The sequence below is a fragment of the Rhodococcus sp. OK611 genome, assembly GCF_003050885.1.
In the GTDB taxonomy this organism is placed as follows: domain Bacteria; phylum Actinomycetota; class Actinomycetes; order Mycobacteriales; family Mycobacteriaceae; genus Rhodococcus_G; species Rhodococcus_G oryzae.
Genome location: NZ_QAOZ01000011.1, coordinates 114465 through 169549, shown reverse-complemented (window position 1 = coordinate 169549; position 55085 = coordinate 114465). Strand labels below are relative to the sequence as shown.

Here is a 55085-nt window from a genome sequence, read left to right as displayed (position 1 = left end):
CGGGCAGGTAGCCGGGGACGTCGACGATCACGACCAGCGGGATGCCGAACGCGTCGCAGAGCCGGACGAAACGCGCGGCCTTCTCGGCGCTCTCCGAGTTGAGGCAGCCGCCGAGGCGCAGCGGGTTGTTGGCGATCACGCCGACGGTGCGACCGCCGAGGCGTCCGAGGCCGGTGACGATGCTGCGGGCGTAGTTGCCCTGCAGCTCCTCGAGGGTCGACTCGCCCTCGACGTTGTCGAGCAGTTCGTGCACGATCGGGCGCACGTCGTAGGCGCGCTTGGCCGACGCCGGCATCAGCGCACGCAGGTCGGTGTCGCCGTGCTCGGCTGCGGCCTGGTCGAAGGTGCCCTGGTCGCAGAACATCGACACCAGGCGGCGCGCTCGATTGAGTGCATCCAGCTCGTCGGTGGCCGCGATGTGCGCGACGCCCGACTTCTTGGTGTGGGTGTCCGGGCCGCCGAGCGATTCCATGTCGACCTGCTCGCCGGTGACCGAGCGGACCACGTCCGGGCCGGTCACGAAGACCCGTCCCTCGGGCGCCATGATCACGACGTCGGTCAGCGCGGGTCCGTATGCGGCGCCGCCGGCGGCGAAGCCGAGGACGACGGAGATCTGGGGGACCAGGCCGGACGCGCGCACCATTGCCTCGAACACGAGGCCGACCGCGTGCAGGGCCTCCACGCCCTCCGCGAGCCGCGCACCGCCGGAATGCCAGATGCCGACGATCGGGGACTTCTCGTCGATCGCGGTGTTGATCGCGTTCACGATGTGCTTGCAGCCCTCGACGCCCATCGCGCCGCCCATGACGGTCGCGTCGGAGCAGTAGGCGATCGTGCGAACTCCGTCGATCTCGCCGGCAGCGGCGAGCACACCGGACTTGTCACGATCGTGCAGCGGGACGGTGGTCCCGGCGTCGAAGAGGTTCTCGAGTCGCGCCATCGGGTCGCGGGGATCGAGCTGGGCATCGGATCGGGTGATCGGGGCCAAGATGGTCATCGCTTGTCCTCCTTGTACTGGCCGCCTGCGGGCGGTAGTCGGGGTGGGGGCCCCTGGCTGCGAGGCCCCCACCATCGAGCTAGTCCGACCGGTCAGACTCGGCCGAAGGCGAGCGCGACATTGTGCCCACCGAATCCAAATGAATTGTTGAGCGCGAAGTCGATCTGGCCGTAACGGGGTTCACCCTTCACGACATCGAGATCGATCTCTGGATCCTGGTTATCGAGATTGAGCGTGGGCGGAATGACTCCGTCACGCACAGCCAGGACCGTGAGCACGGCTTCGAGCGCACCGACGGCGCCGATGGAGTGCCCGAGAGCTGACTTCGGTGCGTACACCGCAGCGTGGCCACCGACCGCGGACTTGATGGCCAGTGCCTCGGCCGTGTCCCCGATCGGCGTCGCCGTGGCGTGCGCGTTCACGTGGGTGATGTCGGACTTCGCCAGACCCGCGGTCTGGATCGCCCGTGCCATCGCGCGGGCCGCGCCCGTGCCCTCGGGGTGCGGCGCCACGATGTGGTAGCCGTCCGAGGTGATGCCCGCGCCCATCAGGCGTGCGTGGATGGTTGCCCCGCGCGCCTTGGCGTGCTCCTCGGTCTCGAGGACCATCAGTGCCCCGGCCTCGCCGAAGACGAAGCCGTCGCGATCCTTGTCGAAGGGACGCGAGGCGGCCTTCGGATCGTCGTTGCGTGAGCTCAATGCCCGCATCATCGCGAAGCTCGCGATCGGCACGGGATCGATCTGGCCCTCGACGCCACCGGTGACGACGATGTCGGCGTCACCCATGATGAGCATCCGGTATGCGTGCGCGATCGCTTCCGAGCCCGACGAACACGCCGAGACGGGAGTGATCACGCCTGCGCGGGCGCCGAGCTCGAGCCCGACGACCGCGGCGGGACCGTTCGGCATCACCATCTGCACAGAGAACGGCGACACCTTCCGGTATCCCTGGGTCTTGATCTTGTCGACGGCGTCGATCAATGCCTCGCCGCCCCCGAGTCCGGTACCGAGGACCACGCCGAGCCGGTCCTTGTCCACCTCGGGGCTGCCCGCGTTCTGCCACACCTGGCGTCCGAGCACGAGAGCGAGTCGCTCCACGAAGCTCATCCGCCGGATCTCGACGCGGGAGAGTGCATCGTCGGGGTTCACCTTCAGGTGCCCGCCGATGCGGACGGGAAGGTCGTACTCCGCGACGAACGGATCTTCGAGGACGTCGATCCCGCTCTCGCCTGCGAGCAGGCCCTTCCACGTGGCATCCACGTCACCAGCGATCGACGTCGAGGCCGCGAGGCTGGTGACGACGACGTTGGGGAAGTTCCTGGTGGAAGTCACGGGCGAGCTCACTCCTCGTTCGCGGAGTCGAGCTTCGCCTTGACGGCGTCAGCGGCGTCGCCGCCCTCGGCCTCGAGCTTCTGGATGTAGCTGACGGCGTCGCCGACGGTGCGCAGGCTGGCGAGATCCTCGTCGGGGATCTTCACGCCGTACTTGTCCTCGGTCTGCACGGCGATCTCCACCATGGACAGCGAGTCGATGTCGAGGTCGTCGACGAAGGACTTCTCGATGGTCACCTCGGACGGCTCGATGCCGGTGACCTCCTCGATGATCTCCGCGAGTCCGGCAATGATGTCTTCCTGGGTGGTGGCCACTTCGTGGCTCCCTTCTTGTTTGGTGTTACTTGGGTCTGGCGTTGGCCGGTCGGCAGACCGGCCATTGTGGTGTGTGGTCCTGCTGCGAGGGGCCTAGGGCCGCAGGATTGCGGCGGGCCTCATCCGAGCCCGGTGAGCTCGGACAGCGCGGGGATGTCGTCCGGCGTCTTGAGCGCCAGCGTGGGGGTCCCCTTCATCTCCCGCTTGGCGATACCGACCAGGGTGCCGGCCGGGGGGAGTTCGGCGATCGCCGTGACCTGGGCCGCGCGCAGCGACGCGGTGCACAGGTCCCAGCGCACGGGCCTGGTCACCTGGGCAGCCAGCTTGGCCAGCGCGTCGGCGCCGGAGGTGACCGGCTGACCGTCGGCATTGGACAGTAGCGTGCGCGTCGGATCCGAGGGGCTGATTCGGGAGGCCGCCTCGGTGACGGCTTCCTGGGCCGGCGCCATGAACGCGGTGTGGAACGCGCCCGCCACCGGCAGGGCCCGGACGCGGGCCTTCTCCGGCGGCGCTGCCGCGAGCTCCTCCAGGGCGCTGAGCAGGCCGGCCGCCACGATCTGGCCGGCCGCATTCCGGTTCGCCGGCTCGAGGCCGAGCTCGGCCAGCCGTGCCAGGACGACCTCTTCGTCGCCGCCGAGCACCGCGGACATGCCGGTCGGCTCCAGCGCGCAGGCCTTGGCCATCTCGGAGCCGCGGAGCGCGGCGAGCGCGACGGCGTCGTCCGAGGAGATCACGCCTGCGATGGCGGCCGCGGCCAGCTCACCGACCGAGTGTCCCGCGGCGATCAGGTCCGTGGGGACGAGTCCGCGGCGCTCGAGCTCCTCGAAGGCGAGCAGCGCGGCGGCGACCACGAGCGGCTGGGTGACCGAGGTGTCGGTGATCTCGTCGGCCGTGGCGGTGGTGCCCAGGCGTTCGAGGTCGAGGCCGGAGGCCTTCGACCAGATGGAAATGCGGTCTGCAGTGCCCGGCAGCTCCAGCCAAGGGCTGAGCATGCCGGGGGTTTGGGAGCCCTGACCCGGGGCAAGCAACGAAATCACAAGATAAGGGAACACTGTCCAGCGGCATGTGGGTGATGTTTTTGACCATCAACCTTGGACAAGTGTTTTGTAGGGTTCCCACAAAATCGCATGTGGGGAACTCGCATCGGAAGTGGACGGCGGAACGTTACAAGTCGATCGCACGGTTTGTGAAGAATGTGATTGGTGTGACTGGATGCGTTGTTTCGTGACTGGCCTGAGCCAAACGACCCACCGTTGACGCGACCCTGAGCACGTACGCGTCGCGCGGGTTCATGGGGTCTCGGCCGGTGATCTCGCTGATCCTTTTAAGTCGATACCGGACAGTGTTGGGGTGCACGAACAGTTTGCGGGCACAGGTCTCAACGGCGGCGCCACAGTCGAGATAGGTCTCGAGGGTGTCGGTCAGCGCCGACCCCGCGGCGGCCAGCGGTCGCACGAGCAGATCGATGAGCGAATCGAGGGCCGCCCGGTCACCGAGCAGGGCCCGCTCGGGCAGCAGTTCACCGGCGTGGACCGGCCGCGGGGCGCCCCGCCAGCCGGCCACCGCCTCCATGCCGGCCAGGGCCTCCACCGCGCTGAAGTGCGCGGCGCTGAGGGTGCGGGTGGTCGGCCCGATCACCACCGGGCCGTCGGAGAAGTTGGTGAGGAGGTCCGTCATGAACTGATCGTCGTACGGGTCCTGCATGTCGCCGCTGACCACCATCACCAGCCGGGAGCCCTGCACGACGGCGAGCGCGGCCCGCCCGTGCTTCTGCGCGATCGAGTGAACAGTGCTGACCACCGACACGCCCTGTTCGGGCGGCGGGGTGCCGACGAGGACGGTCGCGGGCGCGGTCGCGTCCCAGTTGAGTGTCGCTGCGCGGGAAAGCATGTCGGAGCCGGTGTCGCCGCGGACCACCGCGTCCACCACGAGGGCCTCCAGGCGGGTGTCCCACGCGCCGCGGGACTCGGCGGCGCTGGCATAGACGGAGGCGGCGGCGAACCCGAGCTCGCGGCCGTAGCGCAGCACTGCCTCGGTCAGGGCGATGAGCTGTTGCTCGTTCCTGGCCAGTGCGGGCAGCCACTGCTCGAAGAACTCCATCGCCACGCGCACCATGTCGACGGTCTGGCGCAGGGTCAGCCTGCGGGCCAGGTCCTGGGGGATGACCTGGAAGGCCTCCATGCTGAAACGGATGTCGCCCTCGGGGTCCTTGAGCCACTCGAGGAAGTTGACCACCGCGGTCTGCACGAGCAGCTGCACGCTCGCGCGCTGGTCGGCGTCGAGGTCGCCGACGAACGGGAGCTGGTCCTGCATCGAGGTGATCGCCTCGGTGGAGAGCCGGCCGGAGAACTGCTTGACCCGCCGCAGCAGTGCGTCGGGCAGGGGGTCGCGGGGCTGACGCTGCCTGCCGAAAACCGGCACGGCCGCCGCCTGTGTCCCGTCGTCGGCGGAGCCGTCCAGTGGGGGTTTCTGCTCGCCCATAGTCTCGAAACTTACGCCCACCGTGACCTCAGGCGCCCGGGGGCGCGAATTGCGCGCTTCCCGGGCGCCTGATTTGTCAGGTGTCTATAAACGCTCGTGCACAGATAGTCGTCAGGCGCTGCCGGGGTCCTTCAGCGACTTCGGCGCCGCCAGGACGTCGTCGATCCGGTAGTGCCGGGCGGCCGCCGCCGGGGTGTTGTGTTCGAGCTTGCCCTCCTTGGCGAGGCCGGCCAGCGCCGCGACCACGATCGACTCGGCGTCGACGTTGAAGTAGCGCCTTGCCGCGGTCCGGGTGTCGGAGAAGCCGAACCCGTCGGTGCCGAGCGTGGTGTACGCGCCGGGCACCCACTGCCGGATCTGGTCCGGGACCGCCCGCATCCAGTCCGAGGCCGCCACGAACGGGCCCTCGGCGCCTGCCAGCGCGGTGGACACGTACGGCACGGCGGCGGTGGCCTGCGGGTTCCGCAGCGCCTGTCGCTCGCACTCGACGCCGTCGCGGCGCAGCTCGCCCCACGACGTCACCGACCACACGTCCGCCGCGACGCCCCAGTCCTCGGCGAGCAGCTGCTGGGCGCGCATGCCCTCCGGCATCGCGACGCCGGAGACCAGGATCTGCGCGCGGGGTCCGGTGCCCGTGCTCTTGCTGTACAGGTAGATGCCCTTGAGCAGGCCCTCGACGTCGAGGTCCTCCGGCTCGGCGGGCTGCACGTACGGCTCGTTGTAGATGGTCAGGTAGTAGAAGATGTTCTCGCCGCCGAACCCGTCCTCGCCGGGCGTGCCGCCGTACATCCGGCGCAGGCCGTCCTTGACGATGTGCGCGATCTCGTACGAGAACGCCGGGTCGTAGGTCACCGCGGCGGGGTTCGTCGACGCCAGCAGCAGCGAGTGCCCGTCGGCGTGCTGGAGGCCCTCGCCCGTGAGCGTGGTCCGGCCCGCCGTGGCGCCGAGCACGAAACCGCGGGCCATCTGGTCGGCGGCCGCCCAGAGTCCGTCACCGGTCCGCTGGAAGCCGAACATCGAGTAGAAGATGTAGAGCGGGATCATCGGCTCGCCGTGGGTGGCGTAGGAGGTGCCGACCGCGGTGAACGAGGCGGTGGAGCCGGCCTCGTTGATGCCCTCGTGCAGGATCTGGCCGATCGAGCTCTCCTTGTAGGCGAGCATCAGGTCGGCGTCGACCGAGGTGTACAGCTGGCCGTTGCGGTTGTAGATCTTCAGCGACGGGAACCACGAGTCCATGCCGAACGTGCGGGCCTCGTCGGGGATGATCGGCACGATCCGCTTGCCGATCTCCTTGTCGCGGAGCAGCTCCTTGAGGACCCGCACGAGCGCCATGGTGGTGGCGATCTCCTGCTTGCCGGAGCCCTTCCGCAGCGAGTCGTATGTCTTGTCCTCGGGCAGTGCCAGCGGCGCGACGTCCGTGCGGCGCGAGGGCAGGAACCCGCCCAGCTGCTTGCGACGGTCGAGCATGTACTGGATCTCGGGGGCGTCCGCGCCGGGGTGGTAGTACGGCGGCAGGTACGGGTCCTTCTCCAGCTCGGCGTCGGAGATCGGGATCCGCTGCAGGTCGCGGAACGCCTTGAGGTCGTCGAGGGTCAGCTTCTTCATCTGGTGGGTCGCGTTGCGGCCCTCGAAGTGCTTGCCGAGGGTGTAGCCCTTGATGGTGTGCGCCAGGATGACCGTCGGCTGGCCCTTGTGCTGCAGCGCGGCCGCGTAGGCCGCGTGGATCTTGCGGTAGTCGTGCCCGCCGCGCTTGAGGTTCCAGATGTCCTGGTCGGACAGGTCCTTGACCAGTTCCTTGGTGCGGGGGTCGCGACCGAAGAAGTGCTCGCGGACGTATCCGCCGTCGTTGGCCTTGTAGGTCTGGTAGTCGCCGTCGGGGGTGGTGTTCATCAGGTTGACCAGCGCGCCGTCCTTGTCGGCGTGCAGCAGCGCGTCCCACTCGCGGCCCCAGACGACCTTGATGACGTTCCAGCCGGCGCCGCGGAAGAACGACTCCAACTCCTGGATGATCTTGCCGTTGCCGCGGACCGGGCCGTCGAGGCGCTGCAGGTTGCAGTTGACCACGAACGTGAGGTTGTCGAGGCCCTCGGTGGCGGCCACGTGCGCCAGGCCACGCGACTCCGGTTCGTCCATCTCGCCGTCGCCGAGGAAGGCCCAGACGTGCTGGTCGGCGGTGTCCTTGATGCCGCGATCGTGCAGGTAGTGGTTGAACCGGGCCTGATAGATGGCGTTCATCGGGCCGAGGCCCATCGACACCGTGGGGAACTCCCAGAAGTCGGGCAGCAGCCGCGGGTGCGGGTACGACGGCAGCCCGCCGCCTGCGTCCGCGTGGCTGTGCTCCTGGCGGAAGCCATCCATCTGCTCGGCCGGGATCCGGCCCTCGAGGAAGGCGCGGGCGTAGATGCCGGGGGAGGCGTGACCCTGGATGAAGATCTGGTCGCCGCCGCCGGGGTGGTCCTTGCCGCGGAAGAAGTGGTTGAACCCGACCTCGTAGAGGGCAGCGGAGGACGCGTAGGTGGAGATGTGGCCGCCGACGCCGACACCGGGGCGCTGCGCGCGGTGCACCATGACCGCGGCGTTCCAGCGGATCCAGGCGCGGTAGCGACGCTCGACCTCCTCGTCGCCGGGGAACCACGGCTCGTTCTCGGTCGGAATGGTGTTCACGTAATCGGTGGAGGTCAGCGCGGGGATGGATACCCGATTCTCGCCCGCACGCTCGAGCAGGCGCAGCATCAGATAGCGGGCGCGCGCCGGTCCCGAGTTCTGCAACAGGCCGTCGAAGCTGTCCAACCACTCGGTTGTCTCGTCGGGATCGATGTCGGGGAGATATGAGGCCACCCCCTCACGAATCACGCGGACGCGGCCGTCGCCGCTGGGTGCGGGCTGCTGCGCTGGCGAGAATTGGTCCTGGGTGGGCTCGGACAACGTATGACTCTCCTTCATCGGGGAGGACGCTCGGTGCGGCGCCCAATCCATGCGAATCGCCTGTGTGACGGCGGTCCGCTTTACGCGTGATGGTGATCTGGCTCAATCCTGCCGTATCGCCCGGCGAGGGTCGACGGCGAGTCACAATCTGCTACGTCACAAAATCTTTGTTCGGTTTTTCGGTGGCGTCGGCTTGCGCAAGAGCCGTTCAACCTGTTCGCTTTCACTACTGATCCACACGGACCGGGTGCTGGAGGTTCAGCCCCGACAACAAAAGGAGGACACCACCGTGGTCGCCGCGGCGGACGCCCAGAACTATGCCCAGAAACTCGGCATCACCAATGACATGGTTGTTCAGGAACTGGGTTGGGACGAGGACACCGACGATGCGCTGCGCGCATCCGTGGAGGAGACCATCGGTGGGGAGCTCCTCGACGAGGATTCGGATGAGGTGATCGACGTGGTCCTGCTGTGGTGGCGGGACGGCGACGGAGACCTCGTCGACGCACTCATGGACGCGATCGGCCCCCTGGCCGACGAGGGTTTCGTGTGGGTCCTCAGCCCCAAGACCGGACAACCTGGCCATGTCGAGCCAAGCGAGATCGCCGAATCGGCACCGACGGCGGGTCTGACCCAGACCTCGGCGGCGAACCTCGGCCTGTGGAGCGGCAGTCGGCTGGTGCAGCCGAAGGCCCGCCCGGCCAAGCGCTGATCGCACTACTGCAGAAGGAACCCCCATGCCTCTCGACGTCGGTGCGATCGCTCCCGATTTCACCCTCAAGGACCAGAACAACCAGGAAGTCTCGCTCTCGGACTACCGGGGCAAGAAGAACGTCCTGATCGTGTTCTATCCGCTCGCCTTCACCGGTACCTGTCAGGGTGAACTCTGCAAGGTCCGGGACGGTCTGCCGAAGTTCGAGAACGACGACGCCGCGGTGCTCGCGGTCTCCGTCGGTCCGCCGCCCACGCACAAGATCTGGGCGGCGGAGCAGGGGTACACCTTCCCGTTGCTGTCGGACTTCTGGCCGCACGGTGCGGTGGCTCAGGCCTACGACGTGTTCAACGACAAGGCCGGGTTCGCGAACCGCGGAACCTTCGTCGTGGACAAGGAGGGCTACATCCGGTTCGCCGAGATGAACGGCCCCGGAGAGGCCCGTGACCAGGCAGCTTGGGAGAACGCGCTCGCCGCGCTAGATTCCTGAGTGCAATTCGGCGGGAAACCGTCGGATTCCGGGCGTGTAGCTCAGTGGTAGAGCTCTGGTTTTACACACCAGCGGTCGGGGGTTCGAAACCCTCCGCGCCCACCGCAGTGCTGACAGGCGAGTCGTCAATCTCGCTGTCGGACACCGAAGAAGCCCCCCGCCTCGACGAGGCGGGGGGCTTGTTCCGTCTGGTGGAGCGTGGACCGGATCCGGTCGGTCAGGATCCCAGCGGGAGGTTGTCGAAGATGAAGTCGTCCACGCCGAGCACACTGAGGAGACCGAAGTCCGTCGACCCGGCCGAGCCGAGGGGGTTCCCCTGTCGGTGCCAGGTTGTGCAGCCGACAGAGTCGAGCCGGTCGCCGGCGTCCAGGTCGACGATCCGGTACTCGGTGCTGGCACTGATGCCTTCGAGGCTCGGCTCGGTTTCGCCGGACTGGGTGAGGGCGAATTGGCAGGCGGTGCCGGTGAAGCGGGAGTAGTACGACCCCGGCTCCACGTCGACACCGGCCACGTAGGCGTGGTCGGTGGTGCCGGGAATGCTCACCGGGAGCGCGCTGGCGACGCCTGCGGTGCCGATGGTGAGGCCGGCGGCGGCGATGGCGGCGCCGACGACTCCTGCGGATCTACGCACTGTGGTTCTCCTCGTGGGTTTTTGGAGTGAACCAGGACACGTTAAAGGCTTCGTGATGATCCGGTCATGAAAGCCGGCAGTTCTCCTGCTTTCGGATAGCGGTCAGCCGCCGTACTGCGGACTCCACCAGGCGTCCTCGGCCGCGAGTCGATCGGCGACGCTCTGGGGCATCACGGAGCAGCTCTTCGGGGCGCCGAGCGGCGGATGGTCGCCAGCCGAGTCGGTGATGCCCACCGTCGCGACCGCGCCCTCCCAGCCGCCCATCTCGCTGATCCGCTGCGGCACCTTGTTCCTGGCATTGGCGACGGTGCTGGCCACCAGCCACGTCCCGTCGCTCTCGACGTCGACGCCACCACCCGGCGCCCGTCGGGCGTCCTCGCCGAGCGGCAGGAGGCCGGCCAATGTTGCTGCGTCCCAAGAGTTGCTGTCCCATGGCGGGCGGTTGAAGTAGTACCAGCTGGCGGAGCAGACGCCGTACAGGTTCGGCCCGAACTGGGCGTAGTTCAGGTACAGCTCGAGCTGCCGCTGATCGCCCATCAGGTTGAAGGGCCAGGACAGCACGGCCTCCACGCCCTTGCGGAAGACCCTGGTTCCGACCCACTCGCCTCGGATGAGGAACATGTTCTTCACCAGCTGCTGGGGGATGGTCGAGCCGGAGAGATCCTCACCGGACTCGAGATAAGTCTCGGTCCGATCGATGAAGTCGCTCATGTGGAACGGGCCCATGCGCGTGCCGAGCTCGGCGTCCTCGTGGGCGAGCACGGACGCGATGTAGTGCCTGCTGATGTGGTCGAGCGAGACTTCCTGGAAGACCGTGTCGCCCGGCGCGCTGTCGGTCAGCATGAACATCGTGCGCGGCGGCGTCCACACGCGGTAGATCACGGGCGTCACCACGAGCCATACGACGAATCCGATCACCATCCACTTCGTCCACCGGCGCCAGGCGGGCTTCCTGGACGGGGGTGCCGTGCCGTCGGGGAGTTCCGGCGTAGGCGGGAGCGGAGGCGTCGGAGTCGGAGGCAGCGGAGGCGGCGGCCAGATCGGAGCCTGCGGCTTCGCTCGTTGGTACTTCCAACTCGACTGGGGAGGTGGCCCGTACGGCGCAAGGTTGTCCGGCCGCGGGGTATCACGCGGGAGTGCCGGCCACGGCCGCCGCGATGTCGCGGCACTGTACCGAGGCTGGGGTCGGGGAATCGGACGGTTCCGGCTGTCGCCGAGTCGTTTGTTCATGGTGCGTGGAGGGCGTGAACGCGCCTCAGTTCCCGTCCGTGACGGTCAACCCGTGCTGGACGAAGCTTCGGTCCGCAGGCACCCTGAGGGCCGCACGCTGCTCGCCTTCGACATGGCCCTCAGCGGCGCACCGCGCGTATCTCGTGAACACACCTAAAGGTTACCGAAACAATCAGGTTGTCAATTGTGAGCTTCTGCTGGTTCCGTGCTGAGGGGCCGAGGCGAGCGCGGGCGTAGCATCGGGTGTATCGGATGCACCTCGAACGCGGCATTTTCGATCGCGTCGTCTCCGATTGGAATGAACCTGGCCGGTTCGCGGCCAAGGCAGGAGCGTCAGTCGTGACGCTGAATCACACGAGCCCGTCCCTGGGTCATCGCGATGCCCGTCAACCCCATGCGCGGCGGATACCAACGCTGCGGCTGCGGTTGAAGCCACGGCGTGCAGCCCGGGGGTTCGTCGATGGAGCGTGGTGGCCCAGGTCACCCGACTTGGCCACCGAAGTCCCCGGGCTACTGGCGGTGCTCGCCATTCGCCTCGGCCGGATCGACCGAGTGGTCTACAACATAAACGGGTGGGCGAAGGCGCCCGCATGGATCCGCAGTGGGGGACACGAAGTTCGATTGGACGGCTACCCATTTCAGCCGGTCAACACCCTGTACGTCGTCGGCGCGAACAGGAAGAGGATGGCGCTGCTGGTGGTCCCGCCCTACACAGAGCCCGACTACGCGCACGCGACCATGATGACCGCCGCCAAGCCGAACAGTGCGACCACGGCGGACGACCTGTTGATGGTCGGGGTACGCGAGGCGTCCCAGCTTGCCGCCCAGAATCGCTGGGATTCGGAAGGTGGGGCTGGGAAGGTGCGTCGACCATGATGCGCGACGGGGTCCGAAGCGTCGGGAATCACTTCGACATGGGTTCGCGACTGCACGAGACCGATGGCCTCCAGCCCTTTGAGCCGGCAACCCGCACATCGCGCATCCTCCTTCGGGCTCGAGGCGCGCCTGCCGGCCTGGTCGACGGCGCGTGGTGGCCGCGGACGACGAACCTGACGTTGGAATTGCATGACGTGATCAGCGCTGTCGCAACACATCTCGGTCGCACAGCCCGGGTTGCCTTCGCTTGGAATCCGCGCAGTGTCACGCAACGCGGCCTCGATCGACACGATGGAGTGCTCGTCTGCGGCCCAGTGGACGGTCAGCCACAGAACGTCATGTACCTGTTCGGGACCGATGGGTCACGGCTGGCGTTGCTGGTCGTCCCGCCGGACACCGAGGCGGACGGTGCCTATGCGGCGATGCGGCTTGCCGTGGGTGCATCCGAGGTGTGACGTCGTCGCCGGCCAGTCAGGCGATCTGATCGGTGCGTTCGGCGGGCGCGCCGTAGAGGTCGTCGAGGAGCCGCTCGCGGGCACCCGCGCGGCGCAGGCTCTCGAGCAGATCCGGCGACCGCAGCAGGTACGAGGTCTCACGGAGGGCTTCGTAGTGGGACCGTGAGATCAGGACGGCGCTGCCGTGCTTGCCGCCGATCTCGATCGCGGCGGACTCATCGTTTGCCCTCCGGATCAACTTCTTCAGTCGCTTCCTCGCGGTCTTCACCTTCATTGCGGCCACAGCGCATCTCCATTCCCGACGGATCTGACTCGTGAATCCTGCCACCACGTGGTGGGGTTGAACGCATTTCTATGCCCCGGACACTCCCAAAATTCTGGATCCGACGTTCGAAATGCCGCGTTTATCGCGCGGACTAGGGTCACGGTGTGCGTCTGATCAACATCATCCAGTCCTGGCGGCTCGTCCCTGTGTGGCTGCGCATCCTGCTGTTGCTCGCCGGTGGCGCCAAGGTGTGGGGCGCCGGGATCTACGCGGGATGCCATTTCGGCGGCAAGGACATCCGGATGGGGGTGGGCACCTTCGTGAATCGGGGGGTGTTCTTCGACGGCACCGCGCCGATCACGCTCGGCAGGCAGGTCGCGGTGGGGCACCAGGTCGCGTTCATCACCAGTACCCACGAGATGGGCCCTGCGGATGGGCGTGGTGGTCGCGTCTACGACCTGCCGATTGTCGTCGGCGACGGCTGCTGGATCGGTGCGCGGGCGACGATCCTGCCCGGCGTCTCCATCGGGCCCGGCTGCATGATCGGCGCGGGCGCGGTGGTGACCAAGGACTGCGAGCCGAACGGACTGTACGCGGGGAATCCGGCGCGGCGGGTGCGGGACCTGCCCGCCTGATCGCGGATTCCCGCACGCGGCTTTGCGTTTCGTGCGCCCCGCGGTCCGCGAAACCGAGGGGCGGCGCGCTCACGCCGCCCCGCCCCTCTCTACTTGTCGCAGGCGACGCCGTCGCTGTCACCGTCGAGTTCGGACCGATATCCCGGCTCGCCGATCGAGATGGGTGCAGCACCGGCTTGCCGGGCTTGTTTGCAGTTCTTGTAGTACGGAGCCGCCGAGGGTGCCTCGACGAGCGGCTGCGGCTTCGTGATCACCGGCGGCGGAGTGGGCCTCCGTTCCGAGGTATCCGGAACGTAGGCGGGCGCGGGTGCGGCGCCGGGCGGACGGGTGGTGAGGGGGGCGGGCGCGACGTAGGTCGTCGGCTTCGGCATCTCGACCAGCGGCGCCGGCTTCACGGGCGCGGGCACCGCCGAAGAGCGGGCGGGCGTGGGTGCGGGCGTGGACGGGCGTGCCGTCGTCGTGGGCACGGTCCTCGAGATGGTGGGGGAGGAGGCGGGTTCGCTCGTCGCCGAGCCCATGACGCCTGCCGTGACGGCGAGCACCGCCACCGCGACGGCACCGGCCGCAAGGAGCGGGACGGTCTTCGACTTCTTTTTCGCCGCGGGCTCCGGCTCCGGTTCGGGCTCCGGCTCGGCCGGGATGACCGGGATGAGGGTGGTGGCGGTCGAATCCGGCGGTACGGGGCGCGTTGTCAAGGTCCACTCGTCGCCGTTCCAGTACCGCTGGAATTCCGCGGCTCCGCTCGGCTCGGGATCGGGGTACCAGCCGGGAGGGGGTCCGCCGGGGTTCGTCATGGGTGGTGATACTCCTTTTGGGATGTGTGCCCGCAATGAGTATCAGACGGGGTGGGCGGCATCGACATTCCCCCGGCCCGTGACCGTTCGCCGACGTACGCTTGACCGATGAAGATGGGTGCGGTGCTGACGCTGGTCGGGCTCGCGGTGCTGGCCTTCGGCCTCGGGCTTGCCGCGGCCCGGCTGGAGAGCGTCGGCTGGACCATCGCGCTCGGACTGCTGTGGCTCGTCATCGCCGCGGGCGCCCTCGCCCGGATCCGTCGCAGCGGCTGACCGGTCAATTACCTTCCAGCGGGACCGAATCCGTGCGCCCTTCGCAGGGCGGCCCCCACAGTCCCGCGCCCGCGGCTCGTGCCTCGCCCTCGGCCCGCGCGATGTCCTCGGTCAGCAGACCGGTGCTGCGACCGTGGACATACGCCTTGGCCATCCCAGCCCGGACGGCGGCGGTCCCGTAGTCGGAGCCGTCGGGCAGTGTCAGGTGGGCGAGGGTACGGCCGTAGTCGTCGACGGCGTCCGCACGGGGATCGATCGTGACCTGCACCGCGGCGCCGTCGAGCGTGGAGCGGGCGTAAGCGGTGGACTCGGGTCCCCAGCATCCGACGGTGTATCCCGCCTTCACCGTCTCGGGGGTGTCGATGCCCAGCACCCGGACGGTCAGCTCCCCGTCGACGTCGCGCACCCGGACCGTGTCGCCGTCGTAGACGTACTCGATCGTCATCGCGCGCGGGTCGGCCCGAGCGACGGGCTCGGTGGCCGTCCAGCGGTCCGCCGCCGCCAGCGCCACCCCCACCGCGAGGACGGCCCCCGCGCCCAGGGCGAGGACCCACTTTCGCCGGGGCGCAGGGGCGTTCATCGGTCCGAGCCTAATCGGCGAGCACCCGGCGCATCACCGGTCGCGCCACGAGCGCGCTGGCCAGCACCAGGGCGATGCCCGCCGCCAGCGTGACGCCGAGCTGCACCAGGGACATCGGGGTGGTCACGATGACGGCGCCGACGAGAGGGAACAGGAACAGCAACGCGCAGGCCGCGCCTGCCAGCGCCATCACCACCACCGGGGTGCGGACCTGCCGCATGCGGGCCCGGTCCATCACCTCGGGCGGGGTGCCCGCCAGGGCCAGGCTGCGGTAGAGCTGCCGGTTGTCCAGGATGGTGGACACCTGCGTGAGCGCCGAGGAGATCGCGGCGAGCGCGAAGGTCGCGCCGAGGGTGAACAGCACGCCGGTCCGCAGGTCCGCGAAGATGAACTCCTGACCCGGCGCCGGTTCGTGGCCCTCGCCGTTGCCGATCGCGGCCAGCAGAGAGGTGCCTGCGGCGACGAAGCTGGCCATCGTGACGCCGCTGACGGTGCGCCACACGGATTTCGGGTTGTCGAGCACCCGGCGTGCGGCGATCAGCGAGGCGGCGTCCGTCGAGCGGGCGAGCATGACGCGGCCCAGCAGCGAAATCACGAACGGTCCGATCAGGGCGACGATGCCGAAGCAGACCGCGAGCCCGATCAGTAGCGCCGCGATGCCGGGCATGCCGCCGCCGACGGCGGTCCACCCGAACAGAACCGCGACGGCGAGCGCGGCGATGAGCGCCTTGGGGGCGGGTCGGGGATTGCCCTGCGCCACGCCGAGCGGGCTGACGAACACCTGGCGCATGCCGAGCATCGAGGTGAGTGCGGCCAGCGCCGTCATCCCGAGCACGACCCCGAGCAACGGCAGGGTGCCGACCCAGAGCTCGGCGACGTCGAAGGTGCGCCCCTGGAACCGCAGCTGCGCGACCAGCGGCATCGCGGCGAGGTAGCCGACCACGCCGATCAGTGCGCCGACCAGACCCTGCGCACCGGATTCGGCCGAGCAGAGGGCGACAATCTGGCGCGGGGTGGCCCCGATCAGCCGCAGCGCGGCGAGCCGCTCGTCCCGACGGCGCGCGCCGAGTCGTGCCGCGGCGAGGCCGAGCGTCACGGCGGGTACCACCATGAGGACCGAGGCCACGCCCGCGAGGGTGAGGTACGTCTGCGCCTCCGGCTCGCCGGAGCGGCCGTCGAAGGCGCCGTACCCGCCGAGGACCGTGAGCAGCAGCGCGGTGGAGGCGGCGAAGGCGGTGACCGGAAGGGCGTAGGTACTGATCGCCTTTCGGCCCTCGCCGCGCACCGTCAGCAGGGCGACGCGAGCGGTGGCGCTCATGCCGCCACCTGCTGCGCGGCGAGGGAACCGGCCTGCATCACCAGCGTGCGATCACACCAGCGGGCCACCTCGAGGTCGTGGGTGACCACCACGAGGGCGGACCCGATCTGCTGTGCCGACTCCCGTAGCAGGCGCATCACCTCCCAGCTGGTCTGCGCGTCCAGCGCGCCGGTCGGCTCGTCCGCGAACAGCACAGAGGGTTTGGTCGCCAGGGCCCGGGCGATCGCCACCCGCTGCGACTGTCCGCCGGACATCTGGCCCGGCCGACGGTCCTGCAGACCGTCCAGCCCGAGCGGCGCGAAGAAGGTGTTCGCGGTGGCCTTGGCGTCGCGGATGGAGGCGCCGTTGAGGATCAGCGGCAACGCGACGTTCTCGATCGCGGGCAGTTCCGGGAGCAGTTGACCGGACTGGAAGACGAAGCCGAAGGCCTCGCGCCGGAGGCGGCTGCGGTCGTTCTCGCCGAGGTTCTGGATGTGCTGCCCGGCGAGCAACACCGCGCCCGAGTCCGGCTTGACGATCCCCGACATGCAGTGCAGCAGCGTCGACTTGCCCGACCCCGACGGGCCCATGATCGCGGTCGCGGTGCCGGCCTGCAGCTCCAGGCTGACATCGCGGAGCACGGGGGTCGGCCCGAAGGACTTGCCTAGGGCGTGCACGGACAGTACGGGTGGCGGGGTCGGGATGGTCATGTCTCCACCGTCGTCGACGAGCGGGGTCCCTGGCATCGGCCCGCGGCCCGATTCTCGGTACCGTCGGGTCATTCCCAGGTATGACCCGACCCGGAGATCACCCTGACGACGCAAGGTCAGCGGGTGCCGGGACCCACGGTGTCGAAGGCCTCTGCGAGCAACTCGCCGATCACGTCGTCGATCTGGTCGGCGGCGGTGAAGAACATGCGATGGGTCCAGACCTTCTTGGTCGTCGCGAACGACTCGCGAAGCCGCGGATGCTCGACGCGTCGCAACAGGTCGATCGCCACCTCCAGCCTCGACGAGACGATGAATGCGGCGGCGAACACCCGGGAGCGGGCCCAGGCGACCTCGCTCGGGTGCACTCGCTCGTCGACGTCACCGAGCGCGAGCACCCGGTCCCGGAACAGGTACAGCAACTCCACCGCGGCGTCGTCGAGGCCCGCGGCGTACTCGTCGACGTCACCGGTCATGGGTCGACGGTAGTCGGCGGTCGGTGCGGTTGATAGAAATACCGGCGTGAACTTCAACGGCCGCGCGACGGCGAGGGCGGCCGGGATCCTGCTCGGGTACGCGGCGGATCGGGCACTGGCCGACCCCGTGCGGTGGCACCCGGTGGCCGGCTTCGGTCAGGCCGCGGCGCTCCTCGAACGGCGCACCTACTCCGATCACCGCCCGGCGGGCGCCGTGCACACCGCGGTCCTGGTCGGCGCGGTCGCGGGCGTGACCCTGGTCGCCGTGCGGTTCGGGCGCAGGCTGGGCTGGGCGGGGGAGACCGCGATCACCGCCGCCGCGACCTGGACCGCGCTCGGCGGCACCTCCCTTGTCCGCGTCGGCTCGGACATGGCCGCGCGTGTCGAGGGCGGCGACCTCGCCGGGGCCCGCGCGCTCATCCCGTCGCTGTGCGGGCGCGATCCGGACTCCCTCGACGCCGAGGGTCTGACCAGGGCGACGGTCGAATCGGTCGCCGAGAACACCTCAGACGCCACCGTCGGGCCGCTGTTCTGGGCGGCCGTCGCGGGCGCCCCCGGCGCACTCGGCTACCGGGCGATCAACACCCTCGACGCGATGATCGGCTACCGCTCGGAGCGGTACCTGAGCTTCGGCTGGGCCGCGGCCCGGCTCGACGACCTGGTGAATCTCGCGCCTGCCCGCGTGACCGGCCTGCTAGCCGTGCTCACCGCGCCTGTCGTCGGCGGTTCGCCTGCCGCCGCGGCGACGGCGTGGCGTCGGGACGCGGCGGCGCATCCCAGCCCGAACGCCGGTGTCGCCGAGGCGTCGATGGCGGGCGCGCTCGGGGTCCGGCTGGGCGGCCGCACCGAGTATCCGCACGGCATCGAGGAGCGGCCCACGCTCGGCGACGGTCCGCCGCCCGCGACCGCGGACCTGCGGAGGGTGGTGCGACTCTCGTCCGCGGTGCAGATCGGGGCCGCGCTCGGGTCAGCGGCGCTTGCCGTAGCGATCGGCGAGCTTCGCCTCCGTCGCGGTCATCGCCGCGGGCTCCGGCTGCGGTGAACGGCTGAATCGGCGCCGCGGCAGCGTGATGTCGTCGGTGGCCGCGGTGGGTTCGGTGGCAGGCGCCGTGGCGGCGGGGGTCGCCGCGGGCTCCGGCGCGCGGGAGCGGCGGCGTTCGCGGATCTCGGCGCGCGCGAAGTAGATCAGCCCGAGCGGGGCCATGATCCCGAACGCCAGCCACTGCAGCCCGTACGACAGGTACGGGCCGGCATCGAGCTGCGGCAGCGGGATCGGCTTCAGGCCGCCCGGCTGGTCGGGGACGAGCTGGAAGTAGGCGTCGGCGGGCTCGAGGCCGAGCACCGAACCGATCTGGCCTGCGTCGATGAAGTAGACCTGCTCGTAGCCGTTCTCCCGGATCGGGTCCTTGCCCGGCACGGTGCCCTCGGAGACGCGGGCCCGCGCGGTCACCGTCACCTGGTCGGTGGGGGCGGGCGCGAACGACGGCGGCACCGCGCCCTGCTCTGGGCGGGCGTACCCGCGGTTGACCAGGACGATCCGGCCGTCGGTCAGCCGCATCGGGGTGATCACCTCGTAGGCGGGTGAATCCTCGATCGAGCGCAGCCGGATCAGGACGTCGCTGCCGGGCAGATAGCTGCCGGTCACGGTCACCTGGCGCCACTCGTCGTCCCGGGCGAGCGGTCCGGACTCGGGCAGGATCGACTCCACGGTCACCGGCTCGGCGTTGCTCGACTCCTCGATGAGCTTGTTGCGGTGCTCGGTGTCGGTGTTCTTGCCGAGCTGCCACGGGGCGAGCACGGTGAAGCACATGAAGGCGAACCCGGCGACAACGGCGGCCAGCGCCAACCAGCCCGGACGCAGCAGAAACTTCAGCCTTCGCACGGTTCCACGGTACTTGCCGCGCCGACCCGCCCGGTCGACCGGTGTCCGATTCAGCGCTGCTCGCGCACCCACTGGAGCAGTCCGGGCACTGCGGCCTCGATCTGCTCGCGCACGAGCTCGAAGTCGGCGCGGTCGCCGTAGTACGGGTCCGGCACCGAGTCGCCGTCCGCGTCCGGGTCGAAGCTGCGCAGTAGCCGCCGCCGTTCCGCGGGCACCCCGAGATGCGCCAGCGCGCGGTCGTGCCCGGTGTCGAGCGCGACGACCAGGTCGGCGTCGAGGTGGTCCCGGTCGACCTGCGCGGCCCGGTGTCCGGTGGGGTAGCCGTGACCGCGCAGCACCGCGTTGGTGCGGTGGTCGGCCTCGTGCCCGACGTGCCAGTCGCCGGTGCCCGCGCTCGACACCCGGACCCGCGCGTCGAGGCCCGCCTCGCGCAGGTGCCCGAGCAGGATCTTCTCGGCCATCGGGGACCGGCAGATGTTGCCGGTGCAGACGAAGGTGATGTGGAGGTCAACGGGCTGCATCGAGGACCCTCCCGAGTTCGTCGACCGTGTCCACCGACCAGCGGGCGCCCTCGGCCTCCGCGGCGGAGCCGTAGCCCCAGCCGACGAACACCGTCGGGATGCCCCAGTGCGCGGCGCCGTGCACGTCGTGTTCGCGGTCGCCGACCATCACCACATCGGGGGTGCCGCCGCGCCCCGCGTCGATCGGTTCGATGCCGAGTCCGCGCAGCGCGTGCTCGATCACGTCGACCTTCGCGCGCCGCGCGGTGCCGTCGTCGGAGGCCCCGGCGATCACCTCGAAGTGCCCGGCGAGCGCGAAGTGCTCGAGGATCCGGCGCGCGAACCGTTCCGACTTCGACGTCGCGACCGCCAGCCGGGACCCGCGGCTCGCGGCGGCGGTGAGCAGGTCGCCGATGCCGTCGAACACCGCGTTCTCCGCCCAGCCGATCTCGTCGTAGCGCTCGAAGTAGCTGGCCAGGGCGCGCTGGGTGGTCGCCTCGTCGAGCCCGAGCGAGCGCAGGGTGTCCACCATCGGCGGCCCGACGATGCGGTCGAGGACGTCGCCGTCGGGTTCGGGGGCACCGACCGCGGCCAGCGCGTGCCGGAAGCCGGCCACGATGCCGGGCGCCGAATCGGTGAGGGTGCCGTCGAGGTCGAAGAGTGTCACGCTGGGGCTCACGGCTCCATCCTGCCCGTTGTCCGGCACGGCGATGCGACCGCCATAAACTCCCTTCGTGGACACCCGCTCCCCGCAGTGGACCGACCTGCGGCATCACGGCGACATCGACGCCGAACCCGGACTGCTCGACTTCGCCGTCAACGTGCGCGGCGACGGGCCGCCCGACTGGCTGCGGCAACGACTGGTCGACGCGCTGGGAACGCTGGGTCGATACCCGGAGGTCGCGACGGAGGAGGCCGCGCGGGACCAGGTCGCGTCGCGGCACGGCCGCTGCCGCGACGAGGTACTGCTGCTCTCGGGCGGCGCCGAGGGGTTCGCCATGCTGCCGCGCCTCGCGCCCGCGCGGGCGGCGCTGATCCACCCCTCGTTCACCGAGCCCGAGTGGGCGCTGCGGGAGGCGGGCGTCGCGGTCGAGACGGTGATGCTCGACGAGCCGTACCGGCTCGACCCGGCCGCCGTCCCCGAGGGTGCGGACCTGGTGGTGATCGGCAACCCGACCAACCCGACGTCGGTGCTGCACCCCGCCGCGGACATCCTGGCGCTGCGCAGGCCCGGCCGGATCGTGGTCGTCGACGAGGCGTTCGCGGACGCCGTGCCCGGCGAGCCGGAGTCGCTGGCAGGCATGTCCCTGCCCGACGTGCTGGTCCTGCGCAGCCTGACCAAGACGTTCGCGCTGGCGGGGCTGCGGTGCGGCTACGTGCTCGGCCCGCCGGAGTTGCTGGCCCGCCTGCAGGTCGGGCGGGCGCACTGGCCGCTGGGCAGCCTGCAGGTGGAGGCGATCCGGGCGTGCAGCGAGCCGGACGCCGTCGCGTGGGCGCGCCGCGAGGCCGACGTGATCGAAGCCGAGCGCGCGGAGATGGTGGCGATGCTGACCGAGGCGGGCGTCGCCGTGCACGGGCCTGCGCGGGGGCCGTTCCTGCTGCTGCGGGTCCCGGACGGCGAGGCGGTGCGGACGCGCCTGCGGGACAAGGGGATCGCGGTCCGCCGCTGCGACACGTTCCCCGGCCTCGGCCCCGACCACCTGCGGGTCGCGGTCCGGGAGGCCGCCCAGGCGAGGGTGTTGGTCGACGCGATGAGAGAGGTGCTGTGATGGCTGTTCGGCTGGCCGAGGTGATCGAGGCGCTGGAGCGGGCCTATCCGCCCGCGCTTGCCGCAAGCTGGGACTCCGTCGGCCTGGTGTGCGGCGACCCCGCCGATGAGGTGAACCGGGTGCTGATCGCCGTCGACGCCACCGAGTCGGTGGTCGAGGAGGCGCTGGCCTGGGGCGCGCAGCTGCTGCTGGTGCACCATCCGCTGCTGCTGCGCGGGGTGGACACCGTCGGCGCGCACACCCCGAAGGGCGCGCTGGTGCACCGGCTGATCCGGTCCGGCTGCGCGCTGTACACCGCGCACACCAACGCCGATTCCGCCGACCCCGGGGTGTCCGACGCGCTGGCGCGGGCACTGGGGCTGACGGTGACCGGCCCGCTGGACCCGGCGCCGTCAGAGCCGCTCGACAAGTGGGTGGTGATGGTCCCCACCACGGAGACCGACGCCGTGCGCAGGGCGCTGTTCGATGCCGGGGCCGGCGAGGTCGGCGACTATCGCGACTGCAGCTGGACGGTCACCGGCACCGGGCAGTTCCTGCCGGGTGCGGCCGCGAAGCCGGCGCTCGGCGAGGTCAGCCGGCTCGAGCGGGTGGCCGAGGATCGGGTGGAGGTGGTGGCCAGGCGGTCGCTGCGACGCCGGGTGCTCGGCGCGCTGCGCGGTGCCCACCCCTACGAGGAGCCTGCCTTCGACATCCTGGAGCTGGCGGACACCGGGTCGCCGCGGGGCATCGGCCGGATCGGTGAGCTGGCGGCGCCGGAGACGTTGCGCCAGTTCACCGCCCGGGTGCGGGCCGCGCTGCCCGAGACCACCTGGGGGGTGCGCGCGGCGGGGGACCCCGAGGCGCCGGTGCGGACGGTGGCGGTGTGCGGCGGATCCGGCGACTCGCTGCTCGGTGTCACCGCGGCCCGCGGGGTAGACGCCTACGTGACGGCCGATCTGCGTCATCACCCCGCGGACGAGCACCTGCGCGCGGGCGGCCCGGCGCTGGTCGACGTCGCGCACTGGGCCAGCGAGTTCCCCTGGTGCGACCAGGCAAGGGGAGTGCTCGACGCCCGGTTCGCCGGGACCCCCGGATGGGCCAGCGCCGTGTCCGCGGTCCGCACCGACCCGTGGACGCTGGGTTCCTGCTAGCGGCCCGCCGCTGGGTTCCTGCTAGCGGCCCGCCGCTGGGTTCCTGCTAGCGGTCGCCGTGATCCGGCGCTAGCTCGTCGCCGGCACCCGCTCGGGCACGCTCTCGTAGCGGCCGACGTCGATGGCGTTCGCGGCCCTGGTGGACATCCAGGCCAGCAGCCTGCTCAGCGGGCCGAAGGTCAGCACCCTGAACATCCGGTTGCGCTGGCCGAGCTTCTTCGCGGTCGGCGGGGCGAGGGTGGGGCCGGCGCCCTTGGCGACCTTCTGGCAGGCCGTCGCGTAGCCGCGGATCTGCTCCTCGTATCGCGCGAACGCGGCGCGATGGTCGCCGTCGGCGGCGGCCAGCTCGGCGGCCAGCACGTAGGCGCTGATCAGGGACATGCCCGCGCCCATCCCGCCGCAGGTGGCGCCGTAGCCGGCGTCCCCGATCAGGGCGATCCGGCCCTCGCTGTAGCGGTCCATCTCGACGACACTGATCGAGTCGAAGTAGAAGCTCGTCGCGGACTCGAGCTCGCGCATCAGGGTCGGCGTCTGCCAGCCGACGCCCGCCATGACGTCGGCGAGGATCCGCTTCTGCTGGTCGATGTCGCGGTGGTCGTAGTCGATCGGTGCCGACTCGAACAGGCACATGACCTCGCACTCGTCGCCGCCCCTGGTGCCGTACGCCATCACACCCACGCCCGGCTCGTTGTAGAGGACGCTGTCGTCGCCGAGCCCGATGCTGTTGGGCGCGTTGAAGATCGCGACGTAGTAGCCGGACTGGGTGAGGAACCGGGACTCGTCCCCGAAGGTCAGCTTGCGGACGTTCGAGTGCAGACCGTCGGCGCCGATCACCAGGTCGAAGGTGCGCGGGGCGCCGCGCTCGAAGGTGACGTGCACGCCCTCGGCGGTGTCGGTGAGTCCGGTGATCGAGTCGCCGAAGACGTACTCGGTGTGGTCTTCGGTCTTGTCGAACAGCAGCTGGGCGAGGTCGCCGCGCTGGATCTCGACGTCGCCTCCGGTGAACTCGGGCGGCAGGCTGGCCAATGTCCGGCCGTCGCCGTCGATGACGTTCAGTCGGCCCTCCGGCGTCCGGAGCTCGCGGATCTCGTCGAGGAGGCCCATTCGGGTGAGCATCTGCAGGTGCGCCGCACCGCGGAAGTCGACCGCCTGACCGCCCTCGCGCAGCCGCGGCGCGCGCTCGACGACGGTGGCGGAGAACCCGAAGCGGTGCAGCCAGAAGGCCAGCGCCGGGCCGGCCAGGCTGGCCCCGGAGATGAGGACGTTGCCGCGGCGTGCCGTTGTCGACTCGATCATGGGTGCCTCCATATAGTTGTTGTGAATCGCATTCACTGTGAATGCCGTTCACGATTGAGTGTAGGTTATACACAGTTTTGGTTCGCGGTCAATCGCGGACCGTTGCGGCAACGGAGGAGAAGCGCATGACGTCGGCATTCGAGCTGTTGTGGCGGGACGAGGAACCCGCGCGCCGGGGGCGGCGCCCGAGCCTGAGCGTCCGCGAGGTGGTCGCGGCCGCCGTCGGTATCGCCGACGCGAATGGGCTCGAGGCGGTGTCGCTGCAGCGCGTGGCAGCCGAGTTCGGTTTCACCACCACCTCGCTGTACCGCTACGTCCCCGACAAGGCGACGCTGCTCACGCTGATGCTGGACGAGGCGATCGGCGCCCCGCCCGATCTGAGCGGCGTCGAGGGTGGGTGGCGGCCGCGGCTGGAGGCCTGGGCGCGCGAGCTGCATCGCCTGTTCGTGCGGCGCCCCTGGCTGCTCGCGTCGACCGGCGGTGAGGGGGTGATGGGGCCGAACCAGCTCGGCTGGATGGACTCCGCGCTGCGGGCCTTCGCCGAGACCGGGCTCGAGCACCGCGATGTCCACCAACTGTTCCTGCTGCTCCTCGGGCACGTGCGCGGCGTCGCCGGTCAGGCGGCGATGCCCGACGCGGTGTCCGAGCAGTGGCGCGCCGAGTGGCTCGGTTCGGTCTCCGCGATCGTCGATCGGCGCCGCGACGACTATCCGGCGTTGATCGAGTCCATCGACGGCGGCGGATTCGAGCCGGGGGACCGGGTCGGGCTCGAACTCGGACTGCGGTGCGTCCTCGACGGAATCGAGGCATTCGTCGGGCGGGCGCGGTGACCGCTGCGTAGCGGTACTGGCAGTGCCCCGCAGAGCGGTACGGTAGCGGGGCCAATATCCCCACTCAGCACAAGCAGGAGCCCGCCCGCGTGAACGTCGAACCCCGGATTCAGGCCAAGCTGCTCGACCTCGCCGCGGTGGATACCGAGCTGGCGAGGATCGCGCACCGCCGCCGGACGCTGCCCGAGCAGGAAGAGGTGCAGCGCCTCGAGTCCGACCGCGTGGCGCGCAAGGACGCCGCGGTCGCGGTGGAGATCGTCCTCGACGACCTGGATCGGGACATCAAGAAGCTCGAGGGCGAGGTGGACGCCGTCCGCCAGCGCGAGGAGCGCGATCGGAAGCTGCTGCAGAGCGGCACCGTCGGCGCCAAGCAGCTCACCGAGCTGGAGCACGAACTCGGCAGCCTCGAGCGCAGGCAGTCGATCCTCGAGGACGAACTGCTCGAGGTGATGGAGCGCCGCGAGGCCTCGCAGTCGGACTACGAGCACGCGGGCGCGCAGCTGAGCCAGATCGACGACGCCCTCATCGACGCCAGCCGTCGCCGCGACGACGCTGCCGCCGACCTCGACGCGGCCGAGCAGAGATGCGTGAGCGACCGGGCCGCGCTCGAGCCAGAGTTCCCGGCCGACCTGCTGGCCATCTACGACCGTCAGCGGTCCGCCGGCGGCGCAGGCGCCGCGTTGCTGCAGGCCCGCCGGTGCGGCGCGTGCCGGATCGAGATCGACCGCGGTGAGATCTCCCGCATCGCCAAGGCTGATCCGGAGACGCTGATCCGCTGCCCCGAGTGCAACGCGATCATGGTGCGTACCAAGGAATCCGGTCTGTGACTGTGCCTTCGGGTCGCTCCGCGGGCTCCGCCCCTGAGCCTGGGGGGCGCGCCATTGGCCACGTCTTCGTCGAGGCGGACGGCGGCTCGCGGGGGAACCCGGGACCGGCCGGCTACGGCGCGGTCGTCTTCGACTCCGACCACGACCGGGTGCTGGCCGAGCGTGGCGAGTCCATCGGCATCGCGACCAACAACGTCGCCGAGTACCGCGGGCTGATCGCGGGGCTGACGGCCGCCGCGGAGCTCGGCGCCCGGTCGGTGTCGGTGCGGATGGACTCGAAGCTGGTCGTCGAGCAGATGTCCGGGCGCTGGCAGGTCAAGCATCCGGACATGAAGCCGCTCGCCCGGCAGGCGGGCGAACTGGCCGCCGGTTTCGACCGGGTGGACTACACGTGGATCCCGCGGGCCGAGAACTCGCACGCCGACAAGCTCGCGAACGAGGCCATGGACGGGCAGCCGACGAACCTGACGGCCCCCGCCCCGGCGGTGGTCGCCGCGACGACCGAGAAGCAGGAGTCCGCCCCGGTGTCACCGGGATGGACCGGCGCGCTCGGGAAGCCGACCAGGATGCTGCTGCTGCGGCACGGGCAGACCGCGCTGTCGGTCGAGCGCCGCTACTCGGGCCGTGGCAACCCGGAGCTGACCGATCTCGGTCTGGCGCAGGCCCGCGCGGCGGCGAAGCGGATCGGCGAACGCGGCGGCATCACGGCGGTCCTGTCGTCGCCGCTGGGGCGGGCGCGGCAGACGGCAGAGGCGGTGGCCGCCGAGCTGTCGCTGCCGGTCCGGGTCCACGAGGGTCTGATCGAGACGAATTTCGGTGACTGGGAGGGGCTGACCTTCGGGGAGGCGTCCGCGCGCGACCCCGAGCTGCACCGCCGGTGGATCTCCGACACCTCCGTCCGGCCGCCCGGCGGCGAGAGCTTCGACGAGGTGCGGGCTCGGATCGAGCGTGCGCGCGACGACCTCGTGGCCGAGTTCCCCGGCGCGAACCTGCTGCTCGTCTCGCACGTCACGCCCATCAAGACCCTGCTGCAGATGGCGCTCGATGTCGGGCCGTCGCTGCTCTACCGGCTGCACCTGGATCTGGCTTCGCTGTCCATCGCCGAGTTCTACCCCGACGGTGGCGCCTCGGTGCGCCTCGTCAACGACACCTCGCACCTCTAGTGCGGCCGCGCCGCCCGTGAGTGATTTGTGCCCCGGTCGGGGTGCAAATCACTCACCGGCGCGAAGCGCGTTTCTTAGCGGGAGTAACATGCTCCGGGTGAACTCGCTGCTGACCAGTCGACGGTATGTCGACAACTGTCTGCAGGCGAGCGCTGTCTGTATGCGCTGACCCATCCATTCCCGCCACCCGGTCGACCTCTGTCCCGGGCCCGGCGTCCGTCAGCACTCCCCGCGCACCCACGCTCGCACGAGCGTGCCTGCTGCTGCGCACCCATCACGAAAGGTCCGTCACATGTCGGCCCCCACCCTCGCCCGCACCAGGCGCCTGCCCGGCTGGGCAACCTCCTTCGGTCCCCAGATCGTCGTCGGCCTGATCGCGGGCGTCCTCATCGGTCTGCTGGCCCGCTCGATGCCCCTCGCCGACGACGGCAGTCCCAACTGGCTGACCAGCACCGTCACGACCATCGGTTCGAGCTACGTCGCGCTGCTGACCGTCGCGGTGATTCCGCTGGTCTTCACGGCGATCGTCAGCTCCATCGCCAATCTCCGCCAGGTGGCCAATGCCGCCCGCCTCGCCGTCCAGACGCTGCTGTGGTTCGCGATCACCGCGTTCATCGCGGTGCTGATCGGCATCGCGGTCGGGCTGATCACCCAGCCCGGCGCGAACACGTCCGTCAATCCCGACGACGCAGGGGTCCCGAAGGGGTCCGGCTCCTGGTGGGCGTTCCTGACCGGCCTGGTGCCGCAGAACTTCCTCGCCCTCGGCGCGAAGACGACGGTCACGGACGCCGGTGTCGCGACCACGTCCCTGAGCTTCAACGTCCTGCAGCTGCTGGTCATCGCGATCGCGGTCGGGATCGCGGCGCTCAAGGTGGGCAAGAAGGCCGAGCCGTTCCTGGAACTGAACGCCTCGCTGCTCGCGATCGTGCAGAAGGTGCTCTGGTGGATCATCCGCCTCGCCCCGATCGGCACCGCCGCGCTGATCGCGAAGGCCGTGGCCACCTACGGGTGGGACGCGATCGGTCAGCTGGGCGTGTTCACGTTGGCCGTCTACATCGGCCTGGCGATCGTGTTCTTCGTCGTGTACCCGATTATCGTTCGCGCGCACGGGCTCTCGGTCAAGCAGTTCTTCTCCGGGGTGTGGCCGGCCACTCAGCTCGGCTTCGTGTCGCGCTCCTCGATCGGGACCCTGCCGCTGACCGAGCGGGTCACCGAGCGCAACCTGGGCGTGCCGCGTGAGTACGCGTCGTTCGCGGTGCCGCTCGGCGCGACCACCAAGATGGACGGCTGCGCCGCGATCTACCCGGCCATCGCCGCGATCTTCGTGGCCCAGTTCTACGGCATCGACCTGAGCCTGACGGACTACCTGCTGATCGTCGTGGTCTCGGTGATCGGTTCGGCCGCCACCGCGGGCACCACCGGCGCCACCGTGATGCTCACGCTGACCCTGTCCACCCTGGGGCTCCCGCTCGCGGGTGTCGGGCTGTTGCTGGCCGTCGAGCCGATCGTCGACATGGGTCGGACCGCGCTCAACGTCACCGGGCAGGCGCTGGTTCCGACCATCGTCGCCAAGCGGGAGGGGATCCTCGACGAGGAGCTCTACAACGCGCCCCGCAACGGCGACCCGTTCGCCGACGAGGACCCCGAGCTGCCGCCTGCCGTGGAAAAGGCAAGCGTGACCGTCTGACCGGACCCCGGGAGCTGTCCCCGATCCGAAGCGCCCCGTCTCCCTTGTGCGGAGGCGGGGCGCTTCGTGTTCTCGGGGGACCGCGTCAGGACGCGTCCTGCCCGGTGAGGCGTTCCGCCTGTGCCCGCCCGACGGCCCCAGCGCGGTTCAGGTAGTCGGCGATGACCGCCAGCTCGTCGTCGCGGTAGGTCTCCAGGACTGCGCCGAAGGCCTTCCCCGGCACGTCCCACGCCGCGCCGATCCGCGCCCTGGCCTCGGGGGCAAGCGTGACCAGGGACTTGCGGCGGTCCTGCGGGTCGGCGTGACGTTCCACGAGTCCGGCCTTGGCCATGCGGTCGACCAGGCGGGTCGCCGATCCCGAGGTCAGCCCGGTCAGCCTGGCGATCTCGCCGGTGCTCACCGGTCCCGGCTCGACGTCGAGCAGTGCGACGCACTGCAGGTCGGTGGGATGCAGGCCGAGATGATCCGCCATCGCCTGGTTGAACCGCATGTAGTCGGCGTAGTGCCGCTGGCTGTCGACGGCGATCTTTTCCAACAATTCCGTACGGGTTGACACCGGGGACCTCCCTGCCTAAATTTATCTGCGTGGCGCAGAGAATGCGTCACGCAGAATCTGTGTAGTGCACACAGAATACTCCAGTGAAGGGAACCTCATGACGATCCTCGTCACCGGCAGCCGAGGCGCCGTCGCCCAGCGCCTCATCGCCCTCCTCGACGCCAGGGGGCTGCCGTATCGCGCGGCCTCCAGCAACCCGCAGGACCCGTCCACGATCCGCTGCGACCTGACCGATCCGGCCGACTTCGCCGCCGCGCTGGACGGGGTGACCTCGGTCTTCCTCTACGCCGCGGCCGCGCAGATCGAGGCCTTCATCGCCGCGGCGACGGCGGCGGGCGTCGAGCACATCGTGCTGCTGTCCTCGTCGTCCGTTCTCGCGCCGGACGCCGCCACCGACGTCATGGCCAGGTCCCACCTCGACGTGGAGACCGCCCTGCTGGCGTCGCCGATCCGCACGACGCTGCTCCGGCCCGGCGCGTTCGCAGGCAACGCGCAGGCCTGGGCGTGGCCAATCAGGTCCGGCAGTCCGGTGAGCCTGCCGTATCCCGGCGCCCACAACGACCCGATCCACGAGGAGGACGTCGCCGAAGCCGCGCTGGCCGTGCTCACCGATCCCGGCCTCGCCGGTCGCGCGTATACCCTCTCCGGTGCCGAATCCGTCACGTTCGCCGACCAGATCGAGGTCCTCGCCCGAGTCATCGGCACGCCCATCGCCGTCAACCACGTGACCGGTGACGCCTGGAAGGCCGAGATGGCCGAGCACGTCCCCGCGGACTACGCCGATGCGCTCCTGAAGTGGTGGCGGTCCAGCGACGGCACGCCCGTCGAGCTCACGGACCACGTCCGGGTCCTCACCGGCCACGGACCTCGCAGCTTCACGACGTGGGCGCAGGACCACGCGGCCGAGTTCGCCGCAGGCTGATCCGGCCGGACCTGCCCTGTCAGAGCGCCAGCCAGAGCGCGGCGACGGCGCCGACAATGGTCAGGGGTGTGCTGATCACGCCGAGCGCGGTGAAGGTGCCCAGCGTCGGCGGCTGCCCACAGCGCGTCGCGACCCGGCGCCACAGCAGCGTTGCCAGGGAACCGGTGTAGGTCAGGTTCGGCCCGAGGTTCACCCCGATCAGCATCGCCAAGAGCAGCCCGGTCGGTGCGCCGGGCCCGAGGGCGCCGATCATCAGGAGGGTGGCCGGCAGGTTGTTGACCAGGTTGGCGGCGAGCGCGGCCACCGACGCCGTCAGGAGCAGGGCGGTGAACGACTCCGAATGCGGCAGTAGGTCTCCGACCCGGTCGCCGACCGCCCCGTCGGTCAGTGGGGCGACGAGGATCCCCAGCGCGAGGACGAAAACCGCAAAGTAGGGATCGGCCGCGGCGAGCATCGACCGCGGCCTGGTGCGCCCCTCCTTCAGTGCGGGCACGCCGAGCAGGACAGCCCCGGCGACCGCGATCCACGCCGGGGCCACCCCGACGAGGCCGGACAGCGCGAAGCCCAAGAGGGTAAGACCAAGGACCGTCAGGGCCCAGCGCGGCGGCGGCACGATCCGCGCCGGCGTCGGGGCCGGTTCTGGCGGCGCGGCGAGGTCGCGCGCGAAGAAGAGCCGGAACACGGCGAGTTCCACCGCGATCGCGACGACCCACGGCAGTGCCATCAGGGAGGCGAAGTGGAGGAACCCGAGGCCGGTCGCCGAGAAGGCCAGCAGGTTCGTCAGGTTCGAGACCGGCAACAACGTCGATGCCGAGTTGGCCAGGTGCGCCGCGGCATAGTTCACCGGGCGCGCCGAGATGCCCATCCTCGTCGCGGTCGCCAGGATCGCGGGCGTCAGCAGTACCACCGTGGCGTCCAGGCTCAACACAGCGGTGGTGATCGCGCAGGCGGCGAATGCCAGCCCCAGCAGCCGCTTCGGGCGACCCCGGGAACCTCGCCGCAGGACCGACGCGGTCCAGGTGAACACGCCGCTCGCGTCCGCGAGGTGGGCGAGCACGAGGATCGCGGCGAGGAACGCCACGGTCGGACCGAGCGTGCGCACCTCCGCCAGCGCCTGTGCCGGGGTGACCGCCCCGACGGCCACCACGATCACGGCGGCGGGCGCGGCGACGGCCACCTCGGGCAGTCCGTGCGGACGGAGGATCGCGGCGGCCAGCACCAGGGCGACGAGGGCGCCGACAAGCCAGACCATTCGGCGGGTGCCTCAGCCGACCGTCACAACAGCTTGCGCAGCGTGCGCAGGTTCCGGTTGGTGGTCGTCGACTTGTACTTGGCCTTGGCGCTGAGCTTTCCGAACGGGCTCTGCAGCGTCTCGCCTCGTTCGACGTGCCAGTACAGAACGCCGTCGCCGAGCGCGACCGCCTCGTCGCCGAGCGCGAGAGACTGTGCGGCGGCGAACATGTCGTCCAGCGACGCCGGGTCCGAGGACAGCAGCACGTACGGGTGCCACCCGTCCCGGTCGGCCTCGAACGGGAAGCCCTCGACGATCGCGGCCAGGCTCTGGTGGTCCACCAGGACGATCCAGGCGTCGTAGCCGAACCTCTCCCGCAGGCAGGCCTCGATATCGGACTTGATCGCCCCGCGGTCCGCGCGGTCGGAGTCGAAAAGCACATTGCCCGAGGCCAATACGGTCTTGACGTTGTCGAAACCGAGGCTCGAGATCGCGTCCTTGAGGTCCGCCATCTTGATGTTGATCCCGCCGACATTGATGCCCCGCAGCAACGCGATGTATCTGGCCATGGCTAGACCGTAGACAGTCGACGCCGGTCAAACAAGCGTTCGAGTGTCGGAGGTGTGCGCGGCAGGCAGTAGTCTGTAGCGGCGGACGAGTTGGTCGGGCGACCGCGGCTCGGGGAACCGTGCGCTCGCGCGCGCAGGCCCAGAGCCGAGGAAAGTCCGGACTCCACAGAGCAGGGCGGTTGCTAACGGCAACCCGGGGTGACCCGCGGGACAGTGCCACAGAAAACAGACCGCCGGCGCGTGAGCGTCGGTGAGGGTGAAACGGTGCGGTAAGAGCGCACCAGCACCCCAGGTGACTGGGGTGGCTAGGTAAACCCCGCCCGGAGCAAGGTCGAAGGCCGCACCTTCTCGAAGGTGCGGCTGCGCAGGTGTTCGAGGGCTGCTCGCCCGAGCCTGCGGGTGGACCGCTCGAGGTACCCGGCAACGGTGTGCCCAGATGGATGGTCGCCACCCGGCGCCTCGGCGCCGGGGACAGGATCCGGCTTACAGACCAACTCGTCCGCCCGCTTATCGAGAATGTATAAGCCGGCAGTCGCTACTCTCTGCCGATGACATTGCTCAAGTCATCCAGGGACACCCTTCTCACGGTCGCATCGCTCGCCTTCCTGGCGGCCTATGCCCTCCCGATCCTGGTGGTGGACCTGGCGCCGGGAATCCGGCTCCTCTGCGACGTCGCGATGATCGTCACCTGGGCGGCCTTCGCGCTCGACTACGGGGACCGACTCGTGCGGGCTCGCGAGAAGTGGCCCTTCGTCCGGGCCAACCTCTTCGAACTGGTGGCGCTGCTGCTCCCGCTGTTGCGTCCGCTTCGGCTGGTGGTGGTGCTCGCAGCGCTCAGCCGCAGCATGGCCGGATCGTTCCGGGGCAGGGTCGGGGCGTACGTGGTTGGCGGCACTGCGCTGTTGGTGTTCTGCGCCGCCCTCGCGGTCCTCGACGCCGAACGAGCCAATCCCGACGCGAACATCACCGGGTTCGGGGACGCGCTCTGGTGGGGGGTGACAACGGTGACCACCGTCGGCTACGGAGACCGGTACCCGACGACGGCGGAGGGCCGACTGATCGCGTTCGGGCTGATGCTCGGCGGCGTCGCGCTGCTCGGTGTCGTCACCGCGTCGCTGGCCTCGTGGTTCGTCGAACGGGTCGCCGCGGCCCAGGAGGACGGGGCGAAGCACACCAGCGACGAGATCCACCGGCTCACCGCGCAAATCGCGGACCTCAATCGGAGGCTGGCGGAGCAGGCCGGGGCGGCGAGCGCACAAAAAGATGCCCCCGCCGAATCGGCGAGGGCATCTTTGTCGACGTCCGACCTTAGATCGGGTTGACGACCAGGGTCGTCGCCCAGTGCTCGGCGGCGTCGGCTCCGAGATGCGGGAGGAGGGCATCGTAGAGCAGGTAAGACATGGGGGCCATGCGGGTGATTCTCCATTTCATACGGGTTGAGGCGGTGCAGCGCGGAAACTCTCGAATCCTGGGATACGGGTGCGGTGGATGTGACACGCCGTACCCTGCCGCGCGTAAGAGTCTCATGCTTGCGTGCAGTCCTCAAGCGAACGGGCCGAAAAGATTTCGAGGCGGCGGTTCGGATGGTGAGGGTGCCGGGAACCGGGCACACTGAAGACATGAGCGAGGACGAAGAGCACCTCTGGTACTACTGCGTGTCGGACGGTTCGGTGCGTCAGGGCAAGGACGCCCGCGGGCTCGACCGGATGGGTCCCTATCCCGATCGCGAGACCGCCGCGCGGGCGTTGGAGATCGCCGCGGAGCGCAACAAGGCCGCCGACAAGGCCGAGGACGACTGGAACAACTGACGGTCGGCTGCGCGGACGAGCCGAGCCACTACGCTCGGCAATTGTGATGACGCGTATCTCTGCCCGCGGGATCGACTTCGGTGCCATCCGGACCGACTTCTCGCTGACCGCCGACTTCCCCCCGAGGGCCATCGCCGAGGCGGAGTCCGCGGTCGACCGATACGCGGCCGAGCGCGCGGACCGCACCGACCTGGCGCTGGTCACCATCGACCCGCCGACGTCCATGGATCTCGACCAGGCCGTGCACCTCGAGCGCACGCCCACCGGGTTCGTCCTGCACTACGCGATAGCCGACGTCGCGGCCGTCGTGGTCCCCGGCGGCGACCTGGACGCAGAGGTCCGGCGGCGCGGCCAGACCTTCTATCTGCCGGACGGGTCGTTGCCGCTGCACCCGCGGGTGATGTCCGAGGGCGCGGCCAGCCTGCTGCCCGATCTGGTGCGGCCTGCCGCGCTGTGGCGGATCGAGCTCGACGAGCGGGCGGAGCCGGTCTCGGTAGCGGTCTCCCGTGCCCTGGTGCGTTCGGTCGCGCGGTTCGACTACGCAGGGGTGCAGTCGGATTCGGAGTCCGGCTCGTTGCATCCCTCGATCGCGGCGCTGCCCGAGTTCGGCAAGCTGCGGCTCGCCTCCGCGATCGACCGCGGCGCGATCGAGCTCAAGCTGCCCGAGCAGGAGGTGGTCGGCGACGGCGACGGCTGGCGGCTCGAGCTGCAGCCGCGCACCGAGGCCGACGACTGGAACGCGGAGGTGTCGCTGCTGACCGGGATGTGTGCGGCGAAGCTGATGATCGACGCAGGCATCGGACTGCTGCGCACCCTGCCCGCCCCGGCGCCCGGCGCGGTCGCGGCACTGCGCAGGGCCGCGACCGCCCTCGGCATGGACTGGCCGTCGCAGGTCCCGGTCGGTGAGTTCCTCGCGGGCCTGGAAGCGAACACGCCCGCGACGCTGGTGATGATGACCGAGGCGACCTCGCTGCTGCGCGGAGCGGGCTACGCCGCGTTCGACGGCGAGGTCCCGGAGCTGGTCACGCATTCCGGGATCGGCGCCCCGTACGCGCACGTGACGGCGCCGCTGCGGCGCCTCTCGGACCGGTTCAGCACCGAGGTGTGCCTGGCGATCTGCGCGGGAACGCCGGTGCCGCAATGGGTTCGCGACGCCCTACCCTCCCTGTCGGATCTGATGCGGGGATCGGACACGTTGGCCAACAAGGTCGATCGGGCCTGCGTGGACCTCACGGAGGCCACCCTGCTCGCCGGCCGCGAGGGCGAGGTGTTCGACGCGGTGGTGCTGCGCGGGGTGGACGGCAAGCGGGAGGCCGAGGTATTCGCGCCGCAGGCGACGGTGATCGGCAAGTGCCTCGGCGATCCGCCGGAGGGCGAGGCGGTGTCCGTGCGGCTGGTTCAGGCCGACGTCACCGCGCGGACGGTGAAGTTCGGCTACCCGGCTACAGCTTCCGGCTAGCAGACCTGATCTTGCGCACCAGCTTTCGTGACTGCGGCACGGCGCGTCGGACCTGGTCGGCCTCGATGGCGGTCAGCACGCCGTAGGTGAAGGTGTCCTCGCCCGCGCCGCGGGCCAGGTCGGCCGCGGCCAGGAGCCGGGCCCGCGCGACCACGGAGTCGTGGTGGTCGCCGAGCACGGTCTGCAGCTTCTTGGCCGCCTTACCCGCCCGCACGGGCGAGGGACGGGTGGATGCGGCCGCCTCGGCCGCGTACCGGAGCGCCTTGGCGCGCTTGCGGACCGTGTGCAGGCGCTCCGGTGTCGGTTCGCCGGTGTCCCGTGCGGTGAGTCCCGCCTTCCGCGCGGCCTTGCGTAACTTGCGACGGGCGCGGTGTAGCCCGAATCGGACCGCGTCGGTTCGGTACGGGGGCGCCGCGAGCAGGGCGTCCAGCGAGGCCAGCAGCGCCTCGTAGCGAGTGTCGTCGAGCGCGGCAACCGCCTCGATGTGCGCGTCGCGGTAGGCGAGCTCGTTCGTCGCCACCAGGCGATGGCGGACCGGCCCGCGCACCAGTTCGGGCGGCTGCGAGTCGAGGAGGTCGCGAAACTGCTCGGCCATCACCTCGGCGTCCCTGGCATTGCCGAGAACCGTACCCAGCCATCGGAGTTCGGCCCGCACGCCGTCGGTGGCGCCGTCCGGGAACAGCGACTGGTAGCTGCCGAGCACGCTCCGAAGGCGCCGCGTCGACACCCGCATCTGGTGCACCGAGTCGAATTCGTCGCGGCGCACCTCGTCGGCGCGAGAGTCCAGTTCGTCGGCGTGATCGCGTAACGCCGCCAGCACGGCAGCGGTCCCGTCCGGTGTGCGCCCCTTGCCCATACCTCAGGTTTACCCGCCCTCGTCCGTCGCTGTCGAGAGATTCGGGCGTCAGCCGCGAAAGGCGTCGGTCGCCTCGACCAGGTGGTGGGCGATCCCCGGCTCGTTCGCGGCGTGCCCTGCGTCGTCGACGATCACCAGCCGGGCCGACGGCCAGGCCCGGTGCAGGGCCCACGCGCTGGTCGCCGGGCAGACCACGTCGTACCGGCCCTGCACGATCACCGCCGGGATGGTCTCGATCGCGGCGATGTCGCGGAGCAGCTGGCCCTCCGCGAGGAATCCGTGGTTGCGGAAGTAGTGGTTCTCGATCCGCGCGAACGCCAGCGCGAAGCGCGGCTCCGCGCTCTCCTCGACCCGTGCGGGCCGGGGCAGCAGCGAACTGGTGGCACCCTCCCAGGTGGACCAGGCGACGGCGGCCGCCAGCGCGACGTCGTCGTCGGGGGAGTGCAGCAGGCGGTGGTAGGCCTCGACGAGGTCGCCGCCCCGCTCGGCCTCGGGCACCGGAGCGAGGAAGCCTTCCCACAGGTCGGGGTAGATCGCGCTCGCGCCGCCGTTGTAGTACCAGTCGATCTCGCTGCGGCGCAGCAGGAACACCCCGCGCAGCACCAGCTCGGTGACCCGATCCGGTTTGGCCTGCGCGTAGGCCAACGCCAGCGTCGAACCCCAGGAACCACCGAAGACCTGCCAGCGCTGCACCCCGAGATAGGTGCGCAGCGCCTCGATGTCGGCGATGAGGTGCTCCGTGGTGTTCACCGACAGGTCCGCCCCGTCGGCGACGTGTGGGGTCGAACGCCCACAGCCGCGCTGATCGAACAGCACGATCTGGTAGGCGTCGGGGTCGAAGAACCGGCGGTGGTCGGCGGTGGTGCCGCCGCCGGGCCCGCCGTGCAGGAACACGACGGGCTTGCCTGCGGGGTTGCCGCTGACCTCCCAGTAGATGCGCTGCCCGTCGCCGACGTCGAGGTGCCCGGCGCGGTGCGGCTCGATCTCGGGGTACAGGTCCCGCATCGGTGTCAGAACCCGATCAGTCCCGATGCCAGGTCCGGGATCCGCAACGATTCGATGGCGTCGGCGCGCACATCCGGGCACTGCGCCTGGGTGATCGCGTCGATCCGGGCCTTGTTGCCCATCAGCTCGATGACATTGATGCCGTTCTGGGCGGCCCAGGTGCCGACGACCGTGTTCAGCCCGCCCTTGCCGATGGTCGGGGTGTAAGTGCGCCAGCTCTGCAGCTGCGCCTGCATGTCCGAGCACAGCTGGGCGGCCTGCGCCTGGGTGACGCCGCCCGCGACCGGGCCACCGGGCGCCGGGGCGACCGAGGTGTTGGGCAGGGCGCCCGTGCCGCCGCTCGGTGCGGGGGCCGGTGCAGGGGCGTTCTCGGTGGCGCAGCCGCCCGCGAGTGCGACGACCGCGGCGGCTCCGGCGACGGCGGCCGCGAAACGACGATGGAACATGTAGGCACCCTGTCTTTCGGTGAAGTGTGTGACGGCGCACGGGATACCCGCGCGCCGTTGTCATCGAGTGTGCCATCGCGCGACGACAACCCGCCCCGCGAGAGGGCGGATCGTCGTCGCGCGTGAAACCGGCGTCAGAAGCTGTGTTCCTCGGCGGGGAAGGTGCCGGACCGGACCTCGGCGGCGTAGGCGGCCGCCGCGCCGCGCAGATCGTCGCCGACGGCGGCGAACTTCTTGACGAACTTGGCGGTCTTGCCGCTGGTGTACCCGGCCATGTCCTGCCAGACCAGCACCTGCGCATCGCATTCGGCGCCCGCGCCGATGCCGACGGTCGGGATCGTCAGCTTCCGGGTGACCTGCCCTGCGATCTCGGCGGGCACCATCTCCATGACCACGGAGAACGCGCCTGCCTCCTGTACGGCGATGGCGTCGGCGACGAGCTGCTCGGCGCCGTCGCCGCGGCCCTGCACGCGGAAGCCGCCGAGGCTGTTCACGGACTGCGGGGTGAACCCGATGTGCGCCATCACCGGGATGCCGGCGGCGGTGATCGCGGCGATCTGCGGGGCGACGCGCTCGCCGCCCTCGAGCTTGACCGCGTGCGCCTGGCCCTCCTTCATGAACCGGGTGGCGGTGGCCAGTGCCTGCTCAGGGGAGGACTCGTAGCTGCCGAACGGCAGGTCGGCGACGACGAGGGCGTTCGGGGCGCCGCGGACCACGCCGCGAACCAGCGGGATCAGCTCGTCGATGGTGATCGGCACCGTCGTGTCGTAGCCGTAGACGACATTCGCGGCGGAGTCGCCGACCAGGAGTACCGGGATGCCGGCCTCCTCGAAGAGCCGCGCGGTCGAGTAGTCGTAGGCGGTGAGCATCGCCCAGCGCTCGCCCTCGGCCTTCATGGTCTGCAGGTGGTGGGTGCGGATCTTGGTTCGTTTGGCGGCCGGCTGAGCGGGCGCGGAACCGTAGGGCGCAGTGTTATCGGACATCAGTGTCCCTTTCGTGCCTCGAGGCCCAGTGCGGGTCCCCGGGTTGTGGGTGATGACGTAGCTCAGTCTGCCACCGGCCGACCCCCCCGAGAACAGGCGGTGACGTGCAATTGGTCACATCGGATCCGGCAGGGATTCGCCCGGATGGCGGGCGGAACTCAGCCGGATCGCGTCAGTGACGGGCGAGGGCGGTCCGGATCTCGGCCAGCACGCCCTCCTGGTCGAGGGTGAGCCGGTGCCAGGTGAAGCGCAGCACGTGCCAGCCGGCATTGACCAGGATGTTCTGGCGCTCGGCGTCTCGATTGAACCTCGCGGGATCGCGGTGCCAGGCCCACCCGTCCACCTCGATCGCGACGCGTCTGCGCACGAACGCCACGTCGATCTCGAACCCGTGGTCCCACACATGCGCGGCCCACCCGGTGAACCCCGCCGAACGGAGGAGGCGGTGCAGGATCCGCTCCGCCTCGGAGTGGCCGCCCTCCCCGGCCGACCGGAGCAGTCGGTCCGCCTCCGAGGTGCCGGCCCGACCGCGGTTTCGCTCGTGCACAGCGATCAGGATGGGCAGCGACGTGTGCCGCTGTAGGACGCGATCGAGAAGGGTTGATCCGTTCCGGAGTTCGACCGCCGCCTCCAACGCAGTCAATGGCAGCTCGGTCGCACCGAGGCCCCGAAAGGTCCCGATGTCCTCCCACCCCAGGTCGCGGCGGCGCATCCGGATGGCAGGGTCGGGCGACGCGGGGCGCCCACGCGGGACGGTCACCCAGTGCCTGGTCGGCGGTACCTCGGTGAGGCCGTGCCACCACGCGGCGCTCGGACCGTATGCGACGGCGTCGGGGCCCGACCCGTAGACCGCCGCGCGCAGCGCCGCTGCATGGGTCAACGGGTTGTCCGCGCGGAGGAACACGCCGCGACGGAGTCGACGCCACTGACCTGTCGTTACACGACGGCTCACCGCGGACTCGCTCATCCCGGTCGCACGGGCCTGGCCGAGGGTGATCACACCATCCTGGCGGGCCATGATCGCGTTCAGTCGAGTCGACGTCATGCAGTGTTCGACGCGCGCCGAGTCGATCGGTTCCGTCGAATGTCGGATCCGGCAGTGATTCGCCCGCGCAGCGGGCAAAACCCTGCCGGATCAGGGCCGGGCCGGGGGTCCGCCGGCCCGTGGCACCATCGATGGCATGCCGATATTGCGCCGAGTCCCTGTCGTACTGGCCGTGGGAGCGCTCGTCGCAGCCATGGCCGCCGGATGCGGGAGCGTGGTCGACGGGGCCGCCAAGGGCGAGGCGGCAGGCCGGACCGCGGGCGACTTCGCCCCTGGGGCGGGCGCGGTCCCGGCGGGCCTGGAGGAGTTCTACACGCAGACCCCGCAGTGGGAGTCCTGCGAGGGCTACAGCACCGACGGGATGCCGCTGGCCAGCAGCCTCGAGTGCGCCGAGATCACCGTGCCGGTGGACTACGCGGACCCGACAGGGGACACCGCGAAGATCGCGATCTCCCGGAGCCAGGCGACCGGCCCGAAGATCGGGTCCGTCCTGGTCAACCCTGGCGGGCCCGGCGCCTCCGGCCTGGCGATGGCGACCGACGGCGGGGGCACCGCGTTGGGCGACCGGTTCGACGTGATCGGGTTCGACCCGCGCGGGATCGGCGCGTCGACGCCGCAGGTCCGCTGCCTGACGCCGCCGGAGACCGACGCGCAGCGCGCGGATCCCGGCGTGGACATGAGCCCGGAGGGGATCGCCCGGACCGAGGCGAAGAACGCCGACTATGCGCGCAAGTGCGCCGAGCGGACCGGCGCCGAGTTCCTCGAGCACGTCGGCACCCGCGAGGTGGTCCGGGACATGGACGTGATCCGGTCGGTGCTCGGCGACGAGAAGCTGAGCTATCTCGGGTACTCCTACGGCACCCGGCTCGGCTCGAGCTACGCCGAGACATTCCCCGCGAACGTGCGCGCGATGGTGCTCGACGGCGCGCTTGACCCGAACCAGGACCAGGTCCAGGAGGTGGTGCTGCAGGCGGCGGGCTTCCAGAAGGCGTTCGACGCGTTCGCGGCGGACTGCGCGCAGTCGGACGACTGCCCGCTCGGCACCGACCCGGCCCGGTTTAGCGCGCGGTTCAAGGAGCTGGTCGATCCGCTGGTCGACAAGCCCGCGGACACCACAGACCCCAGGGGCCTCGGCTACCGGGACGCAATCACCGGGGTTCAGCAGGCGCTGTACTCGCAGAACCTGTGGGGGATGCTCCGCGGCGGGCTCAGCTCCCTGGCCGATGGCCACGGCGACACCCTCCTGCAGCTGGCCGACACGTACGAGGGTCGCCAGGAGGACGGCAGCTACAGCAACATCGAGGACGTGTTCAACGCGGTGCGGTGCGTCGACGACCCGCCGGTCACCGACCGGGCCGAGGCAGGCGCGGCGGACACCGAGTTCCGACGGGCAGCGCCGTTCCTCGACGACGGCCGGGGCACGGGCAATGCCCCGCTCGACACCTGCGCCTTCTGGCCGGTGCCCAGCTCCGGGAGCCCGCACACGATCGATGCCCCCGGTCTGCCGCACCTCGTCGTGATCTCGACGACCGAGGATCCCGCCACGCCGTACCAGGCGGGAGTGGAGCTGGCCAAGCAGCTCGGGGCCTCCCTGATCACGTACAGGGGGACCCAGCACACGGTCGCGATGAGTGGCGTCTCCTGCGTCGACGACCCCGTCGTCGAGTACCTCACGGAGCTGACAGAACCCCAGCCCGACCTCACGTGTTAGTAACCGATTTCACGATGTAACACAGATTTAACGGACTTTGCCTACTCTCGCGGACATGGATCGCCAAAAGGAATTCGTGCTTCGCACCCTCGAAGAGCGCGACATCCGTTTTGTCCGACTGTGGTTCACCGATGTGCTCGGCTACCTGAAGTCGGTGGCGATCGCCCCGGCCGAACTCGAGGGTGCCTTCAGCGAGGGCATCGGGTTCGACGGCTCGGCCATCGAGGGTTTCTCCCGGGTCTCGGAGGCGGACACCGTCGCCAAGCCGGACCCGTCGACCTTCCAGATCTTGCCGTGGGCGCACAAGGACGGCGCGCAGCACTCCGCGCGCATGTTCTGCGACATCGCGATGCCGGACGGGACGCCGTCCTGGGCCGACCCGCGGCACGTGCTGCGCAGGCAGCTCAGCAAGGCGAGCGACCTCGGGTTCAGCTGCTACGTGCACCCCGAGATCGAGTTCTTCCTGCTCGAGAACGGCCCCGCCGACGGCACCCCGCCGGTGCCCGCCGACAGCGGCGGCTACTTCGACCAGGCCGTGCACGACTCCGCGCCGAACTTCCGCAGGCACGCCATCGACGCGCTCGAGTCGATGGGCATCTCCGTCGAGTTCAGCCACCACGAGGCCGCGCCCGGGCAGCAGGAGATCGACCTGCGCTACGCCGACGCGCTGTCGATGGCCGACAACGTGATGACCTTCCGCTACATCGTGAAGGAGGTCGCGATCAACGAGGGTGTGCGCGCGACCTTCATGCCCAAGCCGTTCAGCGATCAGGCCGGCTCGGCCATGCACACCCACATGAGCCTGTTCGAGGGCGAGAACAACGCCTTCCACAACCCGGACGACCCGATGCAGCTCTCGGACACCGGCAAGGCGTTCATCGCGGGCATCCTCGAACACGCCAACGAGATCAGTGCGGTGACCAACCAGTGGGTGAACTCCTACAAGCGGCTGATCCACGGCGGCGAGGCACCGACCGCCGCGTCCTGGGGTCCGTCGAACCGCTCGGCCCTGATCCGGGTGCCGATGTACACGCCGAACAAGGCGTCCTCGCGCCGCGTCGAGATCCGCAGCCCAGACTCGGCCTGCAACCCGTATCTCACCTTCGCGGTGCTGCTCGCCGCCGGACTCCGTGGCATCGAGAAGGGCTACGAGTTGCCGCCCGAGGCCGAGGACGACGTCTGGTCGCTGACCTCCGCGGAGCGCCGGGCGATGGGTTACAAGGAGCTGCCCAGCAGCCTCGACACCGCGCTGCGCGAGATGGAGCGCTCGGAGCTGGTGGCCGAGGCACTCGGCGAGCACGTGTTCGATTTCTTCCTGCGCAACAAGAGGCGTGAGTGGGAGGAATATCGCAGCCAGGTGACCCCGTTCGAGATCAAGACCTACCTGGGTCTGTAAGCACCGATGGTCAAGCCGCCTACCGCCCGTTCCACCATCCCCAGCGTCGGCCGTCTCGGCCTCGTCGAGCCGACCGCCGGGGAGGAGCTCGCCCATCTCGACTGGGCCAACCCGGAGAGCCTGGAGCTGCTCTGGGCGCTCTCGCGCGCCGCGAATGCCGACCTGGCCTTGCGCACCCTGGTTCGCGTCAAGGACGGTCTCGGGGACGGTTGGGCGGAGCTCGACGCCGAACTCCGCACCGATACGGCCCTGCGGGGCAGGCTGTTCGGACTGATCGGCGCGTCGAGCGCGTTCGGTGACCACCTCGTGGCCGACCCGTCCGGGTGGAAGCTGCTGGCGGGGGAGGCCCGGCTGCCGAGCCGGGACGAGCTCACCGACGAGCTGCTGGCCGGCGTCAAGGCCACCCCGGACGACAGCGCGTCCGAGACCAACCTGGTGTACCGGGCGGGGATCACAGGCCCGGCCGCGATCGCCGCGCTGCGCAAGACCTACCGCGACCAGCTGATGGTGCTGGCGGCCTCCGACCTGGCGGCCACCGTGGAGAACGAGCCGGTGTTGCCGTATCAGACGGTCGGGCGCCAGCTCTCCGACATGGCCGACGCCGCGCTCACCGGGGCGCTCGCGGTCGCGGTCGCCGAGATCTACCCCGACGGGCCGTGCCCGGCCCGTCTCGCCGTGATCGCGATGGGCAAATGCGGTGCGCGCGAACTGAACTACGTCAGCGACGTCGACGTGGTGTTCGTCGCGGAGCCCTCGGACGCGTCCACCAGCCGGCTCGCGGGCGAGCTGATGCGGGTGGGCTCGGCCGCCTTCTTCGAGGTGGATGCGGCGCTGCGGCCGGAGGGCAAGCGCGGCGAGCTGGTGCGCACCCTCGACTCGCACATCGCGTACTACAAGCGCTGGGCCAAGACCTGGGAGTTCCAGGCGCTGCTCAAGGCACGACCGGCGACCGGCGACCTCGAGCTGGGCGAACGCTATGTCGACGCGCTGAGCCCGATGGTGTGGATGGCCTCCGAGCGGGAGGACTTCGTCGTCGACCTGCAGGCCATGCGCCGCCGGGTCGAGGAGATGGTGCCGCCGGAGCTGCGTGAGCGGGAGATCAAGCTCGGCCGCGGCAGTCTGCGCGACGTCGAGTTCGCCGTGCAGTTGTTGCAGCTGGTGCACGGGCGTGCGGACGAGTCGCTGCACGTGAAGAGCACCGTCGACGCGCTGACCGCGCTCGCGGCCGGCGGCTACGTCGGGCGCGACGACGCCGCGAATCTCGCTGCGTCGTACGAATTCCTGCGGTTGATCGAGCACCGGCTGCAGCTGCAGAAGCTCAAGCGCACGCACACGCTGCCGCCCGCGCACGACGAGGAGGCGCTGCGCTGGCTCGCCCGCGCCGCGCACATGCGTCCGGACGGCCAGCGGGACGCGCTCGGCGTGCTCAACGCCGAGGTCAAGCGCAATGCGCATCGGATCCGTCGCCTGCACGCCAAGCTCTTCTACCGCCCGCTGCTGGAATCGGTTGCCCGGCTGGACAAGGACGCGATCCGGTTGAGTCCGGACGCGGCGACGCGTCAGCTCGCCGCCCTCGGCTACACCGCGCCCGAGAACGCCCTCGGTCACCTGAAGGCGCTGACCGGCGGCGCATCCCGGAAGGGGCGGATCCAGGCCCTGCTGCTGCCGACCTTGCTCGAATGGCTCAGCGACACACCGGATCCCGACGCCGGATTGCTCGCCTACCGCAGGCTTTCCGAGGCCATGGTCGAACAGGACTGGTTCCTGCGGGTCCTGCGCGACGAGGGCGCGGTGGCCCAGCGCCTGATGATCGTGCTCGGGTCGTCCGCGTACATCCCGGACCTGCTGATCAAGGCGCCGGACGTGCTGCGGCTGTTCGCCGACGGGCCGACCGGACCCCGACTGCTCGACATCGACCCGGACGAGGTCGCCCGCGGGATCCTGTCCTCCTCTGCGCGTTACGACGATCCCGTGCGCGCGGTCAATGCCGCCCGCTCGCTGCGCAGGCACGAGCTGGCGCGGGTGGCGTCGGCCGACGTGCTTGGAATGCTCGATGTCCCGCAGGTGTGCCGCGCCCTGTCCTCGGTGTGGGCGGCCGTGCTCGGTGCCGCGCTGGACTCGGTGATCCGGGCCAGCGAGGCCGAGCTGGGTGGGCCTGTGCCCGCGTCGTTCGCGGTGATCGGGATGGGCAGGCTCGGCGGTGGGGAGCTCGGCTACGGCTCGGATGCGGACGTGCTGTTCGTCTGCGAACCCAGGCCAGGCGAGGACGAGGTCCGGGCGGTCAAGTGGGCCAACAGCATCGCCGATCGGGTGCAGAAGCTGCTCGGCGCGCCGAGCACGGACCCGCCACTCGAGGTGGACACCGGCCTGCGCCCCGAGGGCCGCAACGGTCCGCTGGTGCGGACGTTGGCGTCGTACGAGGCATACTACCGACAGTGGGCGCAGGCCTGGGAGATCCAGGCGCTGCTGCGCGCACACACCGCCGCGGGGGACCCGGACCTGGCTGTGCGGTTCCTGCACATGATCGACGAGACCCGGTACCCGGAGGGCGGGGTCTCCGAGCAGGCGGTCCGCGAGATCCGGCGGATCAAGGCCAGGGTCGACTCCGAGCGATTGCCGCGCGGCGCCGACCCGGCCACCCACACCAAGCTCGGACGCGGCGGCCTGGCCGATGTGGAGTGGACGGTGCAGCTGATCCAGCTCCGGCACGCCCACGACGTGCCCGCCCTGCACAACACCTCGACGCTCCAGACGCTGGATGCGATCGGCGCGGCGGAACTGATGAGCGAGACGGACATCGAGCTGCTGCGCGAGGCCTGGCTCACGGCGACCAAGGCCCGCAACGCCCTGGTCCTGGTGCGCGGCAAGCCAACCGATCAGCTGCCGGGACCGGGCCGGGTGCTGTCCGCGGTCGCGCAGGTCGCCGGCTGGAACTCCGGCGACGCCGGGGAGTTCCTGGACAACTACCTGCGCGTCACGCGCCGGGCGAAGGCCGTGGTGGAGCACACCTTCGGCGCCTGACCGGGCTCACGGGCAGAGCGCGTGCGAGAGCAGGGCCTCGCTGTCGGTCTGCTGGGTCGGGATCTGGGTGAGGGTGATGGTCACCGCACGGCCCTCGGTGCTCGCGCCGGACAGGGTGTAGTAGCCGGGGATTCCGCCGGTGTGGCCGACGTACCTGACCCCGCACGGCAGGTCGGTGGATCCGACGCCGAGGCCGTAACCCATACCCTCGGCCTCGGAGGCGGCGGGTAGTGCCTTCGTCATCTCGTCCAACTGCGCACGGGGAACCACCTTCCCGTCCAGCAGGGCGAGCCAGAACCTGTTGAGGTCGCGGCCGGTGGAGACCAGGGCACCCGCCGACCACGGGACCGAGGGTTCGATCATCGAGACGTCGGTCACGACGCCGTCGACGTCCTGGTATCCGGACGGGTGCGGGCCCCGGATCGCGCGCTCGCCGGGCCCGGGAAGGTAGGTGTCCTCGAGGCCCTGCGGGCCGAGGATGCGGGTGGTGAGCTCGTCGGTGTAACTGTGCCGGGTCACCGCCTCGATCAGCATGCCGAGAACGATGTAGTTGGTGTTGGTGTAGAGGAATCGGGATCCCGGCGGGAACTGTGCCGGTTTGGCCATCGCGATCGCCACCGCCTGGGCCGGGGTGATCGTGCGGTTCTCGTTCGCGGCGACCAGTTCGTCCGCCCCCGGCTCGCCCGCGAACTCGGGCAGCCCGCTGCGATGCTGCATGAGCTGTCGGACGGTGATCGCCGTGCCGTCCCCGCCCGCGCCCGCGATCACACCGGGCAGGTAGCCGTCGATGGCGCGGTCGAGATCGACTTTTCCCTCCGCCACGAGTTGCATGATGATCGCGGACGTGAAGGTCTTGGTGATGCTGCCCACTCGGACCCGACTGTCGTCGGCGATCTCGGCGCCGGTCGAGCGGTCGCCGACACCGCTCGTCAGGACCGTGGTGGTGCGGTTGGCGCTCACGGTCGTCACCGCGCCGACGACCCCCGCGCCCGTCAACCCGTCGAGGTCGTTCTGCAGGGTGCGGGTGCGCTCGAAATCCACACAGCCGCTGAGGAGTAGGGCGATCGCGGCGATGGCGGTGGCGAGCGCCGGCTTCTGGTGTCGCATGTCGATGACCGTACGGACGGGGCCGATCGGTGTCATCGGGGTTGCCCCTGATCTGTGCCCTGATCTTCGGTCGGGGGAGTGGCCGCGGTGACCGGATCGGCGTCGGTGTTGGCGTCGTGGGCGGGTTGCCGCTCCCGGACATCGCGCCTACGGTGGAAATCGCAGCACCTCGTTAGGCGAGGCTCCTGCACGAACACAGGCCACTGATCTGACGACGTCGAGAGACGCCCAAGGTTAGGACAGATCTCCCCGGATTAAGGGGTGATCCGAAGTGGCTTCCCGGCGTGATCCGGGATACGTCGTGCAGTGTCAAAGCCCTTACGTGGAGGTGTCAGATCGTCGGAATCCATGTCGGATGATGGTGGATTCGACCTCGTGTGCTCGCAGGTTCCACCGCGGCGGTGCCCATCCGTTCGCGGCAGCCAGACGCAGGAGGAGGTGACCACCGTGGACGACCCGCCCAGTGGAGTTTTGACGCAACATGTTTCGGCCGACGGTGGTCGCTGAGGCGACTGGTCTCGCCCACCTCGGTCCTTCCCCTCGCGACCTCGGCGTCGCGTTCGAACCCGCGGCATTCGATGTCGCGGGGTAACCCTGCGCTGCGCGCAAGGGAACTAGGAGTTGGCGATGGATACGACGGTGATCATCCTGCGCGTGGTGCTCGGCCTCGCACTGGGCGCTGCGGTCGGGATCGAGCGACAGTGGCGGTCCCGCCTGGCAGGGCTCCGGACCAACGCATTGGTCAGTCTGGGGGCGACGCTCTTCGTGATCCTGGGCGCCTACAGCTTCGACGGTCCGGGAGCGGACCCGACCCGCGTTGCCGCACAGATCGTTTCGGGCATCGGCTTCCTCGGGGCGGGCGTGATCATGAAGCAGGGCGCCTCGATCACCCGGCTGAACACGGCGGCGACGCTGTGGGCGACGGCGGCGATCGGTGCGCTGGCAGGCGGCGGGATGTACTGGGCCGCGGTGATCGGCACGGTGGCGATCATGACGGCGAACACGCTGCTGCGCCCGCTCGGCAGGTTGATGGATCATCAGCCGGCCACCAAGGGGCGTGAGATGCCTGCGGCGGAATACGTCTTCGAGGTGACGTGCCGCGACGACGCCGAGGCCCACGTCCGCGGGCTCGCCGTGCAGTCGGTCTCGCGCCCGGAGTTCCGGCTGCGATCCGTGCGCTCGTTCGATCTGCCCGAGACCGGCGAGGTGACGGTGCTGGCGGAGCTGACGGCCGACGAACGGGACGACCGGCTGCTCGAGAGCGCGGTCAGCCGGCTCAGCATGGAGCCGCTGGTGACCCACGTGCGCTGGTCGGTGGAGACCGACTCTCGCTGCGCTCGGCCCGCCGCCGAGTGTGCAGCTGCCGTCGCCCGCTCTCGGCCGACGTGACGGTAGGTGCACACTCGGCGAAACGCCGCTGGAACTCGGACGATTGTCCACATATCGGCGCCGGTCGGAGCCGGGGGAATTGCGGCGTTTCGCTCACCCACCGCCGCGACCGGAAGTTACAGTCAGTCCTGGCTCGTCCTTCGTCTGCAAGGTGAGGATCGACATGAAACTGATGACCCGAACGTCAGTATCGGCCCTGTTCGCCGCGGCGGTGATTGCCGGAGCGGGAACCGCACACGCCAGCCCGATCGCCCCTGACGAGGGCCCGCCGCGACCGGTGGTCCCGGGGGTGCACCTGGTCGACCAGGCCCAGAAACAGGCGGCGCTGGAGAACATGCTCAACGAGCTCAATCTCGGCTGGGCCAACGGCGGCGCGGCAGGAACGGCGATCGGCGCGGCCATCGGGCTCGGGGTGGGATGCCTCTCGATGTTCCCCGGCAGCCTCGCCGGCTGCATGATCGGGCTGCCGACCGGTGCCGTCACCGGCGCGCTCATCGGCATCGCCAATGGCAACCCCAAGGCGCAGAAGGCGATCGAGGACTACATCAACACCCCTTCATAGCGTGGGTGTCGCGCTCGCACCGGGACCCGGTGCGAGCGCTGCCGCGCGTACGGACCGGGGAGTCGGTACGGATTCCGGCCCGGGTAACCGACGCATCACACCAGGTACCCAAACATCACAAAACGGGTACCCATGCGGGTAGTTCTCCCGATGTCTCGATTAGATAACGAAGGGACTCTGGGTTCCGCCAGTAGATCGAGCCACACGAGGTATCGGTCAGCGGAACTCCCGGAGGACCCCTCGCATGAGCAAGCACCGCCTGCAGAAGAACAACCGAATCGCCCGTGGTCTGTTGCTGGGGGCGATCACCGCGGGAGCGGTGATGATCCCGGTCGCCCCCGCGGTGGCACAGCCGCTGAGTATCCCGGGGCTGGGAAACATCGAGATCCCCGGCTTGCCGCCGGTGGGCGCGATCACCCCGGACGCCGTGGTCACGCACGGACAGCGCGCCCTCGACGCCGCGCAGACCAAGATCGGCGCGCCCTACGTGTGGGGCGCGACCGGCCCAGACACCTTCGACTGCTCGGGCCTGGTCCAGTGGGCGTACCGGCAGGCGGGCGTGTCCGTGCCGCGGACCACCTATGACCAGATCAACGGCGGAACGCCGGTCGGCAAGGGTGACCTGCAGCCGGGCGACGTCGTGCTGTTCTACGGCACCGAGCACGTCGGCCTGTACGCGGGCGGCGGCATGGTCGTGCACGCGCCGACCCCCGGCCAGTCGGTCAAGCGGGCACCGCTCGACTCGATGCCCTTCACCGCCGCCCGGCGGTACTGACCCCCTCAGGACAACGGCGCCCCGACCAGAAATGGTCGGGGCGCCGTTGTGTGTTCAGTTGTTCAGTAGTTCGAACGACTCAGACGTCGCGTCGGCAGTGCCGACTTGCACGTCGCGTCGGCGGAGCCGACTTGCGCGTCGCGTCGGCGGAGCCGACTTACACGTCGTAGTACAGCTGGAACTCGTACGGGTGCGGCCGCAGGTTCACCGGGGCGATCTCCTGCTCGCGCTTGATCGAGATCCAGCTCTCGATCAGGTCGGTCGTGAACACGCCACCCTCGGTGAGGTACTCGTGATCGGCCTCGAGGCGGTCGATGACCGTCGCCAGGCTGGTGGGGGCCTGCGGGATGTTGCGGGCCTCCTCCGGCGGGAGCTCGTAGAGGTCCTTGTCGACCGGCGCCATCGGCTCGATCTTGTTCTTGATGCCGTCCAGGCCGGCCATCATCTGCGCGGCGAAGTTCAGGTACGGGTTACCCGAGGAGTCCGGCGCGCGGAACTCGATGCGCTTGGCCTTCGGGTTGTTGCCGGTGATCGGGATACGCACCGCCGCGGAGCGGTTGCGCTGGCTGTACACCAGGTTGATGGGGGCTTCGTAGCCCGGCACCAGGCGGTGGTACGAGTTGACCGTCGGGTTGGTGAAGGCCAGCAGCGACGGTGCGTGGTGCAGGATGCCGCCGATGTAGTGGCGGGCCATGTCGGACAGGCCCGCGTAGCCGGACTCGTCGTGGAAGAGCGGCTTGCCGTCCTTCCACAGCGACTGGTGCACGTGCATGCCCGAGCCGTTGTCACCGAAGAGCGGCTTCGGCATGAAGGTCGCGGACTTGCCGTTCTGCCAGCAGGTGTTCTTCACGATGTACTTGAACAGCTGCAGGTCGTCGGCCGCCGCGAGCAGGGTGTTGAACTTGTAGTTGATCTCCTGCTGGCCGCCGGTGCCCACCTCGTGGTGGCCGCGCTCGAGCTCGAAGCCCGCGTTCTGCAGGTTGGTGGAGATCTCGTCGCGCAGGTCGACGTAGTGGTCGTACGGGGCGACCGGGAAGTAGCCACCCTTCGGGCGGACCTTGTAGCCGAGGTTCGGGCTGCCGTCGGCGTTGACCTCGTTGCCGGTGTTCCAGGAGCCGGAGATCGAGTCCAGCTCGTAGAAGGCGCCGTTCATGCCGGAGTCGTAGCGGACCGAGTCGAAGATGTAGAACTCGGCCTCGGCGCCGAAGAAGGCGGTGTCGGCGATGCCGGTGCTGACCAGGTACTCCTCGGCCTTGCGCGCGACGTTGCGGGGGTCGCGGCTGTAGGACTCACGGGTGAACGGGTCGTGCACGAAGAAGTCCATGTTCAGCGTCTTGGCGGCGCGGAACGGGTCGACTCGGGCGGTGCTGACGTCGGGCAGGAGCATCATGTCCGACTCGTGGATCGACTGGAAGCCGCGGACGGACGAACCGTCGAACGCGAGGCCGTCCTCGAAGACGTCCTTGTTGAACGCGGACGCCGGGATCGAGAAGTGCTGCTGAACGCCCGGCAGGTCGCTGAACCGGATGTCGACGTACTCGATCTTTTCGTCGGCTATGTAGTTGATGACCTCTTCGGCCGTGGTGAACGCCACGCGTGTGCTCCTTCAGTTGGTGCCTGCCGATTGTGCATTCCGGCGGCTTGCGTCGAGACAGACGGTATGGACCTGGTGTTGCCCAGCAATCAAGGTTGTGTTTCGCCAGTGTTACACGTCTCGGAAAACGGTGTATCTCACACCCTCCCCGGGCCATCGTGATCCACCCGCCACGCTGGGCCTATCCTGGGGAGCATGGCGCGAAGCACTGGATCCTGGCTCTCCGGCCCCTCGGCGGCCCTTCCCAAGGGGGAGGACGGCACCGAGAACCTCTACAAGGGCGAGCGGCTCGGATTGCCGGAGTCGGGCCGCGGATCGTTGGTCGGGTCCGGCCGACGTCTCGCGGCCTTCATGATCGATTGGCTGATGGGCGGCGGCGTCGCGCTCCTGATCCTCGGCGGGGATGCGCTCGACGGCCGGCTCGGCAGCATCATCCTGATGGTCTGGTTCGTCGTCGGCGTGCTCACGGTCTCGCTGTTCTCCTTCACCCCCGGCCAGTACTGCGTGGGACTGCAGGTGGCCCGGGTCGACGCGCCGGTGCCCGTCGGCATCGTGCGTGCGCTGGCCCGCCAGGTGCTGCTGGTGTTCGTCATCCCCGCGCTGATCACCGATCTCGACGGCCGCGGCATGCACGACCGCGCCACCGGCACTGCGCTGGTTCGCTCGCGCTAGTAGCCCCGCACCCGAACGCGAAGTGCCCTCGACGTGATTCACGTCGAGGGCACTTCGGTTGTGAGGGGGGGAGGGTCAGCGCCTGCGCATCGTGCGCTGGACGCCCTTCATCTTGGCTCCGCCGGGCAGCGGGCCCTTCGGCATGGCCGGGCCGCCGCGGGCGCCGAGCGCAGCCAGCCGCGCCTCGATCGAGTCCATCCGCTTGGTGTCGATGTTCTTCGGCAGCTTCGCGAGGTACTTCTGCAGCTGCGACAGCGGCACCTGGCCCTCGTCGTTGCCGATGATGATGTCGTAGATCGGGGTGTCGCCGACGAGCCGCGCGGTCTTCTTCTTCTCCTGCGCGAGAAGGGACTTCACCCGCTGAGGCGAACCCTCGGCGACCAGGATGACGCCCGGCCTGCCGATCACCCGGTGCACGGCGTCGAGCTGGGTTGTGCCGGCGATCGCGTTGGACACCCGCCAGCCGCCCTGCAGGTTGTCCAGTGCCCAGGCACCGGCGCCTGCCTGGCCCTCGGCCTTGCCGTACACGGTCTTCTGCACGCGCCTGCCGAAGATGATGAACGCGGCGAGCACGCCGAGCAGGATGCCGATCGGCAGCAGGAACCACTCGATTCCGAAGATGAGGCCGACAAGGAAGAACACCACGGCGAGCCCGACGACGGCACCGATCATCAGCGGCAGCAGCAGCTTGTCTTCTTTGCGCTGCATCTGGAACGCCTGCCAGAGCTGGCTCCTGCGCTCCTTCGATGCCTGCTTACGGGCCGCTTTCGCCGCAGCCTTCGCCTCTTTGGTGGGCTTGCCCTTGCCGTTCGCCATACGTCACAGGATACGTCCCTGGCCGGAGGCCGATCGCACCCGAGTGGTGGTCGGGCTCAGGCGCGGGCGAGCCGCTCCATCAGGGAGCTGGCTTCCTGCGAGGCGCTGCCCCCGTCGGCGAGATGTGCCTGGCCTTCGGGCAGCTCGCGGCCGTGGTGCGCCATCGCCTGCGCGTAGAGGCGACCGGCCCGGTAGGAGGAGCGGACCAGCGGTCCGGCCATCACGCCCGCGAAGCCGAGTTCGGTGGCGAACTGGGAGTGCTCGACGAACTCCTCCGGCTTGACCCACCGCTCGACGGGATGATGCCGCGGCGACGGACGCAGGTACTGGGTGATGGTGATGATGTCGCAGCCGGCCTCGTGCAGGTCGACGAGCGCCTGACGGATCTCCTCTGGCGTCTCGCCCATGCCGAGGATCAGGTTCGACTTGGTGACCAGTCCGAAGTCGCGGGCGGCGGTGATGACGCCGAGCGAGCGCTCGTACCGGAACGCGGGACGGATGCGCTTGAAGATCCGCGGCACGGTCTCGACGTTGTGCGCGAGGACCTCCGGCCGCGACTCGAACACCTCGGCCAGCAGATCCGGCTTGCCGTTGAAGTCGGGGATCAGGTTCTCGACGCCGGTGCCGGGGTTGAGGGCGTGGATCTGGCGGACCGTCTCGGCGTACAGCCAGGAGCCGCCGTCCTCGAGGTCGTCGCGGGCGACGCCGGTGATCGTGGAGTACCGCAGACCCATCGCCTGCACCGACTCGGCGACGCGGCGCGGCTCGTCGCGGTCGAGCGCGTCCGGCTTGCCGGTGTCGATCTGGCAGAAATCGCATCGGCGGGTGCACTGTTCACCGCCGATGAGGAAGGTGGCCTCGCGGTCCTCCCAGCACTCGTAGATGTTGGGGCAGCCCGCTTCCTCGCAGACCGTGTGCAGACCCTCCCGCTTGACCAGACCCTTGAGCTCGGAGTACTCCGGGCCCATCTTCGCTCGGGTCTTGATCCAGTTGGGTTTGCGTTCGATGGGGGTCTCCGCGTTTCGGATCTCGATACGGAGCAGCTTGCGTCCTTCTGGGGCCACAGTCACGGCTCCGATGCTACGCCCGGCGCGAGGACGCCGATCGACCGGGAGAGGCGCAGGCGATGGGCGTCAGGCGAACCGGTGCGTGGTGAAGCGGGTAGGCGCGGCCGCGGCCGCCTCGTCGAAGGTGATGCGCTCGATGTCGTGCTCGGTGACCTGGAGTTCGCCGTCGAGCGCGGCCGCGACCGCGGCGACGACAACAGGGGTGATCTCGGCGACGGTGACCGTCCGCCCGAGTTCACGCGAGAGCGAGGTGACGCCTGCGTCGGCGATGCCGCACGGGATGATCTCGTCGAAGGCCCCGAGGTCCGCGTCGCAGTTGATCGCGAAGCCGTGCATGGCGACCCCGCGCTGCATCCGGACGCCGATCGCGGCGATCTTGCGCTCGGGCAGCCAGGACCCGCCGGTCAGCGAGGCGGGCAGCCACACTCCTGAGCGGCCCTCGACGCGTCCGCATCCGATGCCGAGGTCGGTGCAGACGGAGATCAGTGCCTCCTCGATCCGCCGGACGTAGTTCACGACGTCGACCGGCACGGCGAGCTTGACGATCGGGTAGCCGACCAACTGTCCGGGCCCGTGCCAGGTGATCTTGCCGCCGCGGTCCACGTCGATCACCGGGATGCCGTCGGTGGGCCGGTCCTCAGGGGCGGTGCGACGCCCGGCGGTGTAGACGGACGGGTGCTCCAGCAGCAGCAGGGTGTCACGCCCGCTGTCCGCGGCCCGCTCGGCGACCAGTTCGCGCTGCAGATCCCATGCCGCCAGGTAGTCGAGAGTGCCGAGACTCCGCACCTCGAGGGGATCCGTGCTGAACCGAACCGAGGAAGTGGTGCCCATGGGGCACACGTTACGCCGGGCCCACCGGTCGGCTGGGCGCGGTCCGGGCCGAGGGCAGTCAGTCCGACAGCGCGGCGTCGATGGCTTCGCCGATCGTGTTGTGGTGGAAGGTGAATCCGGCGCTCTCCAGCGCCGTGGGTAGGACCCGCTGCCCGGTCAGTGCGACCTCGTCCGCGATCTCGCCGACCAGCGCGCGCACCGCGAATCGGGGCACCACCCATGGCGTCGGGCGGTGCAGGGCGCGGCCCAGCTCGGCTGTGAAGCACGCGTTGGTCGCGGGCGAGGGCCCGGCGAGGTTCACCGGGCCGCTCAACGTCTCGGTTCGCAGCGCGAACGCGATGGCGTCGAGCTCGTCCTCGAGGGAGATCCAGGACAGGTACTGCCGCCCGGTGCCGAGTCGGCCGCCGAGCCCCAACCGGAACAGCGGACGCAGGCGGCCGAGCAGCCCGCCCCGCGGCGAGATCACCGCCGCGCTCCGCAGCAGCACGGTGCGCACCCCGGCCTCCCTGGCGGGCATGGTCGCCGCCTCCCAGTCCCGACACAGGTCGGCCAGGAAGCCGGTTCCCGGCGCCGCGGTCTCGTCGACGACCCGCTCGCCGGTGTCGCCGTAGTAGCCGACCGCGCTGGCATTGAGCAGCGTCGGCACCCCGGCATCGGCGACCGCCCGCGCGATCACGTCGGTGGAGGTGATGCGGCTGTCCCGCAGCGTCT

The 55085-nt window shown here is 69.9% G+C and carries 56 protein-coding genes, 1 tRNA gene, 1 other RNA gene and 1 riboswitch (2 of these 59 cut by a window edge); of the genes, 26 read left to right on the top strand and 32 right to left on the bottom strand.

All coding sequences use genetic code 11. The features are described from left to right. The 6 genes from C8K38_RS15545 to aceE all read right to left on the bottom strand — a co-directional run. A protein-coding gene (locus C8K38_RS15545) for an acyl-CoA carboxylase subunit beta (protein ID WP_097212081.1) crosses the window boundary here: on the bottom strand, window positions 1–997 show its 5' portion. Its footprint begins 437 nt before the window's first position; the window shows 997 of its 1434 coding nt (coding positions 1–997); its start codon is at window positions 995–997; the stop codon falls past the left edge of the window. 92 nt (window positions 998–1089) lie between these two features. Continuing rightward, a complete protein-coding gene (locus C8K38_RS15540; RefSeq protein WP_097212082.1) occupies window positions 1090–2340 on the bottom strand; it encodes a KasA/KasB family beta-ketoacyl-ACP synthase in 1251 nt (416 codons plus the stop codon). After that, window positions 2337–2642 (bottom strand): meromycolate extension acyl carrier protein AcpM, encoded by a 306-nt coding sequence (gene acpM / locus C8K38_RS15535; RefSeq protein ID WP_077041999.1) that lies wholly within the window; start codon window positions 2640–2642, stop codon window positions 2337–2339. The genes C8K38_RS15540 and acpM overlap by 4 nt, the downstream gene beginning before the upstream one ends. A 119-nt stretch (window positions 2643–2761) precedes the next feature. After that, window positions 2762–3679 (bottom strand): ACP S-malonyltransferase, encoded by a 918-nt coding sequence (locus C8K38_RS15530; protein WP_077041998.1) that lies wholly within the window; start codon window positions 3677–3679, stop codon window positions 2762–2764. Window positions 3680–3806: 127 nt separating this feature from the next. Then, entirely contained in the window at window positions 3807–5123 is a 1317-nt protein-coding gene (locus C8K38_RS15525) for a PucR family transcriptional regulator (RefSeq protein WP_097212083.1), read from the bottom strand. 111 nt (window positions 5124–5234) lie between these two features. Further along, window positions 5235–8099, bottom strand: a complete 2865-nt coding sequence (gene aceE / locus C8K38_RS15520; protein WP_179800566.1) for a pyruvate dehydrogenase (acetyl-transferring), homodimeric type — start codon at window positions 8097–8099, stop codon at window positions 5235–5237. Window positions 8100–8337: 238 nt separating this feature from the next. Between aceE and C8K38_RS15515 the strand changes: the two genes are divergently transcribed. From C8K38_RS15515 to C8K38_RS15505, 3 genes are all read left to right on the top strand, one after another. After that, window positions 8338–8760, top strand: coding sequence for a DUF3052 domain-containing protein (locus C8K38_RS15515; RefSeq protein ID WP_097212206.1), 423 nt, complete (start codon window positions 8338–8340; stop codon window positions 8758–8760). Between the two features lie 25 nt (window positions 8761–8785). Further along, a complete protein-coding gene (locus tag C8K38_RS15510) occupies window positions 8786–9250 on the top strand; it encodes a peroxiredoxin (protein ID WP_097212084.1) in 465 nt (154 codons plus the stop codon). A 30-nt stretch (window positions 9251–9280) separates the two neighbouring features. Further along, window positions 9281–9352, top strand: a tRNA-Val gene (locus C8K38_RS15505). Window positions 9353–9467: 115 nt separating this feature from the next. Here the strand turns inward: C8K38_RS15505 and C8K38_RS15500 are convergent. After that, window positions 9468–9881, bottom strand: a complete 414-nt coding sequence (locus C8K38_RS15500; protein WP_097212085.1) for a hypothetical protein — start codon at window positions 9879–9881, stop codon at window positions 9468–9470. Between the two features lie 102 nt (window positions 9882–9983). Further along, the gene (locus tag C8K38_RS15495) at window positions 9984–10802 is read right to left on the bottom strand and encodes a transglycosylase domain-containing protein (protein WP_099459052.1); all 819 of its coding nucleotides are present in this window, start codon (window positions 10800–10802) and stop codon (window positions 9984–9986) included. 735 nt (window positions 10803–11537) lie between these two features. On the opposite strand from C8K38_RS15495, the gene C8K38_RS15490 reads away from it, so the two are divergent. Beyond that, window positions 11538–11987 carry a DUF5994 family protein gene (locus C8K38_RS15490; RefSeq protein WP_373560256.1) on the top strand — a complete coding sequence of 150 codons (450 nt, stop codon included), beginning with the start codon at window positions 11538–11540 and terminating at the stop codon, window positions 11985–11987. Further along, window positions 11984–12442: a DUF5994 family protein gene (locus tag C8K38_RS15485; RefSeq protein WP_245220970.1), complete on the top strand. Its 459-nt coding sequence runs from the start codon at window positions 11984–11986 to the stop codon at window positions 12440–12442. Before C8K38_RS15490 ends, C8K38_RS15485 begins: the two co-directional genes overlap by 4 nt. A 16-nt stretch (window positions 12443–12458) precedes the next feature. Here C8K38_RS15485 and C8K38_RS15480 read toward each other — a convergent pair whose 3' ends face one another. Beyond that, the gene (locus C8K38_RS15480) at window positions 12459–12716 is read right to left on the bottom strand and encodes a type II toxin-antitoxin system Phd/YefM family antitoxin (RefSeq protein ID WP_097212087.1); all 258 of its coding nucleotides are present in this window, start codon (window positions 12714–12716) and stop codon (window positions 12459–12461) included. Between the two features lie 155 nt (window positions 12717–12871). Here C8K38_RS15480 and C8K38_RS27990 point away from each other — a divergent pair, with 155 nt between their 5' ends. Then, complete coding sequence (locus C8K38_RS27990; RefSeq protein ID WP_097212088.1) at window positions 12872–13342, top strand: acyltransferase; 471 nt, start codon at window positions 12872–12874, stop codon at window positions 13340–13342. A gap of 89 nt (window positions 13343–13431) precedes the next feature. Here the strand turns inward: C8K38_RS27990 and C8K38_RS15470 are convergent, their stop codons facing one another. Then, on the bottom strand, window positions 13432–14136 hold the full coding sequence (locus C8K38_RS15470) for an excalibur calcium-binding domain-containing protein (RefSeq protein ID WP_097212089.1): 705 nt from the start codon (window positions 14134–14136) through the stop codon (window positions 13432–13434). 108 nt (window positions 14137–14244) lie between these two features. On the opposite strand from C8K38_RS15470, the gene C8K38_RS27175 reads away from it, so the two are divergent. After that, entirely contained in the window at window positions 14245–14409 is a 165-nt protein-coding gene (locus C8K38_RS27175) for a hypothetical protein (protein ID WP_156042353.1), read from the top strand. Window positions 14410–14413: 4 nt separating this feature from the next. Here the strand turns inward: C8K38_RS27175 and C8K38_RS15465 are convergent, their stop codons facing one another. The 4 genes from C8K38_RS15465 to C8K38_RS15450 all read right to left on the bottom strand — a co-directional run bounded on the left by C8K38_RS15465 (window position 14414) and on the right by C8K38_RS15450 (window position 17469). Beyond that, a complete protein-coding gene (locus C8K38_RS15465; protein WP_097212090.1) occupies window positions 14414–14989 on the bottom strand; it encodes a thermonuclease family protein in 576 nt (191 codons plus the stop codon). A 10-nt stretch (window positions 14990–14999) separates the two neighbouring features. Then, on the bottom strand, window positions 15000–16307 hold the full coding sequence (locus C8K38_RS15460; RefSeq protein WP_097212091.1) for an FtsX-like permease family protein: 1308 nt from the start codon (window positions 16305–16307) through the stop codon (window positions 15000–15002). Continuing rightward, window positions 16304–16996, bottom strand: coding sequence for an ABC transporter ATP-binding protein (locus C8K38_RS15455; protein WP_179800567.1), 693 nt, complete (start codon window positions 16994–16996; stop codon window positions 16304–16306). Before C8K38_RS15455 ends, C8K38_RS15460 begins: the two co-directional genes overlap by 4 nt. 116 nt (window positions 16997–17112) lie before the next feature. After that, window positions 17113–17469 (bottom strand): DUF5655 domain-containing protein, encoded by a 357-nt coding sequence (locus C8K38_RS15450; RefSeq protein ID WP_097212093.1) that lies wholly within the window; start codon window positions 17467–17469, stop codon window positions 17113–17115. Between the two features lie 46 nt (window positions 17470–17515). Between C8K38_RS15450 and C8K38_RS15445 the strand changes: the two genes are divergently transcribed. Next, a complete protein-coding gene (locus C8K38_RS15445) occupies window positions 17516–18511 on the top strand; it encodes a cobalamin biosynthesis protein (protein WP_097212094.1) in 996 nt (331 codons plus the stop codon). On the opposite strand, the gene C8K38_RS15440 is transcribed toward C8K38_RS15445, so the two are convergent. Genes C8K38_RS15440 through C8K38_RS15430 form a run of 3 tightly spaced genes read right to left on the bottom strand, consistent with a single transcriptional unit; the run spans window position 18437 to window position 20530 of the window. Then, entirely contained in the window at window positions 18437–19351 is a 915-nt protein-coding gene (locus C8K38_RS15440; RefSeq protein WP_097212209.1) for an SURF1 family cytochrome oxidase biogenesis protein, read from the bottom strand. The genes C8K38_RS15445 and C8K38_RS15440 overlap by 75 nt on opposite strands. 50 nt (window positions 19352–19401) lie before the next feature. Continuing rightward, window positions 19402–19872 carry a low molecular weight protein-tyrosine-phosphatase gene (locus tag C8K38_RS15435; protein ID WP_097212095.1) on the bottom strand — a complete coding sequence of 157 codons (471 nt, stop codon included), beginning with the start codon at window positions 19870–19872 and terminating at the stop codon, window positions 19402–19404. Continuing rightward, a complete protein-coding gene (locus C8K38_RS15430) occupies window positions 19859–20530 on the bottom strand; it encodes an HAD hydrolase-like protein (protein WP_097212210.1) in 672 nt (223 codons plus the stop codon). Before C8K38_RS15430 ends, C8K38_RS15435 begins: the two co-directional genes overlap by 14 nt. A gap of 55 nt (window positions 20531–20585) precedes the next feature. Here C8K38_RS15430 and cobC point away from each other — a divergent pair, with 55 nt between their 5' ends. Next, window positions 20586–21620: an Rv2231c family pyridoxal phosphate-dependent protein CobC gene (cobC, locus tag C8K38_RS15425; RefSeq protein ID WP_097212096.1), complete on the top strand. Its 1035-nt coding sequence runs from the start codon at window positions 20586–20588 to the stop codon at window positions 21618–21620. After that, the gene (locus C8K38_RS15420) at window positions 21617–22750 is read left to right on the top strand and encodes a Nif3-like dinuclear metal center hexameric protein (protein WP_179800568.1); all 1134 of its coding nucleotides are present in this window, start codon (window positions 21617–21619) and stop codon (window positions 22748–22750) included. The genes cobC and C8K38_RS15420 overlap by 4 nt, the downstream gene beginning before the upstream one ends. A 69-nt stretch (window positions 22751–22819) precedes the next feature. Here the strand turns inward: C8K38_RS15420 and C8K38_RS15415 are convergent, their stop codons facing one another. Continuing rightward, on the bottom strand, window positions 22820–24046 hold the full coding sequence (locus tag C8K38_RS15415) for an FAD-dependent monooxygenase (RefSeq protein ID WP_097212211.1): 1227 nt from the start codon (window positions 24044–24046) through the stop codon (window positions 22820–22822). A gap of 125 nt (window positions 24047–24171) precedes the next feature. Between C8K38_RS15415 and C8K38_RS15410 the strand changes: the two genes are divergently transcribed. The 4 genes from C8K38_RS15410 to C8K38_RS15395 all read left to right on the top strand — a co-directional run bounded on the left by C8K38_RS15410 (window position 24172) and on the right by C8K38_RS15395 (window position 28553). Then, window positions 24172–24876: a TetR/AcrR family transcriptional regulator gene (locus C8K38_RS15410; protein ID WP_179800569.1), complete on the top strand. Its 705-nt coding sequence runs from the start codon at window positions 24172–24174 to the stop codon at window positions 24874–24876. Window positions 24877–24965: 89 nt separating this feature from the next. Further along, a complete protein-coding gene (locus tag C8K38_RS15405; RefSeq protein ID WP_097212099.1) occupies window positions 24966–25703 on the top strand; it encodes a zinc ribbon domain-containing protein in 738 nt (245 codons plus the stop codon). A 53-nt stretch (window positions 25704–25756) separates the two neighbouring features. Next, a complete protein-coding gene (locus C8K38_RS15400; RefSeq protein ID WP_097212212.1) occupies window positions 25757–26866 on the top strand; it encodes a bifunctional RNase H/acid phosphatase in 1110 nt (369 codons plus the stop codon). 292 nt (window positions 26867–27158) lie between these two features. Next, entirely contained in the window at window positions 27159–28553 is a 1395-nt protein-coding gene (locus C8K38_RS15395) for a dicarboxylate/amino acid:cation symporter (RefSeq protein ID WP_097212100.1), read from the top strand. Window positions 28554–28638: 85 nt separating this feature from the next. Here C8K38_RS15395 and C8K38_RS15390 read toward each other — a convergent pair whose 3' ends face one another. Next, window positions 28639–29109, bottom strand: coding sequence for a MarR family winged helix-turn-helix transcriptional regulator (locus C8K38_RS15390; protein ID WP_209926669.1), 471 nt, complete (start codon window positions 29107–29109; stop codon window positions 28639–28641). A gap of 97 nt (window positions 29110–29206) precedes the next feature. Between C8K38_RS15390 and C8K38_RS15385 the strand changes: the two genes are divergently transcribed. Continuing rightward, the gene (locus tag C8K38_RS15385; RefSeq protein ID WP_097212101.1) at window positions 29207–30031 is read left to right on the top strand and encodes an SDR family oxidoreductase; all 825 of its coding nucleotides are present in this window, start codon (window positions 29207–29209) and stop codon (window positions 30029–30031) included. Window positions 30032–30050: 19 nt separating this feature from the next. Here C8K38_RS15385 and C8K38_RS15380 read toward each other — a convergent pair whose 3' ends face one another. Both C8K38_RS15380 and C8K38_RS15375 read right to left on the bottom strand, forming a co-directional pair. Continuing rightward, window positions 30051–31283, bottom strand: a complete 1233-nt coding sequence (locus C8K38_RS15380; RefSeq protein ID WP_097212102.1) for an SLC13 family permease — start codon at window positions 31281–31283, stop codon at window positions 30051–30053. A 23-nt stretch (window positions 31284–31306) separates the two neighbouring features. Further along, entirely contained in the window at window positions 31307–31831 is a 525-nt protein-coding gene (locus C8K38_RS15375; protein WP_097212103.1) for a DUF1697 domain-containing protein, read from the bottom strand. Between the two features lie 86 nt (window positions 31832–31917). Between C8K38_RS15375 and rnpB the strand changes: the two genes are divergently transcribed. The 4 genes from rnpB (at window position 31918) to C8K38_RS15355 (ending at window position 35098) form a co-directional block, all read left to right on the top strand. Next, window positions 31918–32333, top strand: an RNA gene (gene rnpB / locus C8K38_RS15370) — RNase P RNA component class A. A 46-nt stretch (window positions 32334–32379) separates the two neighbouring features. Further along, a complete protein-coding gene (locus C8K38_RS15365) occupies window positions 32380–33153 on the top strand; it encodes a potassium channel family protein (protein WP_097212104.1) in 774 nt (257 codons plus the stop codon). Window positions 33154–33450: 297 nt separating this feature from the next. Beyond that, complete coding sequence (locus C8K38_RS15360; protein WP_077041980.1) at window positions 33451–33639, top strand: hypothetical protein; 189 nt, start codon at window positions 33451–33453, stop codon at window positions 33637–33639. Between the two features lie 46 nt (window positions 33640–33685). Continuing rightward, on the top strand, window positions 33686–35098 hold the full coding sequence (locus C8K38_RS15355; RefSeq protein ID WP_097212105.1) for an RNB domain-containing ribonuclease: 1413 nt from the start codon (window positions 33686–33688) through the stop codon (window positions 35096–35098). Here C8K38_RS15355 and C8K38_RS15350 read toward each other — a convergent pair. The 5 genes from C8K38_RS15350 to C8K38_RS15330 form a co-directional block, all read right to left on the bottom strand. Then, window positions 35082–35954, bottom strand: coding sequence for a CHAD domain-containing protein (locus tag C8K38_RS15350; protein ID WP_097212106.1), 873 nt, complete (start codon window positions 35952–35954; stop codon window positions 35082–35084). The two genes, C8K38_RS15355 and C8K38_RS15350, sit on opposite strands and share 17 nt — an antisense overlap. Window positions 35955–36002: 48 nt before the next feature. After that, the gene (pip, locus tag C8K38_RS15345; RefSeq protein ID WP_373560257.1) at window positions 36003–36968 is read right to left on the bottom strand and encodes a prolyl aminopeptidase; all 966 of its coding nucleotides are present in this window, start codon (window positions 36966–36968) and stop codon (window positions 36003–36005) included. Then, window positions 36965–37405: a hypothetical protein gene (locus C8K38_RS15340; protein ID WP_097212108.1), complete on the bottom strand. Its 441-nt coding sequence runs from the start codon at window positions 37403–37405 to the stop codon at window positions 36965–36967. Before C8K38_RS15340 ends, pip begins: the two co-directional genes overlap by 4 nt. A gap of 134 nt (window positions 37406–37539) precedes the next feature. Further along, window positions 37540–38388 (bottom strand): 3-methyl-2-oxobutanoate hydroxymethyltransferase, encoded by an 849-nt coding sequence (gene panB, locus C8K38_RS15335; RefSeq protein ID WP_097212109.1) that lies wholly within the window; start codon window positions 38386–38388, stop codon window positions 37540–37542. A gap of 172 nt (window positions 38389–38560) precedes the next feature. Continuing rightward, window positions 38561–39433, bottom strand: coding sequence for a DUF559 domain-containing protein (locus tag C8K38_RS15330; protein ID WP_097212110.1), 873 nt, complete (start codon window positions 39431–39433; stop codon window positions 38561–38563). A 136-nt stretch (window positions 39434–39569) separates the two neighbouring features. Here C8K38_RS15330 and C8K38_RS15325 point away from each other — a divergent pair, with 136 nt between their 5' ends. Genes C8K38_RS15325 through C8K38_RS15315 form a run of 3 tightly spaced genes read left to right on the top strand, consistent with a single transcriptional unit; the run spans window position 39570 to window position 45561 of the window. Continuing rightward, window positions 39570–41144, top strand: coding sequence for an alpha/beta hydrolase (locus C8K38_RS15325; RefSeq protein ID WP_097212111.1), 1575 nt, complete (start codon window positions 39570–39572; stop codon window positions 41142–41144). Between the two features lie 55 nt (window positions 41145–41199). Next, entirely contained in the window at window positions 41200–42540 is a 1341-nt protein-coding gene (glnA, locus tag C8K38_RS15320; RefSeq protein WP_097212112.1) for a type I glutamate--ammonia ligase, read from the top strand. A 6-nt stretch (window positions 42541–42546) separates the two neighbouring features. Beyond that, window positions 42547–45561 carry a bifunctional [glutamine synthetase] adenylyltransferase/[glutamine synthetase]-adenylyl-L-tyrosine phosphorylase gene (locus tag C8K38_RS15315; protein WP_097212113.1) on the top strand — a complete coding sequence of 1005 codons (3015 nt, stop codon included), beginning with the start codon at window positions 42547–42549 and terminating at the stop codon, window positions 45559–45561. A 6-nt stretch (window positions 45562–45567) separates the two neighbouring features. Here the strand turns inward: C8K38_RS15315 and C8K38_RS15310 are convergent, their stop codons facing one another. Next, entirely contained in the window at window positions 45568–46668 is a 1101-nt protein-coding gene (locus tag C8K38_RS15310) for a serine hydrolase domain-containing protein (protein ID WP_097212214.1), read from the bottom strand. Window positions 46669–46829: 161 nt separating this feature from the next. Continuing rightward, window positions 46830–47003: riboswitch (M-box (ykoK) riboswitch) on the top strand. Between the two features lie 292 nt (window positions 47004–47295). Between C8K38_RS15310 and C8K38_RS15305 the strand changes: the two genes are divergently transcribed. The 3 genes from C8K38_RS15305 to C8K38_RS15295 all read left to right on the top strand — a co-directional run bounded on the left by C8K38_RS15305 (window position 47296) and on the right by C8K38_RS15295 (window position 49394). Continuing rightward, window positions 47296–48057 (top strand): MgtC/SapB family protein, encoded by a 762-nt coding sequence (locus C8K38_RS15305; RefSeq protein WP_097212114.1) that lies wholly within the window; start codon window positions 47296–47298, stop codon window positions 48055–48057. 172 nt (window positions 48058–48229) lie between these two features. Then, entirely contained in the window at window positions 48230–48619 is a 390-nt protein-coding gene (locus C8K38_RS15300) for a hypothetical protein (protein ID WP_245220967.1), read from the top strand. A gap of 244 nt (window positions 48620–48863) precedes the next feature. Continuing rightward, the gene (locus tag C8K38_RS15295) at window positions 48864–49394 is read left to right on the top strand and encodes a C40 family peptidase (RefSeq protein ID WP_097212116.1); all 531 of its coding nucleotides are present in this window, start codon (window positions 48864–48866) and stop codon (window positions 49392–49394) included. A gap of 157 nt (window positions 49395–49551) precedes the next feature. Here the strand turns inward: C8K38_RS15295 and glnA (C8K38_RS15290) are convergent, their stop codons facing one another. Beyond that, window positions 49552–50988, bottom strand: a complete 1437-nt coding sequence (gene glnA, locus C8K38_RS15290) for a type I glutamate--ammonia ligase (RefSeq protein WP_097212117.1) — start codon at window positions 50986–50988, stop codon at window positions 49552–49554. 195 nt (window positions 50989–51183) lie between these two features. Here glnA (C8K38_RS15290) and C8K38_RS15285 point away from each other — a divergent pair, with 195 nt between their 5' ends. Beyond that, a complete protein-coding gene (locus C8K38_RS15285; RefSeq protein WP_097212118.1) occupies window positions 51184–51660 on the top strand; it encodes an RDD family protein in 477 nt (158 codons plus the stop codon). 75 nt (window positions 51661–51735) lie between these two features. Here C8K38_RS15285 and C8K38_RS15280 read toward each other — a convergent pair whose 3' ends face one another. From C8K38_RS15280 to C8K38_RS15265, 4 genes are all read right to left on the bottom strand, one after another. Next, a complete protein-coding gene (locus C8K38_RS15280) occupies window positions 51736–52476 on the bottom strand; it encodes a DUF4191 domain-containing protein (protein WP_097212119.1) in 741 nt (246 codons plus the stop codon). A 56-nt stretch (window positions 52477–52532) separates the two neighbouring features. Further along, window positions 52533–53546, bottom strand: coding sequence for a lipoyl synthase (gene lipA, locus C8K38_RS15275; protein WP_077041971.1), 1014 nt, complete (start codon window positions 53544–53546; stop codon window positions 52533–52535). A 63-nt stretch (window positions 53547–53609) separates the two neighbouring features. After that, window positions 53610–54374 (bottom strand): lipoyl(octanoyl) transferase LipB, encoded by a 765-nt coding sequence (gene lipB, locus C8K38_RS15270; protein ID WP_097212120.1) that lies wholly within the window; start codon window positions 54372–54374, stop codon window positions 53610–53612. Window positions 54375–54432: 58 nt separating this feature from the next. Then, window positions 54433–55085 carry the 3' portion of a TIGR01777 family oxidoreductase gene (locus C8K38_RS15265; protein WP_097212121.1) on the bottom strand. 238 nt of this gene lie beyond the right edge of the window, so the window shows 653 of its 891 coding nt (coding positions 239–891); its start codon lies beyond the right edge, outside the window — the gene reads right to left on this strand; the stop codon is at window positions 54433–54435.

Excerpts from the sequence above, each read along its gene's own strand:
- C8K38_RS15455 (WP_179800567.1), bottom strand. The coding sequence starts at position 16,996 with ATGACCATCCCGACCCCGCCACCCGTACTGTCCGTGCACGCCCTAGGC.
- aceE (WP_179800566.1), bottom strand. The coding sequence starts at position 8,099 with ATGGATTGGGCGCCGCACCGAGCGTCCTCCCCGATGAAGGAGAGTCAT.
- C8K38_RS15350 (WP_097212106.1), bottom strand. The coding sequence starts at position 35,954 with ATGGGCAAGGGGCGCACACCGGACGGGACCGCTGCCGTGCTGGCGGCG.
- panB (WP_097212109.1), bottom strand. The coding sequence starts at position 38,388 with ATGTCCGATAACACTGCGCCCTACGGTTCCGCGCCCGCTCAGCCGGCC.
- glnA (WP_097212112.1), top strand. The coding sequence starts at position 41,200 with ATGGATCGCCAAAAGGAATTCGTGCTTCGCACCCTCGAAGAGCGCGAC.
- C8K38_RS15355 (WP_097212105.1), top strand. The coding sequence starts at position 33,686 with ATGACGCGTATCTCTGCCCGCGGGATCGACTTCGGTGCCATCCGGACC.
- C8K38_RS15415 (WP_097212211.1), bottom strand. The coding sequence starts at position 24,046 with ATGATCGAGTCGACAACGGCACGCCGCGGCAACGTCCTCATCTCCGGG.
- C8K38_RS15375 (WP_097212103.1), bottom strand. The coding sequence starts at position 31,831 with ATGGCCAGATACATCGCGTTGCTGCGGGGCATCAATGTCGGCGGGATC.
- C8K38_RS15525 (WP_097212083.1), bottom strand. The coding sequence starts at position 5,123 with ATGGGCGAGCAGAAACCCCCACTGGACGGCTCCGCCGACGACGGGACA.
- C8K38_RS15450 (WP_097212093.1), bottom strand. The coding sequence starts at position 17,469 with ATGACCGGTGACGTCGACGAGTACGCCGCGGGCCTCGACGACGCCGCG.
- C8K38_RS15365 (WP_097212104.1), top strand. The coding sequence starts at position 32,380 with ATGACATTGCTCAAGTCATCCAGGGACACCCTTCTCACGGTCGCATCG.
- C8K38_RS15360 (WP_077041980.1), top strand. The coding sequence starts at position 33,451 with ATGAGCGAGGACGAAGAGCACCTCTGGTACTACTGCGTGTCGGACGGT.
- C8K38_RS15395 (WP_097212100.1), top strand. The coding sequence starts at position 27,159 with ATGTCGGCCCCCACCCTCGCCCGCACCAGGCGCCTGCCCGGCTGGGCA.
- C8K38_RS15295 (WP_097212116.1), top strand. The coding sequence starts at position 48,864 with ATGAGCAAGCACCGCCTGCAGAAGAACAACCGAATCGCCCGTGGTCTG.
- C8K38_RS27175 (WP_156042353.1), top strand. The coding sequence starts at position 14,245 with ATGAAGATGGGTGCGGTGCTGACGCTGGTCGGGCTCGCGGTGCTGGCC.
- C8K38_RS15385 (WP_097212101.1), top strand. The coding sequence starts at position 29,207 with ATGACGATCCTCGTCACCGGCAGCCGAGGCGCCGTCGCCCAGCGCCTC.
- C8K38_RS15305 (WP_097212114.1), top strand. The coding sequence starts at position 47,296 with ATGGATACGACGGTGATCATCCTGCGCGTGGTGCTCGGCCTCGCACTG.
- C8K38_RS15380 (WP_097212102.1), bottom strand. The coding sequence starts at position 31,283 with ATGGTCTGGCTTGTCGGCGCCCTCGTCGCCCTGGTGCTGGCCGCCGCG.
- C8K38_RS15330 (WP_097212110.1), bottom strand. The coding sequence starts at position 39,433 with ATGACGTCGACTCGACTGAACGCGATCATGGCCCGCCAGGATGGTGTG.
- C8K38_RS15285 (WP_097212118.1), top strand. The coding sequence starts at position 51,184 with ATGGCGCGAAGCACTGGATCCTGGCTCTCCGGCCCCTCGGCGGCCCTT.
- C8K38_RS15310 (WP_097212214.1), bottom strand. The coding sequence starts at position 46,668 with ATGCGACACCAGAAGCCGGCGCTCGCCACCGCCATCGCCGCGATCGCC.
- C8K38_RS15340 (WP_097212108.1), bottom strand. The coding sequence starts at position 37,405 with ATGTTCCATCGTCGTTTCGCGGCCGCCGTCGCCGGAGCCGCCGCGGTC.
- C8K38_RS15495 (WP_099459052.1), bottom strand. The coding sequence starts at position 10,802 with ATGGTGATCGGATTCGTCGTATGGCTCGTGGTGACGCCCGTGATCTAC.
- C8K38_RS15280 (WP_097212119.1), bottom strand. The coding sequence starts at position 52,476 with ATGGCGAACGGCAAGGGCAAGCCCACCAAAGAGGCGAAGGCTGCGGCG.
- C8K38_RS15315 (WP_097212113.1), top strand. The coding sequence starts at position 42,547 with ATGGTCAAGCCGCCTACCGCCCGTTCCACCATCCCCAGCGTCGGCCGT.
- C8K38_RS15485 (WP_245220970.1), top strand. The coding sequence starts at position 11,984 with ATGATGCGCGACGGGGTCCGAAGCGTCGGGAATCACTTCGACATGGGT.
- C8K38_RS15435 (WP_097212095.1), bottom strand. The coding sequence starts at position 19,872 with ATGCAGCCCGTTGACCTCCACATCACCTTCGTCTGCACCGGCAACATC.
- C8K38_RS15470 (WP_097212089.1), bottom strand. The coding sequence starts at position 14,136 with ATGACGAACCCCGGCGGACCCCCTCCCGGCTGGTACCCCGATCCCGAG.
- C8K38_RS15300 (WP_245220967.1), top strand. The coding sequence starts at position 48,230 with ATGACCCGAACGTCAGTATCGGCCCTGTTCGCCGCGGCGGTGATTGCC.
- C8K38_RS15510 (WP_097212084.1), top strand. The coding sequence starts at position 8,786 with ATGCCTCTCGACGTCGGTGCGATCGCTCCCGATTTCACCCTCAAGGAC.
- C8K38_RS15465 (WP_097212090.1), bottom strand. The coding sequence starts at position 14,989 with ATGAACGCCCCTGCGCCCCGGCGAAAGTGGGTCCTCGCCCTGGGCGCG.
- C8K38_RS15480 (WP_097212087.1), bottom strand. The coding sequence starts at position 12,716 with ATGAAGGTGAAGACCGCGAGGAAGCGACTGAAGAAGTTGATCCGGAGG.
- C8K38_RS15410 (WP_179800569.1), top strand. The coding sequence starts at position 24,172 with ATGACGTCGGCATTCGAGCTGTTGTGGCGGGACGAGGAACCCGCGCGC.
- C8K38_RS15325 (WP_097212111.1), top strand. The coding sequence starts at position 39,570 with ATGCCGATATTGCGCCGAGTCCCTGTCGTACTGGCCGTGGGAGCGCTC.
- lipB (WP_097212120.1), bottom strand. The coding sequence starts at position 54,374 with ATGGGCACCACTTCCTCGGTTCGGTTCAGCACGGATCCCCTCGAGGTG.
- C8K38_RS15460 (WP_097212091.1), bottom strand. The coding sequence starts at position 16,307 with ATGAGCGCCACCGCTCGCGTCGCCCTGCTGACGGTGCGCGGCGAGGGC.